The organism is Maribacter sp. MMG018, assembly GCF_018100785.1.
GTDB lineage: Bacteria > Bacteroidota > Bacteroidia > Flavobacteriales > Flavobacteriaceae > Maribacter.
On sequence record NZ_JAGJEC010000001.1, the window covers coordinates 1,268,773 to 1,326,443 of the forward strand.

The 57,671-nt window shown below is 40.3% G+C and carries 53 protein-coding genes and 1 tRNA gene (2 of these 54 only partly in view); 26 read left to right on the top strand and 28 right to left on the bottom strand.

Annotated features, from left to right (window positions below):
* Window positions 1–1,624 carry the 5' end (the start) of a DNA polymerase III subunit alpha gene (gene dnaE, locus J8L85_RS05425; RefSeq protein WP_211015296.1) on the bottom strand. It extends 2,813 nt beyond the left edge of the window, so 1,624 of the gene's 4,437 nt are visible here — the first part of the coding sequence; its start codon is at window positions 1,622–1,624; its stop codon lies beyond the left edge, outside the window.
* 552 nt (window positions 1,625–2,176) lie between these two features.
* Between dnaE and J8L85_RS05430 the strand changes: the two genes are divergently transcribed.
* The 4 genes from J8L85_RS05430 (at window position 2,177) to J8L85_RS05445 (ending at window position 5,366) form a co-directional block, all read left to right on the top strand.
* Window positions 2,177–2,773 carry a 30S ribosomal protein S16 gene (locus J8L85_RS05430; RefSeq protein WP_211015298.1) on the top strand — a complete coding sequence of 199 codons (597 nt, stop codon included), beginning with the start codon at window positions 2,177–2,179 and terminating at the stop codon, window positions 2,771–2,773.
* A gap of 8 nt (window positions 2,774–2,781) precedes the next feature.
* Window positions 2,782–3,312: a ribosome maturation factor RimM gene (rimM, locus tag J8L85_RS05435; RefSeq protein ID WP_211015300.1), complete on the top strand. Its 531-nt coding sequence runs from the start codon at window positions 2,782–2,784 to the stop codon at window positions 3,310–3,312.
* A 108-nt stretch (window positions 3,313–3,420) separates the two neighbouring features.
* On the top strand, window positions 3,421–4,131 hold the full coding sequence (locus J8L85_RS05440) for a methyltransferase (protein ID WP_211015302.1): 711 nt from the start codon (window positions 3,421–3,423) through the stop codon (window positions 4,129–4,131).
* Between the two features lie 56 nt (window positions 4,132–4,187).
* Window positions 4,188–5,366: an acyl-CoA dehydrogenase family protein gene (locus J8L85_RS05445; RefSeq protein WP_211015305.1), complete on the top strand. Its 1,179-nt coding sequence runs from the start codon at window positions 4,188–4,190 to the stop codon at window positions 5,364–5,366.
* A gap of 313 nt (window positions 5,367–5,679) precedes the next feature.
* Here J8L85_RS05445 and J8L85_RS05450 read toward each other — a convergent pair whose 3' ends face one another.
* The 3 genes from J8L85_RS05450 to J8L85_RS05460 all read right to left on the bottom strand — a co-directional run bounded on the left by J8L85_RS05450 (window position 5,680) and on the right by J8L85_RS05460 (window position 8,959).
* Complete coding sequence (locus tag J8L85_RS05450) at window positions 5,680–6,681, bottom strand: glycosyltransferase family protein (RefSeq protein ID WP_211015307.1); 1,002 nt, start codon at window positions 6,679–6,681, stop codon at window positions 5,680–5,682.
* Between the two features lie 16 nt (window positions 6,682–6,697).
* Window positions 6,698–7,558: a UDP-2,3-diacylglucosamine diphosphatase gene (locus tag J8L85_RS05455; RefSeq protein ID WP_211015309.1), complete on the bottom strand. Its 861-nt coding sequence runs from the start codon at window positions 7,556–7,558 to the stop codon at window positions 6,698–6,700.
* Between the two features lie 525 nt (window positions 7,559–8,083).
* Entirely contained in the window at window positions 8,084–8,959 is an 876-nt protein-coding gene (locus tag J8L85_RS05460) for a sugar phosphate nucleotidyltransferase (RefSeq protein ID WP_247656561.1), read from the bottom strand.
* A gap of 212 nt (window positions 8,960–9,171) precedes the next feature.
* Here J8L85_RS05460 and hemN point away from each other — a divergent pair, with 212 nt between their 5' ends.
* Window positions 9,172–10,533 (top strand): oxygen-independent coproporphyrinogen III oxidase, encoded by a 1,362-nt coding sequence (hemN, locus tag J8L85_RS05465; RefSeq protein WP_211015311.1) that lies wholly within the window; start codon window positions 9,172–9,174, stop codon window positions 10,531–10,533.
* A 25-nt stretch (window positions 10,534–10,558) separates the two neighbouring features.
* The gene (locus J8L85_RS05470) at window positions 10,559–11,380 is read left to right on the top strand and encodes a universal stress protein (protein ID WP_211015313.1); all 822 of its coding nucleotides are present in this window, start codon (window positions 10,559–10,561) and stop codon (window positions 11,378–11,380) included.
* A 65-nt stretch (window positions 11,381–11,445) separates the two neighbouring features.
* On the opposite strand, the gene J8L85_RS05475 is transcribed toward J8L85_RS05470, so the two are convergent.
* The 12 genes from J8L85_RS05475 to J8L85_RS05525 form a co-directional block, all read right to left on the bottom strand.
* Window positions 11,446–12,837 (bottom strand): Gfo/Idh/MocA family oxidoreductase, encoded by a 1,392-nt coding sequence (locus tag J8L85_RS05475; protein ID WP_211015315.1) that lies wholly within the window; start codon window positions 12,835–12,837, stop codon window positions 11,446–11,448.
* Window positions 12,838–12,891: 54 nt separating this feature from the next.
* Window positions 12,892–13,287 (bottom strand): group III truncated hemoglobin, encoded by a 396-nt coding sequence (locus J8L85_RS05480; RefSeq protein ID WP_211015317.1) that lies wholly within the window; start codon window positions 13,285–13,287, stop codon window positions 12,892–12,894.
* Window positions 13,288–13,316: 29 nt separating this feature from the next.
* Window positions 13,317–13,814, bottom strand: coding sequence for a GTP-binding protein (locus J8L85_RS05485; RefSeq protein ID WP_211015318.1), 498 nt, complete (start codon window positions 13,812–13,814; stop codon window positions 13,317–13,319).
* Window positions 13,815–13,821: 7 nt separating this feature from the next.
* Window positions 13,822–14,526 carry a sulfite exporter TauE/SafE family protein gene (locus J8L85_RS05490; RefSeq protein WP_211015320.1) on the bottom strand — a complete coding sequence of 235 codons (705 nt, stop codon included), beginning with the start codon at window positions 14,524–14,526 and terminating at the stop codon, window positions 13,822–13,824.
* Window positions 14,527–14,529: 3 nt separating this feature from the next.
* Complete coding sequence (locus J8L85_RS05495) at window positions 14,530–14,976, bottom strand: FixH family protein (RefSeq protein WP_211015323.1); 447 nt, start codon at window positions 14,974–14,976, stop codon at window positions 14,530–14,532.
* 15 nt (window positions 14,977–14,991) lie between these two features.
* Window positions 14,992–16,410 (bottom strand): cytochrome c oxidase accessory protein CcoG, encoded by a 1,419-nt coding sequence (gene ccoG / locus J8L85_RS05500; protein ID WP_211015325.1) that lies wholly within the window; start codon window positions 16,408–16,410, stop codon window positions 14,992–14,994.
* A gap of 69 nt (window positions 16,411–16,479) precedes the next feature.
* Window positions 16,480–17,439, bottom strand: a complete 960-nt coding sequence (locus J8L85_RS05505; RefSeq protein WP_211015327.1) for a cbb3-type cytochrome c oxidase N-terminal domain-containing protein — start codon at window positions 17,437–17,439, stop codon at window positions 16,480–16,482.
* Window positions 17,436–17,627 carry a cytochrome c oxidase subunit IV gene (locus J8L85_RS17995; RefSeq protein WP_047246469.1) on the bottom strand — a complete coding sequence of 64 codons (192 nt, stop codon included), beginning with the start codon at window positions 17,625–17,627 and terminating at the stop codon, window positions 17,436–17,438. The genes J8L85_RS05505 and J8L85_RS17995 overlap by 4 nt, the downstream gene beginning before the upstream one ends.
* Before the next feature lie 6 nt (window positions 17,628–17,633).
* The gene (ccoN, locus tag J8L85_RS05510) at window positions 17,634–19,832 is read right to left on the bottom strand and encodes a cytochrome-c oxidase, cbb3-type subunit I (protein WP_211015329.1); all 2,199 of its coding nucleotides are present in this window, start codon (window positions 19,830–19,832) and stop codon (window positions 17,634–17,636) included.
* Window positions 19,833–19,838: 6 nt separating this feature from the next.
* Window positions 19,839–20,042, bottom strand: coding sequence for a cbb3-type cytochrome oxidase assembly protein CcoS (gene ccoS, locus J8L85_RS05515; protein ID WP_047246467.1), 204 nt, complete (start codon window positions 20,040–20,042; stop codon window positions 19,839–19,841).
* 105 nt (window positions 20,043–20,147) lie between these two features.
* On the bottom strand, window positions 20,148–20,579 hold the full coding sequence (locus J8L85_RS05520; RefSeq protein ID WP_211015332.1) for a DoxX family membrane protein: 432 nt from the start codon (window positions 20,577–20,579) through the stop codon (window positions 20,148–20,150).
* Window positions 20,580–22,976 carry a heavy metal translocating P-type ATPase metal-binding domain-containing protein gene (locus tag J8L85_RS05525; RefSeq protein WP_211015335.1) on the bottom strand — a complete coding sequence of 799 codons (2,397 nt, stop codon included), beginning with the start codon at window positions 22,974–22,976 and terminating at the stop codon, window positions 20,580–20,582.
* A 173-nt stretch (window positions 22,977–23,149) separates the two neighbouring features.
* Between J8L85_RS05525 and J8L85_RS05530 the strand changes: the two genes are divergently transcribed.
* Both J8L85_RS05530 and J8L85_RS05535 read left to right on the top strand, forming a co-directional pair.
* A complete protein-coding gene (locus J8L85_RS05530) occupies window positions 23,150–23,785 on the top strand; it encodes a Crp/Fnr family transcriptional regulator (protein WP_247656562.1) in 636 nt (211 codons plus the stop codon).
* Between the two features lie 117 nt (window positions 23,786–23,902).
* A complete protein-coding gene (locus J8L85_RS05535) occupies window positions 23,903–24,805 on the top strand; it encodes a universal stress protein (protein ID WP_211015340.1) in 903 nt (300 codons plus the stop codon).
* On the opposite strand, the gene J8L85_RS05540 is transcribed toward J8L85_RS05535, so the two are convergent.
* The 5 genes from J8L85_RS05540 to hutH form a co-directional block, all read right to left on the bottom strand.
* Window positions 24,798–25,025, bottom strand: a complete 228-nt coding sequence (locus J8L85_RS05540) for a hypothetical protein (protein WP_211015343.1) — start codon at window positions 25,023–25,025, stop codon at window positions 24,798–24,800. The genes J8L85_RS05535 and J8L85_RS05540 overlap by 8 nt on opposite strands.
* Window positions 25,026–25,349: 324 nt before the next feature.
* Complete coding sequence (gene hutG / locus J8L85_RS05545; protein WP_211015345.1) at window positions 25,350–26,303, bottom strand: formimidoylglutamase; 954 nt, start codon at window positions 26,301–26,303, stop codon at window positions 25,350–25,352.
* Window positions 26,304–26,314: 11 nt separating this feature from the next.
* The gene (locus J8L85_RS05550; protein ID WP_211015347.1) at window positions 26,315–28,315 is read right to left on the bottom strand and encodes a urocanate hydratase; all 2,001 of its coding nucleotides are present in this window, start codon (window positions 28,313–28,315) and stop codon (window positions 26,315–26,317) included.
* 2 nt (window positions 28,316–28,317) lie between these two features.
* The gene (gene hutI, locus J8L85_RS05555; RefSeq protein ID WP_211015349.1) at window positions 28,318–29,568 is read right to left on the bottom strand and encodes an imidazolonepropionase; all 1,251 of its coding nucleotides are present in this window, start codon (window positions 29,566–29,568) and stop codon (window positions 28,318–28,320) included.
* 9 nt (window positions 29,569–29,577) lie between these two features.
* On the bottom strand, window positions 29,578–31,152 hold the full coding sequence (hutH, locus tag J8L85_RS05560; protein WP_211015351.1) for a histidine ammonia-lyase: 1,575 nt from the start codon (window positions 31,150–31,152) through the stop codon (window positions 29,578–29,580).
* Window positions 31,153–31,235: 83 nt separating this feature from the next.
* Here hutH and J8L85_RS05565 point away from each other — a divergent pair, with 83 nt between their 5' ends.
* Both J8L85_RS05565 and J8L85_RS05570 read left to right on the top strand, forming a co-directional pair.
* The gene (locus J8L85_RS05565) at window positions 31,236–32,120 is read left to right on the top strand and encodes a LysR substrate-binding domain-containing protein (protein ID WP_211015352.1); all 885 of its coding nucleotides are present in this window, start codon (window positions 31,236–31,238) and stop codon (window positions 32,118–32,120) included.
* An 88-nt stretch (window positions 32,121–32,208) separates the two neighbouring features.
* On the top strand, window positions 32,209–32,763 hold the full coding sequence (locus tag J8L85_RS05570; protein WP_211015354.1) for a nitroreductase: 555 nt from the start codon (window positions 32,209–32,211) through the stop codon (window positions 32,761–32,763).
* Here the strand turns inward: J8L85_RS05570 and J8L85_RS05575 are convergent.
* Window positions 32,760–33,275: a DUF456 domain-containing protein gene (locus tag J8L85_RS05575; RefSeq protein ID WP_211015356.1), complete on the bottom strand. Its 516-nt coding sequence runs from the start codon at window positions 33,273–33,275 to the stop codon at window positions 32,760–32,762. The two genes, J8L85_RS05570 and J8L85_RS05575, sit on opposite strands and share 4 nt — an antisense overlap.
* 116 nt (window positions 33,276–33,391) lie before the next feature.
* Here J8L85_RS05575 and J8L85_RS05580 point away from each other — a divergent pair, with 116 nt between their 5' ends.
* The 14 genes from J8L85_RS05580 to J8L85_RS05645 all read left to right on the top strand — a co-directional run bounded on the left by J8L85_RS05580 (window position 33,392) and on the right by J8L85_RS05645 (window position 46,556).
* Window positions 33,392–35,617, top strand: coding sequence for a TonB-dependent receptor plug domain-containing protein (locus J8L85_RS05580; RefSeq protein WP_211015358.1), 2,226 nt, complete (start codon window positions 33,392–33,394; stop codon window positions 35,615–35,617).
* Between the two features lie 136 nt (window positions 35,618–35,753).
* On the top strand, window positions 35,754–36,116 hold the full coding sequence (locus tag J8L85_RS05585; protein ID WP_211015360.1) for a BlaI/MecI/CopY family transcriptional regulator: 363 nt from the start codon (window positions 35,754–35,756) through the stop codon (window positions 36,114–36,116).
* On the top strand, window positions 36,113–37,762 hold the full coding sequence (locus J8L85_RS05590) for a M56 family metallopeptidase (protein ID WP_211015362.1): 1,650 nt from the start codon (window positions 36,113–36,115) through the stop codon (window positions 37,760–37,762). Before J8L85_RS05585 ends, J8L85_RS05590 begins: the two co-directional genes overlap by 4 nt.
* Window positions 37,763–37,772: 10 nt before the next feature.
* Window positions 37,773–38,912, top strand: coding sequence for a tetratricopeptide repeat protein (locus J8L85_RS05595; protein WP_211015364.1), 1,140 nt, complete (start codon window positions 37,773–37,775; stop codon window positions 38,910–38,912).
* A gap of 41 nt (window positions 38,913–38,953) precedes the next feature.
* Window positions 38,954–39,430: a hypothetical protein gene (locus tag J8L85_RS05600; RefSeq protein WP_211015366.1), complete on the top strand. Its 477-nt coding sequence runs from the start codon at window positions 38,954–38,956 to the stop codon at window positions 39,428–39,430.
* A 4-nt stretch (window positions 39,431–39,434) separates the two neighbouring features.
* Window positions 39,435–39,989 (top strand): crossover junction endodeoxyribonuclease RuvC, encoded by a 555-nt coding sequence (gene ruvC, locus J8L85_RS05605; protein WP_211015368.1) that lies wholly within the window; start codon window positions 39,435–39,437, stop codon window positions 39,987–39,989.
* A gap of 11 nt (window positions 39,990–40,000) precedes the next feature.
* Complete coding sequence (hemW, locus tag J8L85_RS05610; RefSeq protein ID WP_211015370.1) at window positions 40,001–41,134, top strand: radical SAM family heme chaperone HemW; 1,134 nt, start codon at window positions 40,001–40,003, stop codon at window positions 41,132–41,134.
* A gap of 83 nt (window positions 41,135–41,217) precedes the next feature.
* Window positions 41,218–41,964, top strand: a complete 747-nt coding sequence (locus tag J8L85_RS05615) for a cyclase family protein (protein ID WP_211015372.1) — start codon at window positions 41,218–41,220, stop codon at window positions 41,962–41,964.
* Window positions 41,965–41,966: 2 nt separating this feature from the next.
* Window positions 41,967–42,326, top strand: a complete 360-nt coding sequence (locus J8L85_RS05620; RefSeq protein WP_211015374.1) for a DUF4260 domain-containing protein — start codon at window positions 41,967–41,969, stop codon at window positions 42,324–42,326.
* Window positions 42,319–42,942, top strand: coding sequence for a DUF4230 domain-containing protein (locus J8L85_RS05625; protein ID WP_211015376.1), 624 nt, complete (start codon window positions 42,319–42,321; stop codon window positions 42,940–42,942). The genes J8L85_RS05620 and J8L85_RS05625 overlap by 8 nt, the downstream gene beginning before the upstream one ends.
* 10 nt (window positions 42,943–42,952) lie before the next feature.
* Window positions 42,953–43,345, top strand: a complete 393-nt coding sequence (locus J8L85_RS05630) for a Dabb family protein (protein ID WP_211015378.1) — start codon at window positions 42,953–42,955, stop codon at window positions 43,343–43,345.
* Window positions 43,346–43,353: 8 nt separating this feature from the next.
* On the top strand, window positions 43,354–43,710 hold the full coding sequence (locus J8L85_RS05635; protein WP_211015381.1) for an MmcQ/YjbR family DNA-binding protein: 357 nt from the start codon (window positions 43,354–43,356) through the stop codon (window positions 43,708–43,710).
* A 50-nt stretch (window positions 43,711–43,760) separates the two neighbouring features.
* On the top strand, window positions 43,761–45,533 hold the full coding sequence (locus J8L85_RS05640) for a DNA mismatch repair protein MutS (protein ID WP_211015383.1): 1,773 nt from the start codon (window positions 43,761–43,763) through the stop codon (window positions 45,531–45,533).
* Window positions 45,534–45,554: 21 nt separating this feature from the next.
* Window positions 45,555–46,556, top strand: coding sequence for a metal-dependent hydrolase (locus tag J8L85_RS05645; RefSeq protein ID WP_211015385.1), 1,002 nt, complete (start codon window positions 45,555–45,557; stop codon window positions 46,554–46,556).
* Window positions 46,557–46,572: 16 nt separating this feature from the next.
* On the opposite strand, the gene J8L85_RS05650 is transcribed toward J8L85_RS05645, so the two are convergent.
* From J8L85_RS05650 to J8L85_RS05660, 3 genes are all read right to left on the bottom strand, one after another.
* The gene (locus J8L85_RS05650) at window positions 46,573–47,676 is read right to left on the bottom strand and encodes a DUF4407 domain-containing protein (RefSeq protein WP_211015387.1); all 1,104 of its coding nucleotides are present in this window, start codon (window positions 47,674–47,676) and stop codon (window positions 46,573–46,575) included.
* A gap of 113 nt (window positions 47,677–47,789) precedes the next feature.
* Window positions 47,790–50,564 carry a M56 family metallopeptidase gene (locus J8L85_RS05655; RefSeq protein WP_211015389.1) on the bottom strand — a complete coding sequence of 925 codons (2,775 nt, stop codon included), beginning with the start codon at window positions 50,562–50,564 and terminating at the stop codon, window positions 47,790–47,792.
* 1 nt (window position 50,565) lies between these two features.
* On the bottom strand, window positions 50,566–50,931 hold the full coding sequence (locus J8L85_RS05660) for a BlaI/MecI/CopY family transcriptional regulator (protein ID WP_211015391.1): 366 nt from the start codon (window positions 50,929–50,931) through the stop codon (window positions 50,566–50,568).
* A 219-nt stretch (window positions 50,932–51,150) separates the two neighbouring features.
* Between J8L85_RS05660 and J8L85_RS05665 the strand changes: the two genes are divergently transcribed.
* A complete protein-coding gene (locus J8L85_RS05665) occupies window positions 51,151–51,729 on the top strand; it encodes an alkylphosphonate utilization protein (protein WP_211015393.1) in 579 nt (192 codons plus the stop codon).
* Between the two features lie 93 nt (window positions 51,730–51,822).
* Here the strand turns inward: J8L85_RS05665 and J8L85_RS05670 are convergent, their stop codons facing one another.
* Window positions 51,823–53,214, bottom strand: a complete 1,392-nt coding sequence (locus tag J8L85_RS05670) for a dipeptidase (RefSeq protein WP_211015395.1) — start codon at window positions 53,212–53,214, stop codon at window positions 51,823–51,825.
* Between the two features lie 112 nt (window positions 53,215–53,326).
* Between J8L85_RS05670 and J8L85_RS05675 the strand changes: the two genes are divergently transcribed.
* A tRNA-Leu gene (locus J8L85_RS05675) sits at window positions 53,327–53,408 on the top strand.
* A 341-nt stretch (window positions 53,409–53,749) separates the two neighbouring features.
* Here the strand turns inward: J8L85_RS05675 and J8L85_RS05680 are convergent.
* Together J8L85_RS05680 and J8L85_RS05685 are read right to left on the bottom strand one after the other, a co-directional pair.
* The gene (locus J8L85_RS05680; RefSeq protein ID WP_211015397.1) at window positions 53,750–54,634 is read right to left on the bottom strand and encodes a type IX secretion system membrane protein PorP/SprF; all 885 of its coding nucleotides are present in this window, start codon (window positions 54,632–54,634) and stop codon (window positions 53,750–53,752) included.
* A 28-nt stretch (window positions 54,635–54,662) separates the two neighbouring features.
* On the bottom strand, window positions 54,663–57,671 hold the 3' portion of the coding sequence (locus J8L85_RS05685) for a BspA family leucine-rich repeat surface protein (RefSeq protein WP_211015399.1). It continues 429 nt past the right edge of the window; only the last 3,009 of its 3,438 coding nucleotides appear in the window; its start codon lies beyond the right edge, outside the window — the gene reads right to left on this strand; its stop codon occupies window positions 54,663–54,665.

Here is a 57,671-nt window from a genome sequence, read left to right on the forward strand (position 1 = left end):
AGTAGTACTCTTGGTTCGGAAGGCCATAACGGTAACCGCGACCACGGCCTATGGGGGTCGATTGCTTTTCACCGTCCTTTACGCACAAAAGGATGTCGTGCGCATGGGCATTTTCTTTATTGACGTAATAGGTGTTGTTGGTGGCCACCAGTTTTACATGGTGCTTTTTGGCAAATTGGATCAATACCTGGTTGACGCGGTTTTCGTCTTCTTGTCCGTGCCGCATGATCTCTATATAGAGGTCGTCACCGAACATTTCCTTCCACCAAATAAGGGCTTCCTCGGCCTGTTTTTCACCTACGTTGAGAACTTTGCTGGGGACCTCCCCGTACAGGTTTCCGGTAAGTACAATAATGTCCTCCTTATACTGTTCAATGATTTTTTTGTCGATACGGGGCACATAGTACTTCCCTTCTACAAAGGCAATTGAAGACATCTTGGCCAGGTTCAAGTAGCCTTGCTTGTTCTTGGCAAGCATCACTATTTGGTAACCATTGTCTTTTTGTGATTTGTTGGTATGGTCTTCACAAACGTGAAATTCACACCCTATAATAGGTGTAATCTCGGGAATGGGTTCCGGCAGTTCGTGAAGTGGTTCCTCGCCTTCTTCTAGAGTGCCGTTTTGCGTAGCCTCGTAGCGTTTTTTGTTTTCCTCGTTTTTGGCGGCCACCCCCTTGTTATGGTTGAGAACTCCGTTTACAAAGTGAAAGGCCCCCATCATATTGGCATGGTCCGTCATGGCTACGGCGGGCATTCGCGCCTCTGCCGTTGCCTTGATCAGGTCAGGAATGCTGATGGTGGACTGTAATATGGAAAACTGGGTATGATTGTGCAAATGGGCAAAACTGGCCGACTCCAAGGTGGCCAGGTTTTCCTGTATCTCTTCTTGCGAAACGCCACCGGTATCCTTTTCCCATAGGGCGTCCGCTATTTTTTTTGAGGCCTGTTTTAGATTGATGTGCTTAAGACCGATGAGCTCTATCTCTTGCGGATTGGCCTCCGAGAAATTCTCAAAGTAATCGGGCTGCACATCCAATTGCTCGGCCGTGTACTGTCTTTTTCTGATCAGCTCTAAAAAACAACGGGTCGTGGCCTCAACGTCGGCCGTGGCATTGTGGGCCTCTGCAAAAGGTTCGCCGAACAGGAACTCGTGAAGCTCGGTCAGGGTAGGAAGCTTAAACTTACCGCCACGCCCACCGGGTATCTGGCACAACTGTGCCGTATGCTCTGTACAGGTATCCAAGACGGGCAGTTCCTGTAAGGGATTTTCAACGCCCATTCTATGGAATTCGGCCCCCATAATGTTCACGTCAAAACCAACATTCTGACCCACGATAAACTTCGTTTTGGCCATGGCGGCATTAAACTTCTCCAAGACCTCTGCCAAGGGAATACCATCCTTTTCGGCCAGCTCGGTAGATATACCATGGATCTTTTCCGCATCATAGGGAATATTGAACCCTTCGGGCTTTACCAAGTAGTCTTGGTGCTCTATTAGTCTACCCATGTCGTCGTGCAACTGCCATGCTATCTGTATACAGCGGGGCCAGTTGTCCGTATCGGTAATGGGAGCATCCCAACGTTTTGGTAATCCGGTGGTTTCAGTATCAAAAATGAGGTACATACTACGTGTATTTTTTATGCTGTTTTCCGAAAAAACGGAAAATATATAATTCGGGAACTAGTTTTGTAAGGAACAGATAAAATTACAGAAAACCTATGGGTTGGTAAAACCGATTTGCTACGAGTTATTAACGGTTTTTATTTTTGGCGATAGCCTTTATGGGTCTGATTAAATTTGATTTATTTTTTATGGGCATAGATTAAACAGATTATATAAAGGTATTATTGACAAAAGAGAAGAGAGTATTGTGTGCTATTGCAATTTTTAAAGGATAATAAAGTTTTGTTGTTGATTGTTATGAATGTTTTCAATACTCGGTTTAAACAACAAAGTTCTTTCTCCGATTTCCTGATCAGTGATCGGCGAACGTTCGTATTGCCCAGAATAGCAATGTTCAAGGTTTTTTATAAACTGTAAAAAAGATATTGTGTATTCGTGAAATTCAATTATATTTGCACCCGCTTTCAGCTGGGCTCAGCTCTCTGACGGCGAAAGAGTTAAAAAACTAGAATTAATAACCGAGGGTCGGGCACCCTACATAATTAATGTGATATGCCAGTTAAAATTAGATTACAGAGACACGGTAAAAAAGGAAAACCATTTTACTGGGTCGTTGCCGCAGATGCAAGAGCAAAGAGAGACGGTAAATTTTTGGAAAAATTAGGTATCTACAACCCTAATACCAACCCAGCTACTATTGAGCTAGATGTTGACAGTTCCGTAAAGTGGTTACAGAACGGGGCACAGCCAACAGATACTGCGAGAGCAATACTTTCTTACAGAGGAGTTTTATTAAAACATCACTTATTGGGCGGTGTTGCCAAAGGAGCTTTGACAGAAGAGCAAGCAGAAGAAAAATTCAAGGCTTGGGTTGCTGAAAAAGAAGCGGCTATCGATGCTAAAAAAGGCGGATTGAACAAAGCTAAGGAAGAAGCGAAAGCACAAGCATTGGCTGCTGAAAAAGTAATAAACGAAAAGAGAGCTGCCGAAGCTGCTGCTGCTGAACTTCCAGAAACTCCAGAAGGTGAGAGTGCCGAAGCAGAAGTAGAAGCTGTTGCCGAAGCTGCCGCTGAAGCGCCTGCTGCAGAAACTGCAGAAGAAGCACCTGCTGCCGAAGCTAAAGAAGAAGCTCCTAAAGAAGGAGAATAATTGTAACGATGCGAAAGGAAGATTGTTTCTACCTAGGCAAAATCGTTTCAAAATATAGTTTTAAGGGAGAAGTTCTTGTCAAACTAGATACGGACGACCCCGAGATATACGAAAATATGGAATCAGTATTTGTTTCTTTGGGAAACAATCTGGTTCCATTTTTTATTGATAAATGCCGTCTTCATAAATCGAACCTGCTTCGTATAGATTTTGAAGAGGTAAAGTCGGAGGCCGATGCGGATAGGATCATGCGTTCAGATCTATATTTGCCATTGACTATGTTGCCCAAGCTTACCGGTAACAAATTTTACTACCACGAGGTTATCGGTTTTACCGTAATGGACGATGTTCACGGTAATATCGGTACTATTCAGAGTGTGAACGATAGCACGGCGCAAGCATTGTTCGAGGTTCAAAAAGAGGACAAACAGCTTTTGATACCTATTAACGATGAGATCATTAAAAAAGTAGATCGCCAAAACAGTACCATAGAGGTTACTACGCCCGAAGGTTTGGTGGCCCTATACTTGGACCTCTAAAATTATACCGTTACAATTTTAGTAATTTAGGTTTTTCCACAGAATTACTTCCTATCTTTCTTGTCCGTCCATAAAAGGTATGACCTCTATAATCACGAAATATAAATAATGAAACCTTTTACTTTTAAACAGTTTAACGTAGCGCAAGACCGTTGTGCCATGAAAATAGGCACCGATGGTGTTCTCTTGGGGGCTTGGGCGCCTGTAAATAATGAGCCTGTCACTATTCTAGATATTGGTTCCGGTACCGGTGTTATAGCTTTAATGCTGGCGCAACGCAGTAATGCCGAGATTATAGATGCTATTGAGGTAGATGGGGACGCCTATGAGCAGAGCGTAGAGAATTTTGAGGCTTCTCCCTGGGGAGACCGTCTTTATTGCTATCATGCCGGTTTAGATGAGTTTGTAGACGAGATAGAAGATCGTTATGATCTTATTGTAAGTAATCCTCCTTTTTATGTAGAAAATGTGGATAGTGGCAGTGAATCTCGTGATCTGGCAAGACAAAATAGCGCGTTGCCCTTTGATGAATTATTGGAAGGAGTGGCTAAATTGTTATCGGAAAAAGGTCGTTTTGCAACGATCATTCCCTATAAAGAAGAAGCGCAATTTATAACTATGGCCTCTGACTTGGGGCTATACCCAAAAAGGGTTACCAGGGTGAGGGGAAATGAAGAAGCACCTATAAAAAGAAGTTTGATGGAATTTTCCAGAGAAGCGACCGAATTGTCGTACAATGAATTGACCATAGAGAAAGCCAGACATGTATATACCGATGAATATGTACATTTGACAAAGGATTTTTATTTAAAAATGTAACTTTTTATCTATGTAATGTTATATTTTTACTTTGGATACATTAAATATATATTGCTATGAAGCCCGATTTATTTGAAGCACCCGATTATTATCATTTAGACGATTTATTTTCAGAAGAACATTTGTTGGTAAGGGATGCCGCACGGCAATGGGTAAAGAGAGATATTTCCCCTATCATTGAAACCTATGCCCAAAACGCGGAATTTCCGAAGCAAATAATCGGTGGGTTGGCTGAAATAGGGGCCTTTGGGCCCTATATTCCTGAAGAATACGGGGGAGCAGGCTTGGATCAGATCAGCTACGGACTCATTATGCAAGAGATAGAGAGGGGAGATAGCGGTGTGCGTTCTACGGCTTCTGTGCAGTCGTCTTTGGTGATGTATCCGATCTATACCTACGGAACCGAAGAACAACGAAAAAAATACCTTCCAAAATTGGCAACAGGGGAGTTAATGGGGTGTTTTGGTTTAACAGAGCCGAATCATGGGTCTAATCCGAGCGGTATGGAAACAAAGTATAAGGATATGGGAGACCATTATCTTTTGAACGGAGCCAAATTATGGATTTCCAACGCTCCTTTTGCAGATATAGCCGTTGTTTGGGCCAAGAACGAAGAAGGTAGAATACATGGTTTGATCGTAGAACGGGGCATGGAAGGATTTACTACACCTGAAACGCATAACAAATGGTCGCTTAGGGCATCGGCCACCGGAGAACTGATCTTTGATAATGTAAAGGTGCCCAAAGAAAACCTGTTGCCCAAAAAGAGTGGATTGGGAGCTCCTTTGGGTTGTTTAGATTCTGCTAGATACGGTATTTCATGGGGCGCCATTGGGGCGGCCATGGATTGTTACGATACAGCATTACGCTATGCCAAAGAACGTATTCAGTTCGGTAAACCGATCGCCGCCACCCAATTGCAGCAAAAAAAATTGGCCGAAATGATTACCGAAATTACCAAGGCCCAGTTGCTCGCATTTAGATTGGGGCAACTTAAGAATGAAGGCAAGGCTACCACGGCACAAATTTCGATGGCCAAAAGGAATAATGTGGAAATGGCAATAAAAATAGCCCGAGAGGCCAGACAGGTTTTAGGAGGAATGGGTATTACGGGAGAGTATAGTATTATGCGGCATATGATGAATTTGGAAAGTGTTATTACTTATGAAGGTACCCACGATATTCACTTGCTGATTACAGGAGCGGATATCACAGGATACCAAGCTTTCAAATAAAAATAACTTATACTTAACATTGTCGAAAAAAAGACATATTACCTTTGCAGAGCGCATTTTGTAATGCATGTTTAGTTTGAGTTAGTTAGCTAAAGCCGATGGGAGCATCGGCTTTTTTTGTGCCTTACAATCACTGAAACAACTTAGGTCTTGATCAAGAACCTTTTGTGCCATTTACTAGAATGTTTAGCGGCACGCTTTTGTGTTTTAAAATCTATAGGTACTGGGCCAGAACTGGGTTGGCACCCTCCTGCCCACTCAAAATCTCCTTAGAGTGTATTCCTTTTTCACTTTAAGACAATTATAAGTTGTTTCAGGATCTTACGGCCGTACTTGTGCTTAAAAGACGTTGTACGATATTAGAGGTAATGTCCGGATAATCTACCTCTACAATTTTATCCGAATCTATCCAATGGCGTATTTTTTCCAAATGTTTTTCCTTTAGCGATTTTATAACCGGTACGTTCATATCTTTTAGGGCAGCGGCATTGCATTGCTGTTCATACTGGCCTTTCATGGGTGTTACCATTAATTTTTTTCGCATAAACAATGTTTCGGCCGGCGTTTCAAAACCGGCTCCGCAGAAAACACCCCTACTGCTTGCCATACTTTGCACAAAAGCTTCATTGGTAATAGGGCGAATACTTAGGTTTTTTGTAACTACCTCTTTTGTGTTGTGTTTAGAGAATACATCCCATTTAACATCGGGTAATTGTGATAAAAAATGAATTATTTTTCCATCGCTATAAGAAGGTAGGTATACGGTAAAATGGTCACCTGAAGAAGTGGCGATATTGCGAATGTCGTTTCTTATGATAGGGGTAAATATACTTGGTTCGTAGGGTTTAAAATGTAATCCGAATTGATGACTGCAGGGGGCATACTTTTGTAATATCCACCTACCAAAAGCATCTGTTTTTTTGGGTTTTGGTGCTTTTTTTGATAAAACCGCCGCTTGGTGGCTAAAACTAAAACAGGTTTTGTCCTGTAATTTACAGGCCCATGCAGAAATAGGTTCAAAATCGTTTATGACGAGGTCGTACTCTTGAACAGGTACACTCTTAATTTCTTTTTGTAGTCTTAGGGTGTTCGATTTTATGTAGGTTCTCCACATATCTACACCCCCCTTTTTTCCGAATATGAAACTTAGTCCCTTAAACCTATATTTTACCGGGTACGGTATTTGAATATCTGCTTGGGTACCACTTATGAGCACATCGAGAGATACGCCTTGGTTAAGCAATGCCGGAATAACGTCCTTGGCTCTGCTTAAGTGTCCGTTTCCCGTGCCTTGGATGGCATATAGTACTTTCATGATATAGGTGTAAAGGTTATTTGACTTTTAAAAGACCACTGGTCTGAAATTCGTCCATTAGGCTTTGAAACAGTTCTTCTTTTTCTAAAACCGGAAGCTCGTCATGGGTATCTTCTAATTTGTTTACGGTATTAAAATCTTCGTAGTACTTGTATAGTTGCCACTGCCCGTTGTTATATTCCAAGGCGGTTAGGTTTTCTATCCAATCTCCGGAGTTAAGATAGGTCACCTGTCCATGGTCCGTTTTAATCTGTCTTATTTCGGGTTGGTGTATGTGGCCACAAACCACATAGTCGTATTGGTTTTCTATGGCGATGTCAGCAGCGGTGCGTTCAAAATTATTAATGAACTTGACAGCTGATTTTACACCGTTCTTTATTTTTTTTGACATGGATATGGGACCCTTACCTAGTTTTTTGCTGATAAAATTAATGGCCCTGTTCAATAGAATTAAAAGGTCGTATCCTTTGGCCCCTAATTTTGCGACCCATTTAGAATGTTGCATCGTAACATCAAAAACATCTCCATGAAAAAACCAGGCTTTTTTACCGTTTAAGGGAAGAACTACCTTGTTTACGATATGTAATGATCCCATTTGAAAACCTGTAAATTTTCTCAGCATTTCATCATGGTTGCCCGTTACGTAATACACTTTTACGCCCTTGGCGATCCAATCCATGAACAGTTTGATCACTTTCATGTGTGATTTTGGCCAATACCGTTTATTAAACTGCCAAATGTCGATAATATCACCATTAAGAATTACCTGTTTAGGGGCAATACTCTTTAGGTATTTTAAAAGTTCTTTGGAATGACATCCATAGGTGCCCAAATGTATATCGGACACAACTAGAATATCTACGGGTCGTTTTTTCATTATAGAAGAAGCATTATTGTTGGGTAAGTATGTAACGCAAGAGGGTAGAAAGATAGGCCTGCAATGAAACCGGTTGTTTTTATCGAAAGGCCGTTCCGTTTAATTTTCATGTATAGAAAACCTCTGACAACAAAAGTGATCATTAAATGTAATATCGTAGTTACGGCTAACTTATGTTTTGGTTAGCGTATCGTTAAGTTTTATACGGGAATGTTAATGGGTGTTGTGTGTAATGAAATCTATAAAAATTGGGGTTAGGTCGGGCCATTGTCATAGATCAACAACAAAAAGAAGATGTTTCACCACATTATTGCCTTGTCTTGCAACAATAAGTTCGTTCTCTCTAGATTAGAAAGTACATTTACTATGTAATAAATAAGAAAAATAATTTTTCATTTTCATATAGTGTTCTCGTAAAAGAGTCCGATTTTTTTAAATCGGACTCTTTTTAGTTTTAATAGGTTTTGAACAAAAAAAGTAAGACCTAATGTGCCTTACTTCTTTATATAGGTTACTTGTTGTCTGCTACCACAAAGGGGTAGGGTAGAGGCCTTTTTCTGTTTTGTCTTTTAGGTTTGCCACCGCTTTTTCCTTGTCACTGGCATAGGTAACCCCGAACCATTCTCCTCCAGAGGGAATACATTTTACCTTGACTTCATTGGCCTGTAACATTTCTTGGATCATAAAAGGCAGATATAGCTCACTGTTGGCCACCTTGTCCTCGTCATTGATGAATACCTTTAATTCGTTGGTTATCTTATCGAAGATGCTTGGTCTGCATACCCAAAAATTCATACTTGCCTGTTCATCGCCTGTAAACTCCAACCCTGTATCCTCGTCTACGATCGTATCTCCTTTTTGTATAAGTTTCAATCTTTCGTTAACGGAAACCAAATCGTCTTGGTCTACCTTGCAAATTCCCCTTGAAACGGAGCCATGTTCAGATAGTGTGTCTTTTAACGTGTAACCCATCAAGGCATAGGCTTCATTGTTCGATTGTATAAAATCGGCCGCTTTTTTGTAGACAGATTGTCCGTAGTAATCATCGGCGTTAATGACTACAAAAGGTCCGTTGATGACATTTCTTGCGGTCCAAACGGCATGGGCGGTTCCCCAAGGTTTTTTACGTTCCCCTTCAAAGGTGGTGCCTTCGGGAAGATCGGTAAGCTCTTGTGCAAGAACACTTAACGTTATGTTTTTTGGTAAACGTTCTTTTAGGTGCTCCTCTAGAAAAGAAACGTTTTCTTTTTTTGTGATAACAACAATTTGTTCGAAGTTGTTTTGAATGGCATCATATATGGCGAATTCCATAAGAAATTCTCCTTTAGGCCCTAAATCGTCAAATTGTTTTAGTTTTCCATATCTGCTACCACTGCCGGCAGCCATTAATAATAATGTCATTATTTTTTATTTTATGAATCAAAAATAAGGATTGTCTATAAAAGAGTGGTACTTAAAAGGATGTTAGGTAAACATATTTGGCCAAACTTAACAATTAGATGATATTCTGTGGATTATAGTTTGGTACTGTTACAAGGGATCGTTCGAAACTGACAATTATCATATTTTTTGCGATCGGTTGGCATTAGGTTTGTTTGTGTTTAAACCATACTATGTTCAGTCTAATAGACAAATATAATATTCCGGGTCCCAGGTATACCAGTTACCCGACCGTTCCTTTTTGGGATGTCTCTTCTTTTTCTGGTAAAAAGTGGCAGGCAACTGTGAAAAAAAGCTTTTCCGAATCAAATGAAAGAGAAGGCATAAGTCTTTATATACACCTTCCCTTTTGTGAAAACATGTGTACTTTTTGTGGTTGCCATAAACGCATCACCAAAAGACATGATGTAGAGGTGCCGTACATTGAATCCGTTTTAAAAGAATGGTCTTTGTACTTGGATCTTTTTAATGAAAAGCCTATTGTAAAAGAGTTGCATTTGGGAGGGGGAACCCCCACCTTCTTTAGTCCCGAAAATCTAAAAATGCTGATCAACGGTATTTTTAGAAAAGCGGATAGGGCAGAGAACTATGAATTTAGTTTCGAAGGCCACCCCAACAACACGACCAAAGAGCATTTACAGGCTTTGTACGATGTTGGGTTTAGAAGGGTAAGTTATGGGGTGCAAGATTACAATGAAACAGTGCAAAGGGCCATCAACAGGGTTCAGCCATTTGAAAATGTAAAGAACGTTACGGAATGGGCCAGGGAAATAGGGTATACTTCTATAGGCCACGATATAATCTTTGGGTTGCCGCACCAGACTCTGGAGCATGTACTCGAAACCATATCAAAAACAAAATCTTTAGAACCAGATCGGTTGGCGTTTTATAGTTATGCGCATGTACCTTGGTTAAAGGGTAACGGACAAAGAGGATATAAAGATGAAGATCTGCCCTCTGCGGAAGAAAAACGGTTGCAGTACGAAACAGGAAAGATAGAGCTGGGCAAGGTAGGGTACGAGGAGATAGGAATGGACCATTTTGCACTAAAAACGGATAGCCTGTATAAATCGTTGGCAGAAGGTCGGCTACATAGAAACTTTATGGGCTATACGGCCTCAAAAACTCAGTTGATGGTAGGTCTGGGAGCTTCTAGTATCAGTGATAGTTGGTATGGTTTTGCCCAGAACGTTAAGAGTTTGGAAGAATACCAGCATTTAGTGAATAACAATATTATCCCAATTTTTAGGGGGCACATACTAAGTGAAGAAGATACAATAATCAGAAAACATATTCTTAATTTAATGTGCCAGATGGAGACCTCTTGGTTCAATGATGCCATGCAGTTCAGCGCATTGCCCATTGTAATGGAAAGGCTTAACGAAATGAAGGAAGATGGTTTGCTGGAGATGAATACGTATCAATTGCGAATTACCGAAAAAGGAAGGCCGTTCGTTCGAAATATATGCATGGCATTTGATTTAAAATTGCATGAGAAAACACCTGAGACAAGATTGTTTTCAATGACTATTTAATTGTTTAACCTAAATCTAATTTACTATGAAGAATATTATTGTTCCTATAGATTTTTCTAACACATCTGCATATGCATTAGAGGTTGCGGCCTCTATCGCCAAAGAGAAAAGTGCGACACTGTATGTATTACATATGTTAGAGTTGAACAGGGCTATGCTGACCTCTACGGAGGGTTTTCACCCAGAACAGACCGTTTTTCTGATAAAACTTGCGGAAAAGCATTTGAACGAGTTTTTAGACAAGCCTTATTTGAAGGATGTAAAGGTGGTTCCAATTATTAAACATTATAAGGTATTTGCTGAAATAGCCAATGTTGCCAAAGAGAAAGATGCCGATTTGATCGTGATGGGCAGTGAGGGCGCGGATGGTCTAAAAGAGATGTTCGTAGGGTCCAATACCGAAAAAGTGGTACGCAATTCAGATATTCCCGTATTGGTGATAAAATCTAGAATTTCTGATTTTAGTCCGAGGGAGATTGTTTTCGCCTGTGATCTTAAAAACGAAAATATACATGCCTTTCAGAGGGCAAAGGCCATAGCGGATGCTTTTTCTGCCGAACTTAAATTAGTGTATGTAAATACTCCCGGGGATGACTTTTTGAGTACTGCCGAGATTCAGGAAAAAATAAGGTCTTTTAGTGAGTTGGTGGGCTTTGATTTGCTCATTGCCATTTACAACGATTATAACGTAGAAAGGGGTGTTTTAAATTTTGGTATAGAAACAGGTGCCGACATGATCGGTGTTCCTACACATGGCCGAAAAGGACTTTCCCATTTCTTCATGGGTAGTATAGGGGAAGATATAGCCAACCATGCTTCTAAGCCGGTGGTGACCTTTAAGATTTAGTTTGGAGTAAATTTCCAGATTTTTTTAGTTGGTTAAAGAGGGTGTAAAACACCCTCTTTTTATGTTTAGACCAATTTCATTTTAGTGGGGTCCCAATCTACAGGTTGCTTTTTAAAGTAACTGTCATTGGCCAAAAGTGCAGCGCCCGCGGCCCTTAGACCAAAGGTTGGGTCTTGCACAACGTTTCCGTTCTCCCTAATGGCTGTAAAAAAGTTGTTGAAATGGTCGTAATGCCCGCCTTTATAATCTCTAGGAGCTTCCCAAGTGGTTTTTCCAGTGTTTAAGGAAGATGCTCTGGTCTCTAAGTTCTTTTCGGCATAACCGGCCCTGATCTTTTCTTGCATGGCCTCTGTAAACGAAACCATGGAATACCCTTGGGGGATCATGCTTAATTTGGATCTGGTAAGTGTTACGGAGTTTTGTCCTATTTCCATTTCCCCTTCTGTTCCGATGAGTTTAAAACCACCCCCACCGCCACTTCCGGCAATGAAATTAATACGAAACGCGGCGTTGAATGCCGTATGTGTCTCGGTTTGCGGATAATCGTAAAGAGTGATGGAAACATCGGGTACATCACGGCCATCTTTCCAATAACGTAATCCGCCGGTGGCCAAGGCCCTATTTGGACCGTGAGAACTGATTACATGGTTTAGGGTAGAGAAGGCGTGTACAAAAAGGTCGCCCGCTACGCCGGTACCATAGTCCTGATAATTTCTCCATCTAAAAAAACGTTTCGGCTCAAAGGATACTTTGGGGGCTTTGCCCAAAAAGGTGTCAAAGTCGACTGTTTTTGGATCCGCATCAGGTGGTATTGGGTATTGCCAAGCGCCTTCGGCGGAGTACCTGTCATTATACATGTCTAACATAACAATGTCTCCGATCGCACCCTCTTCATAAAGTTGCTTTGCCTTTTCGTTACCAAGGGACGACATTCCCTGGCTACCTATCTGGCAAATTTTTCCTGTTTCTTTTTGCGCTTTTATAATGGCCTGGCCCTCTTCGTATTTTTGAACCATTGGTTTTTCGCAATAAACGTGTTTTCCTGCTTTTAGGGCGTCTATGGTAATCTTTTGGTGCCAATGGTCGGGGGTGGCAATAATTACGGCGTCAACGTCTTTTCTTTCGAGTATTTTACGGTAATCGCGCGTAGTAAAAATAGAGGCACCCCATAGTTCTTTGGCGCGATCAAGGCGCCCAGTATATAGGTCACAGGCGGCCACTAATTTTACACCATCTACCTTTAAGGCCGATTGGGTGTCATAAATACCTTGTATGCCCGTGCCTATAAGTGCTAAGTTTATTTGATCGTTTGCACTAAAATTGGTTGTCGCGTACGCTCTGGATAGAAGTAACTTCTCTTCGAAGCCCGAAGCTAGTATAAACGGAGATGAAGTTACGGCAGCTGAGGTCAAGGTCGCTTTTTTTAAAAACGACCTTCTTGAGTTTTTTTTGTTCATGAAGAAATTAAGTTGGTTTTGGTATTCTTTCTAAGCTACTAAAAATATGAAAATTTACTTAGATGCCCTGTGTTCGTATATTTTCATGTACAGCATGGTATTCATTTTTCGAGCCCTATTTTTTGCTATCCATGCGGTATCGCCGGTAAAAAGCTCGTCTATAGTGGCAAACCAATGGTTAAGCCAAATACCAAAATGCTCCATGGTAATGGTATTGTTCATGATATCATCTGTTTTTTGATGGGCTTTTATAGGGTCGCCCGTATATTTTCTTTGTAAGAACAATTGGGTTTCCCAAAAATCTGTCAAGAGTTCTAGGTGGGTTTCCCAGTCTGTTACTATTTTATTGAAAATAGGGCCTAGGGTAGCATCTTTTCTGATTTTGGCATAAAATGAACGTACCAATAAAGATACGTCTTCTCTGTTTTCTATGGTTTGTCGGTTTTCCATGATTATAGCAAGTAAAGTGTTTTGGGCGTTTATTTATCCTTGGAGAGGATTTCCATCATAAAACCATATAGTTCGCTTATTTGTGGTTTTCCTTTTTTCTTTCCTATTCTACCAAAAATATATAAGGAAACCCAAACGATGACCAATAAAATCATGAATCCGATTTGCAGTCCATATGGTTTGTTCAAAGAGCTGTTTACATAGGCCCAGATACCAAAAATAATGAATAGGGTGGCTACTATTAAGTGCAAGAACATAAATAGGGTCCATAGCGTGGGGTTTGGACCAAAAAAGCCATAAATTTTTACGCTGTCGGTGCCCGTTTCGTCAATTTCTAGATGCAATTGTGGAGACCAAAAGTGTGTTTTTTCTTTTTTGAATTTGATGAACACATGATCGTCCAGACAGTTTATGATAAAAGGTTCTTTGGTAGTAGTGGAGAACCTTTGCAATAATATTGTTTTCTTCTCCAAGATTTCTAGTTGAAACCTTGGTCTAAGAACAATATCATTGGGTAGTGTTTTCATTATTGTTTCATGGGTGGCATTCTATTTCGGAAGAAACGACTTCTGTAACCGGTCGTGGCGATACGTACGGTATTCCGAGGCCAAGCCCCCTTAAAATAAACAAAAAACCCATAAGAAACACGAAAACAGGGATCAAACGTTGTATTCGCTGTTTTATGTTCGCCTTTAACAGTCCACTGAAATATACGGCGGAGGTCATTAAAGGAATGGTTCCCAGTCCGAATAGAACCATATAAAGACTGCCTTGTGCTACGTTGCCCATGGCAATGGCCCCGAACAGTGCCATATATACCAGACCACATGGAAGAAAACCATTAAGAAAACCAATGGTTAAAAAAGTATCCGCCGATTTTTTTTTGAATTCCTTACCAAGTCTGGTCTTTACTTTTGAAATTAGTTTATATACCGGTTTGGAAATATGATACTTGTTTAGGGTCTTTGCAGGAATCAATACCAGAATAATCATGATGGCCCCAATAGCGATGGACAATTTTTGTTGCATGCCAAAAACATACAGGCCTTTACCCAATAAGCCGAAAACAAGGCCAATGAGGCCATACGCGAGTAATCGCCCTACATGGTAGAGGGTTATCTGTCCAAATTTTTTGAAGTTGTTCTCTCTGTCTACCGGAAGCATAAAGGCAATGGGGCCACACATGCCAATGCAGTGAAGGCTACCCATAAGGCCTAATATGAGGGCGGAGAGAACCATAGTCTAATAGGTAATGTTTTCTTTGTGTAAATATTCTTTGTCTTGGTAGGTCCAAGCTACTTTAATGTCCCAGCGACCATCCAACAAGCGTTTGTCAGGTATGAGCAAATGGTTATCGGACAAACTTATAGGTAAGTTAAAATCCAACTGCTTATTAGATGGTCTGTATAGGGACACTGTGCCTTTTATTTTTTCGGGAGACAGGTTTTCTGGAAATTCGATTCGTAGTCCGTCCGATTGTTTTTTTACCTGTAATTGGGCAACATCCTTTGTAGAATTGTTTTGGGCGTCTATCTCTTTTTGATATTCAAGTTCTGCCTTGTAGTAGTCTTCAGTGACCAAATCGTGGTTTGCACGATTGTCGGTACTCATTCTTACTATAAAGAAAAGAATAAACCCTATAAATCCTATAAAGGCCAATACGATTGCTGTTCCCCAATTTATTTTCATAATAATGATTTTTAACTATTTATAGCTTCTAGGAGCCATGAAAGAGCATGTGGTGGTTTCTATCAGTTCATCTCCACTATAAACGCCTACTTTCAGTTTTTCCTTATCGCTCTTAACCGCTGCATTGTTGATCTCTATGAACAAGGTGCCTTCTGCAAGATCTTGGGCAGGAACTACAAAATTTTCGTTCCTTACCAGTTTTACACTGCCTTTGTGCGATAGTAGTTTAAAGTGTACGTCTGGCACATCTTTGGTCGTTTTGTTGACCAACTTATAGGTATAGACATTGCTGATGATATTGTTGTCTTTGTGTTCGTACAGCTGTCCTGGCAATCTTAAAATATTGGCTTCAAGTTCATTACGTAAAAATAACATACCCACCAATACCCCTATAAGAATAACAAGTACCGCGGTATAGCCTTTTAGACGTGGTGTAAATTTGAATTTTTCCTTTTTCGTAATCTCGTCCTCACTGGCATATCTGATCAAGCCTTTGGGAAGGTTTACTTTTTCCATAATGGTATCGCATTCATCGATACAGGCGGTACAGTTTACACACTCTAACTGAGTTCCGTTTCTTATGTCGATACCTGTGGGGCATACGTTTACACACTGTTTACAGTCGATACAGTCGCCATAGCCCAATTCTTTTCTGTCTTCGTTCTTACGCCATTTTTTTCTTCCTTTTTCACCCTCGCCTCGTTTATGGTCATAGGCAACAACAATAGACTTGTTATCGAGCAATACCCCTTGCATTCTACCGTAAGGGCATGCGATGATACATACTTGTTCGCGAAACCAGGCGAAAATAAAGTAGAAGACCGCCGTGAACACCAAAAGCGAGATCAGGGTGCTTATATGCTCGCCCGGGCCATCGGTTATGTAACGTATGAGCCTATCGCTTCCTATAAGGTAGGCCAAAAATATATTCGCTATCAAAAACGAAATGATAAAAAAGATGCTCCATTTAAGACCTCTTTTTCTTATTTTTTCGGCATTCCATGGTTGTCTGTCCAGTTTTATCTGAGCTCCACGATCGCCATCTATCCAGTACTCTATCCTACGGAAAACCATTTCCATGAATATCGTCTGTGGACACATCCACCCGCAAAAAATACGTCCGAAGGCAACAGTGAAGAGTGCTATAAAAATAACACCGATAATCATTGAAATAACGAACAAATGAAAATCTTGGGGCCAAAATGGAAATCCGAAGATATTGAACCTGCGTTCAAGTACATTGAACATTAAGAACTGGTTGCCATTAATTTTGACAAACGGGGCAGCAAAAAGAAAAGTAAGTAGCAGATAACTTACGTATTTACGATACTTATAGTATTTTCCACTCGGTTTTTTAGGAAAGACCCATGCACGTTTGCCTTCCTCGTTAATTGTTCCTATGGAATCCCTAAAATTTTCTTGGTCCTGTGACATTACTTTTTCTTTTTGCTGGTGTCGACCATTTGTTCGGCAATCAGTTTACTTATTTTTTAATTGTTTGTCTTAATTAATAGCGACTTCGTCTTCTGCTACCGTAACGGTAGAATCTATTACTTGTTCTACTTTTTCTTCCGATTGGGGAGCATCTGGATCTACCCAAACGTCACCTTCTGGATCTTTTGGATTGGCCGGTGTGCTTCCATTGATCTCTGTAAGTATATAACTGGCCACTTGGGCTATTTGAGCCGGTTTTAAGGTAGACTTCCATGAAATCATACCTTTACCATCTCTACCACCTTCAGATATGGTGTTGAAAACATTTTTAATGCCGCCACCGAGAATCCAATATTGATCGGTCAGGTTCGGGCCAATACCACCGCCACCGTCGGCCATATGACAGGCCACACAATTGGACTCGAAAATTGTTTTACCTGCAGAAATATCGGAAGCTTCCGTTAACAGGGTAACACTATTGGCATCTACCAAATCTTTGGCCGTTTTTTTATAGGCCTCTATTTCTATTTGAGCCTGGGCAACCTCTTGTTCGTATTCCAATTCTTGGTCGTAAGCATGAAAAACGTGAAAACGAACCAAATAGATAACACAGAAAAGAATAGTGGCATAGAACATATATACCCACCATGGCGGTAGCTTGTTGTCCAGCTCACGAATACCATCGTAATTGTGGTCCAGTATAATTTCTTCCTCGGCTTCTATAGGTTTTGATCCAAGGAGTTTTTTGTACATCTTTTTGCCCCAGCTCCATTCAAATCCTTTGTTTTTAGAAGCGATGTAACGTTCTTTTGCTTCTTCTGATAGTGTTTGGAACATTACATTTTCAATAGCCGCTAAGATCAGCTCTATACCTATAAGCAATAACAGTATAAAAACTAAAAACATTAACGCCATTGGATATGCTATGAATGCAGGCTGATCACCGGAGTCTATGAAATACTCCATCAGGCCAAAAGTCGTAAAAAAGAGTAGTGGCAGTCTAATCCACCAAGGTCCTAAGTTTTTCATAATTCATTATTTTGTTGGTTAGTGTTTTCTAAAGGAATCTCGCTAACCTCTTTGATGTATGATTTTGATGCGGTGAATACCCACCAAAACAATACGACGAAGAAGACGAAGAAGATTAATAGTGATATCATTGGATAGGTGGCTACACCCTCAATGTTTTCCATATATCCTTTTACGAATTTTAACATGGCTTCTTAGTTTTTAGAGGTTGTTACGTTTGTTTCCTTTATTTTGATATCTGTTCCTAGACGTTGCAAATAGGCTATCAATGCTACGATTTCCCTGTCGCGCATTTCTACGAATTCTTCTCCGTTTTCGGCCGCATATTTTTTATCGGCCTCGTATGTGGAGGCAAAATCAGGATCACTGTACAGATTCTTTTCAATTTTTATGGCTTGTTCCGTCATACGGGCTTCGGCATTCTCGATGTCCTCTTCGGTATATGGAACCCCTAACTTGGCCAAGCCCCTCATTTTAGCTTTTATATCGCTGCGATCATGCTTGTTTCTTATTAGCCAAGAGTACGAAGGCATTATAGATCCAGATGAAGTGGTTTGCGGATCGTACATGTGGTTTAAGTGCCAGTTATCGGTGTATTTTCCACCTACCCTTAACAAATCTGGTCCTGTTCTTTTACTTCCCCATAAGAATGGACGGTCATAAACGAACTCTCCAGCTTTGGCATATTCGCCATATCGTTCTACCTCACTTCTAAATGGTCGTACCATTTGAGAGTGGCAACCAACACAACCTTCTCGTATATACAGGTCTCTACCTTCCAATTCTAGCGGAGTGTAAGGCGTAACGCTCGTAATGGTAGGTATGTTCGATTTAACCAATAGGGTAGGTATGATCTGTACCATACCACCAATAAGAATGGCAATGGTGGCCAAAATGGTCAATTGTATAGGTTTACGCTCTAACCAAGTGTGGAACGTTTCTCCAGAGGTTCTGCTTTTTGATACCCTTGTTAATGCCGGTGCCTCTGCCAATTCATCTTTAACGGCCTGTCCGGACCTGATCGTTACGATTACATTGTACACCATTGTAAGCGCACCGATAATATATAAACTACCACCTATGGCACGCATCCAGTACATGGGCATTATCTCGTGTACGGTTTCTAAAAAGTTACCGTATACCAAGGTGCCGTCCGGGTTAAAATCTTTCCACATAAGGGCTTGTGTAAACCCGGCAACATACATTGGCAGTGTATAAAGTATAATTCCTAAGGTTCCTATCCAGAAATGGAAATTGGCCAAACCTACGGAAGCTAATCTGGTTTTGAACATTTTTGGCACCAACCAATAGATCATACCAAAGGTCAAGAACCCGTTCCATGCAAGTGCGCCTACGTGAACGTGGGCAATGATCCAGTCGCTAAAGTGCGCAATGGCATTTACGTTTTTCAGTGATAGCATAGGGCCTTCAAACGTTGCCATACCATAACCTGTAATGGCCACTACCATAAATTTTAAGGTTGGGTCGGTACGTACTTTGTCCCAAGCGCCCCTTAAAGTCAATAATCCATTGATCATACCACCCCAAGACGGAGCTATCAACATTACAGAAAAGGCAACACCCAAATTCTGTGCCCAATCAGGTAAGGCTGAATATAATAAGTGGTGAGGACCTGCCCAGATGTATATAAATATCAATGACCAGAAGTGAACTATGGAAAGTTTGTAGGAGTACACAGGTCTGTTGGCCGCTTTAGGTACAAAATAGTACATAAGGCCCAAGAACGGAGTGGTCAAGAAAAAAGCCACCGCGTTATGGCCGTACCACCATTGTACCAAGGCATCTTGTACACCGGCATATACAGAATAACTCTTCATTGCCGTAACTGGCAATGCCAAACTATTGAATATATGAAGTACCGCAACCGTTACGAACGTGGCCAAATAAAACCAAATGGCAACATATAAATGTCGTTGTCTTCTTTTTATCATGGTGCCGATAAGGTTGGCGCCAAAGGCTACCCAAACAATGGCGATGCCTATATCTATGGGCCACTCCAACTCCGCATATTCTTTAGAAGTACTAAAACCTAAAGGGAGCGAAATTGCTGCGGCGACAATAACCAATTGCCAGCCCCAAAAATTAATGTTGCTTAAAATGTCGCTGAACATTCTGGCCTTTAAAAGGCGTTGGGTAGAATAATAGACCCCCGCGAAAATGGCATTACCGACAAAGGCAAAGATTACCGCATTGGTGTGTAAAGGCCTAAGACGACCAAAACTTAACCAGGATATACCATCCGTTAGGTTAGGGAACATAAACATATAAGCGAGCAAAAGACCAACTGACATGCCTACTATACCCCAGAACATTGTAGCGTAGATAAACTTTTTTACGATTTTATTATCGTAATAGAACTGCTGTACTTCCATAGTTGATTAGTTATTGATTTCTATTGATGTATCTATTTTGGTTTTCTTTGAATTCTTTTTTTTTTTGACAAGTTCGTCTTCAAAAAGTATCCTTACCGATGGAGTGTAGGAATCATCGTATTGTCCATTTTTTACCGATATGATAAAGGCGACAAAAAAAATGATGGCAACAGTTATACTGATAGCCAATAGAATATAAATAACACTCATACCTTTTTGAATTATTGGGTAAAATTACCGTTGACGATTAGTTTTAAATATGATATTTATCAGGTTTTTTTTATAATCGGTTCGTATCTATTAAAATGATTATGGCTATTGCTCTTTTATTAAATCGGGTTCTTTTAAAATAACGAACAGAGCGGAGGCCAATACCAAATTCTTTACTATATATTGTCCTAATAATGTCAGTACCATGGGGCTGTCATTAAAAGATTGGTCGTAAAACAGAAACAAGGGCGTAAAAGTGCAGGCGATATGGCATAGAGCAACCAGTACTACTTGTTTTTTGAATAAATTAAAGACTAAAAAAAGACCAATGGCCAGTTCCATCGATGCCAATAACAAGATTGCAAATTGGTCGCCGAGTATACCAAAAGTAAGTTTGTTTATGGTGTCGATGGCCAGTTGTTCCGCTGGACTATAGTTAGGGAAGAGTTTTAGACTGCCAAACCACAGATATACTATGCCCAAGGCAATTCTCATTAAACACAACGGGGTTAATTTTAATTGTAGTTTTTTAATCATTTAGTTCAGTTTTCTTCCTACAAGGTTAGTCATAATTGTTGTAAACCCTACTACACTAATAGAGCTCAATGGCATTAATATGGCGGCGATTACCGGTTCTAATTGTCCTGTAACGGCAAAATAGAGCCCTATCACATTATATAACAATGATAACATAAAACTTAATTTTATGATCCTCATGGCTTTTTTGGAAGCCATGATGTAGTTGTAGAGTTGTTTAAGCTTGGAAGCATCCATGATGCCATCGCATGCAGGGGAAAAAACATTGATGTTCTCCGAGACCGCGATACCTACCTCTGCCTGTGCCAAAGCTCCTGCGTCGTTGAGGCCGTCACCTACCATTAATACTTTTTTATGCTGATTTTGAAGAGATTTTATGAACTCTAACTTGTCTTCCGGTTTTTGGTTAAAAAACAAGGGGGTGAGTTTAGGCAACAATTTTTCTAAATTGGCTTTTTCTCCTTCGTTGTCACCCGACAAAATAGCTAGTTGAAAGGTTTCTGACATATTTTTGAAAAGATCTGAGACCCCTTCTCTATACTGGTTATGAAAAACATATTTGCCTTTGTAATGATCGTTGCTTGCAATATGCACAGCGGTATTTGCACTGTCACCGGCCTGGTGGTTTCCCACAAAATTAGAGGATCCTATCTTAATGTGTTCATTGTCTTTACTGCCTTCCACTCCTTTTCCCAAATGTTCTTCATAATCATCTAGGGTCACAATGTTCTGCTCTTCCAAAAGATCGTACAAGGCCCTGCTAAGTGGGTGGTTGGAGGCTCGTAACGTATTTTTTAAAAGTGATTCCTCTTTCGGGGTCAACGGCATACCTTCATAGGTGGCGGTACTTTTCTGAGTCGTGGTAATAGTTCCTGTTTTGTCAAATATGGCAGTGTCTACTTGGGCTAATTGTTCAATGGTCGTTGTATCTCTCAAGTAGAATTTTTTCTGTCCAAAGATCCGTAACATGTTACCCAAGGTAAAAGGCGATGCCAAGGCAATGGCACATGGGCATGCTATGATCAAGACCGCCGTAAATACGTTGATGGCCTTGCTCGGGTCGTAGTAGAGCCAGAAAGCGGTGGCCAAAAAAGCGATGGAGAGTACGCCAATGGTGAATCTTTTGCCGATACTGTCTGTAAGTGTTTGAAACCTTGTGGATTTATCGGTCTTAAATACCGAGTTGCTCCATAATTGGGTAAGGTAACTTTGAGAAACGGATTTTAACGCCTCCATTTCGATCGGGCCGTTAAGCTGTCTGCCTCCTGCAAACACTTTGTCTCCATATTCCCTTTCTACGGGTACTGATTCACCGGTGACAAAACTGTAATCTATTTTTGCCTTTCCCTTTAATAAAATACCGTCTACGGGAATCAATTCTTCGTTTCTTATCAGTAACCTGTCCCCTTGTTTTATTTCGTGCACCTGGGTGCTTTCTTCTTTGCCGTTTTCAAAAATCTTGGTTACCGCAATAGGGAAATAAGATTTGTAATCGCGTTCGAAAGACAAAAACGAATATGTTTTTTGTTGAAAGAACTTGCCCAGCAACAAAAAGAAAACCAAGCCTGTAAGCGAGTCAAAAAAACCACTTCCCCAATCAAATATAATTTCAAGGGTACTTCGTAAGAACAATACCAAAATACCTAAGGATATAGGTACATCTATGTTCAATATTTTACTGCGCAGTCCTTTGTAAGCGGATATAAAATAATCTGCTCCGGCATAAAAGACCACGGGCAACGAAAATGCGAACATCAACCATCTGAACACATCTTCATATTGGTTCAGCCAATACTCCCCACCGGATGCCTCGCTGGTACTAAGGTCAAAATATTCGGGGAACGATAAGAACATGACATTGCCAAAGGCAAAGCCGGCAACCCCTAACTTATAGATAAGACTTCTATCGGCACTTTTTTTCTTGTTGTCAAAATCATCTAAAGAGATATATGGCTCGTATCCTATTTTTGTTAATAATACGACCAGTTGCTTCAATGATATTCCTTTACTATTGTAGGTGATCCGGACCGTTTTTTTCGGAAAATCTACTTGAGATTGGGTGATGAACGGATTTAACTTGTTCATATTCTCCAGTACCCAAATACAAGAACTGCAATGTATAAGGGGAATGTACAGGTTTACTATTTGTAGACTACCATCATTGAATTCGGTTAACCGGTCGATAATGGTGTCGTTCTCCAAAAAATCGTACTTGCCTTCTATGGCCGTTGGAGTGCTACCCGTACCGGACTGAAGATCATAATAATAGGAGAGGTCATTTTCTGAAAAGATTTCATAAACGGTTTTGCATCCATTGCAACAGAAATGCTTTTCATCATATACGATGGCGCCAGAACCACACTCGTCACCACAGTGATAACACTTTTGTTTGTCCATAATCCGTTTACTTATACCCTTTTGCAAAGATGCTGTTTGAAAGTACCAAAAAACATGATATTTATCAATTTTTAATTTTCTTGGAATGGTTATTTTCACCGCTTATAATTTTTTTTCAAATGGAAAGCAGGTGTGAAAGTTGCATAATTCGACAGTTTAATTCTTTACGTGCCATGAGTAAGGAAGAGTTAAAAAAAGTGTCCGATTCGAAAGTTACCAAAAGCATAAAAAAAGGGGAGCCGATCTTCGAGGAAGGTGAAAAGCTCGATGGTGTCTATTGTATAAGAAACGGTATCTCCAAACTTTCAAAATTAAGTGCAAACGGTAAAGATCAGATCGTTAAATTGGCGAGCAAGGGAGACGTTATAGGGCAACGATCTGTAGTTGCGGAGGAAAACGTAAACCTAAGTGCCGTGGCCGTTAGCGATATGGAGGTATGTTTTATACCAAAAGAACACATTGTTTCTACCTTACAGACCAATCCTAATTTTACGCTGGAGGTTTTACGCCATATGGCCCATGATTTAAAGGAGGCGGACGATGTAGTGGTGAACATGAGCCAAAAAAATGTCAAACAACGGGTTGCAGAGGCTTTCCTTTATCTAAAAAGCAACTATGGGGAAGACGAGGATGGTTTTTTGACCCTTACGCTCTCTAGGGAAGATATTTCCAACGTTGTAGGTACTGCCGTTGAATCGTGTATTAGAATTATATCCGAATTTAAAAAGAAAGGTTTTCTTAAGACTTCCGGTAAGAAAATAGGCATCATCGATGAACGTGCGCTAAAAGAATTGGCCGAAGGGTTTTGATAAAAAAGAACTGGATAGGTTAAGGGGCGGAGCTCTTATTAAAACCTGATGGATGTCATAGTTTTACTTTTTTTGAAGAGATATTTTTAACCCATATTTATTAGTAATAAGGTATTTATGAGGCATGTATTGATTCCTACCGATTTTTCTGAATGTGCATGGAACGCCGTAAAGTATGCTTTGGCGATGTTCCGTAACCAAGAGTGTACTTTTTATTTGTTGAATACGTACACACCTGCAATATCTAGCAGTAGGTTTATGGCCACATCGGTAGAAGGAAGCCGTTTGACCAATAGTGCCGAAGAGTATTCAAAAAAAGGTCTTGATAAGATCTTGGACAAAATTGAAAAAGAACACAGTAATAAAAAACATCAATTTAAAACAATATCATCTTTTAGCCTGTTAGTGGATGAAATTGTCGAGACCGTAGCCTTGTATAAAATAGAAATGGTGATTATGGGTACCAAGGGTGCCAGTAGTTTAGAGGATGTGTTTATGGGAAGCAATACGGTTCGTGTCATTAAAACCATAAAAGACTGTCCGGTACTGGCCATTCCGTACAACCACGATTTTAAAAAACCTTCGGAAATAGCATTTGCTACTGATTTTACAAGATTTTATACGAAATCGGAGTTAAGGCCATTGATAGAGTTGGCCAATTATTTTAAGGCCACCATAAGGGTTGTGCATGTGCAATACGAAATTAAAAACCTAACGGAGCTACAACAGTTTAACCTAGAGATGTTACGTAAATATTTGGGTGATGTTGAGCACTACATACATACAATTTCAGAGTTGAATTCCGTTTCAAAGACACTTGAGGTCTTTTCTAAGGAAATGGGTATTCATTTATTGGCCATGTTAAACTATCAGCATAGTTATATGGAACAGTTGACTAGGGAGCCGATAGTAAAAAGAGTTGCCTTTCATACCCAGATACCATTGTTCGTTATACCCGAACTTGGTATGACCTCGAACTCAAGGGCCAAAAACCATGATGAGATGTCTCTTTCTAGTTAATTCTATCACCGATAGGGGCATCCTCATAGAAATCATCAAAAACTTTATGGGTACTATATTTTTCCTTGAGTACCTTGTACACCATTAATATAACCAATGTCTGCCCTAAGACGGTGCAATAAAAAATCCAATTGAACGAAAAGTCCATGACGGACATAATAGTGACCGTGATCAAGGCCATTGTGGTAATTAGTACCCACACATGTGAAGAAGCTTTCATTTTTTATTATAAGTTAGGTTTTATCTCGCGAAAAGTGAGTTAAATTTTTTCTAATTTTTTTTTAAATGTATTGGTAGTCAGTAGGGTGTGTTATGGTCTGTAGAGTCAATACACTTAAAGAAGTGTCTTTAAAAAGGTGTTTATAACATGTATATTTTACAACTATTTGCCAAAAGTTGAAAACCTTTGTTATCTTTGTCTTGTTGTGTTGTGCCTCAAACAACATTTGAGGCAATTATGGTTATCGATTTTATAAATCGGTAGTAACCAATGAAAGGCTTTCCATTACAGGGAGGCTTTTTTTGTTTAAGAGGGTCGGTTTTTCTAATGGGCATGGATAATACCATGTATCAATGAAGCGGCGAGTCTTGCCGTTTGATTGTCTACGTCATAAATGGGGTTCATTTCCGCTATATCAACGGCCGCCAACTTGCCCGAGTGCGTAATGGTCTTTAAGCTTTCCAAGACCACATCGGGGGTAAAACCCATAGGTGACGGTGCACTTACCCCAGGTGCATAGGCCGACGAAAAACCGTCTAGATCTATAGTAACATAAACTAGATCCACATTTTTGATAAAGGCATTTATCCAAGCGTTGATCTCGTTGTGGAACTCTATTCTAAAAGTATCTCGCTGTATGTATATTACCTCCAGATTCTTGGCGGTCTGGAATAGGGAAGAGTCGTTCGCATCCTGTCTTATGCCCATGCATAGGTAGTGAAATGGAAGATTGTTTGCTTTGCAATCTTCGGCTATTTGATAGAAAGGAGTGCCAGAGTTGGAGCCATTTATATTGGAACGTAAATCGAAATGGGCATCAAAATTAATAATTCCGATAGTGGCACCATCTTTGGCCATTTTTATTCCGTTATACGTACCATATGCCATATCATGTCCGCCACCCAAAACGATAGGAAAAACACCGGCTTTTAATAGCTCGCTTACTTTTTCGGAAAGCAAGGCTTGGGTGTCGCCAAGTTTGCCCTTTCCGTGTCTTACGTTACCAGCATCATAAAAATGTGTTTTTGTGGTAAGGTGATTGGGCAGCTTTGCCAGTTGTTTTCTAATGGCATCGGGCCCGTTTACGGCTCCTGGTCGACCTAGGTTCAATTTTACACCTTCATCACATTCATATCCCAAAAGTGCTATAGACTTGGTATCGGTGTTGGTGCTCAGATCGGAAATATTGGCACATGAGATCTTTTCATGTAAATACAATTCTTGGTCAGAAGCCCTTCCCGAATATATATTAGCTTTAGTAGGCTTGTATTTTGGCATAAATTATTCGTTTAAAACAAATCTTGTAATAGATGATCGTCGACTAAGTTAGGTAAAGTTACCTTTAGTTCGGGTGTGCGATCCATTTCTCTTTTTATGGCAAATATGGCTTCTTTGTTCCGTGCCCAGCTTCTGCGTGAAATTCCGTTGTTCACATCATAAAAGAGCATGTTTTTTAGTTTTTTTGAAGCTTCTTTAGACCCGTCCAAGACCATTCCAAAACCTCCGTTGACGACTTCTCCCCATCCAACGCCGCCACCGTTATGGATAGAGACCCATGTGGCGCCCCTAAAACTATCGCCAATAACGTTATGGATCGCCATGTCCGCCGTAAATTTACTGCCATCATAAATATTACTGGTCTCTCTATACGGAGAATCTGTTCCGCTAACATCGTGATGGTCTCTACCTAAAACTATGGGTGCTGAAATTTCTCCTGAGTCAACGGCATTGTTAAAGGCCTCTGCAATTTTGGCCCTTCCTTCGGCATCGGTGTATAAAATACGGGCCTGTGAGCCTACGACCAACTGATTTTTTTCTGCTTCGGCTATCCATTTTATATTGTCTTGCATCTGCTGCTGGATCTCTTTTGGGGCGTTTAATTTTATCTGCTCCATTATGTTCTGTGCTATGGCGTCGGTGGTCTTTAAATCTTTGGGGTCGCCAGAGGTACATACCCAACGAAAAGGGCCAAAGCCATAATCGAAACACATAGGCCCCAAAATATCTTGAACGTAAGAGGGGTATTTAAAATCAATATTGTTTTCTGCCATTACATCGGCACCTGCCCGTGAGGCTTCTAACAAAAAGGCGTTTCCGTAGTCGAAAAAATAAGTGCCTTTTTTGGTGTGTTCGTTAATGGCGGCAGCGTGTCTTCGTAAAGATGCTCTTACTTTTTCCTGAAATAGCGAAGGGTCTGAACTCATAAGCAGATTGGCTTCTTCAAAGCTTAGGTCTACGGGGTAATATCCTCCTGCCCAGGGGTTGTGTAATGATGTCTGGTCCGATCCCAGATGCACAAATATTTTTTCTTTGTAAAAACGCTCCCAAACAATAACGACGTTTCCTATAAAGGCAAGGGACACTGTCTCTTTGTTCACAATGGCCTTTTTGGTTCTATCCACCAAAATATCTATATCCTCTATTAATTCATCTACCCAACCTTGTCTATGTCTTTTTTTAGCAGCTTCGGGATTGACCTCGGCACAAACAGTAATGCATTCCGCAATATTACCGGCTTTTGGCTGCGCTCCGCTCATACCACCGAGTCCGGCCGTTAAAAACACCTTTCCTTTCGTGCTTTCGTTGGGTTTTAAAACTTTTCTAAAGGCATTCATAATGGTAATGGTAGTGCCGTGTACAATGCCTTGGGGGCCTATGTACATATAAGACCCAGCTGTCATTTGACCATATTGCGTTACGCCAAGGGCATTGTATTTTTCCCAATCGTCGGGACTGGAATAGTTAGGAATCATCATACCATTGGTGACGATTACTCTTGGTGCATTTTTAGAGGAAGGAAAAAGTCCCATGGGATGCCCAGAGTAGATATGTAGTGTTTGTTCATCTGTCATTGTCGCCAAATACTGCATGGTCAATAGGTATTGGGCCCAGTTTTGAAACACGGCTCCGTTGCCGCCATAGGTAATCAACTCTTCGGGGTGCTGTGCAACGGCAGGATTCAAATTGTTCTGTACCATTAACATTATGGCCGCAGCATGGCTTGTTTTCGAAGGGTATTCTGAAATGGGCCTGGCGTACATTTCATAATCGGGCATAAAACGATACATGTAAATGCGCCCATAATTTTTTAGTTCTTGGGCAAATTCTTTGGAAAGTTCCCCATGCCACTCTTCCGGAAAATAACGCAGGGCGTTTCTGATCGCCAGTTTTTTTTCTTCAACAGAAAGTATATCCTTTCTTGCAGGGGCATGACTGACCTTGTTCGAACGATGTTTTTTTGGAGGCAATTCAGAAGGAATTCCCTGTAGTATTTGAGATTTAAAATCCATGATCAAGCTTTGTGTTTATTAAAGACCAATTCACCTTTTTTCCATACCATACAAGGTTTTAGGTTGCCTTGGTTGTATAATATTTCTTGGTAATTATCGGTATGAAATAAATTAAAGTCGGCTAACTGGCCTTGGGTCAATTTTCCTCTGTCGTTAAGGTTAAGGGCGGCGGCGGCACGAACGGTTATACCTGCCAATACCTCGGCATTCGTCAATTTTTCAAAAGTGCCCAAAATAGTAGCTTGGGTAAGTAGGTCGCCCATTGGTGCAGAACCGGGGTTGTGGTCACTGGCAATGGCAAGGGTGGCACCGGCATCTAAAAGTTTACGGGCGGGAGTAAAATTGCATCCCAGACCAATAGATGCCCCCGGTAATGCCGTGGCTATGGTGTTACTCTTTGCCAAGAGCTCAATTTCCTTTTCGGTACTGGCCTCTAGATGATCGGCACTGATCGCGTTAAAATCTACGGCCACTTGGCTTCCCCCGGTCGTAAATTGATCGGCGTGTACGGTAATATCAAAACCCATTTCTTTCGCTTTTGAGAAATATGGGGTTATCTGTGCTACGGAGAATGCGCTTTCTTCTACAAAAGCATCTATTCTGTTGGTTAATTGTTGCTCTTTTAACTTAGGGAACAACAAAGTGCTTATTTCCTCTAAATAGGCCGTTTCGTTGCCGTCATAATCTTTGGGGAGCATATGGGCCGCAAGGCATGTTGGTATCAAATCTGTTTTAAGGGATGAATTGGCATCTTGTATGGCCTGTAGCATTTTTAGTTCTTCGGCAACGGTTAATCCATAACCACTTTTAACCTCTAAAGTGGTCGTTCCGTTTTTAAGATGGCGATTGGCCAACTTTAGGGTGCTCTTTGTTAGGTGCTCTTTAGAGGCCAATCTGGTTTGGGTAACCGTATCCCAGATGCCACCTCCGGCTTTTGCGATCTCCAAATAGCTTTTGCCAGAATTCCGCAAAGCGTAATCGTTGGCTCTAGAACCTCCAAAACATATATGTGTATGGGCATCTATAAAACCGGGAAGGCAGACATGATCGCCCTTTAATTCGAACATTTCTGCTTTGGGATGGTCTTTTTTTAAAGATTCGTACAGACCGGTAGCTACAATCTTTTCTTCGGAAACCAGTAGCCCCCCGTTTTCTATGATATGTAATTGACTATCCGATAGAGCGCCTTTTAAGGGCAACACGTTCATTGTCAACAGTTGCTTAAAAGGGCCGATTAGTTTTTGTTTGTTCATGAAGCTATTTTAATAGTTTTCAAATTCTTCCGAATACTTGGTTTTTAATGAGATGCCTTTTTCTTCTTCTATAATTCCGATGAGGGATATAATGGTCTTGTCCTGTATCATTTTGATTCCTTTTTCAATGTCATTGGCAAAAACGCGATCCTTGTCAGCAAAAGGCACCTGTTTTCTGACCGCCTTATGTATTTCCTCTAAAAAGATACCGGATTTTAAAGGTTTTCTGTATTCAAATGCTTGTGCGGCCGTCAATAATTCTATGGCCAATATTTTTTCTACATTTTCAATGACCTGCAAAGCCTTTCGCCCTCCAATAGACCCCATGCTTACATGGTCTTCTTGTCCTAAAGATGTGGGTATGCTATCTGCACTGGACGGAAAACACAATCCTTTGTTTTCGCTCGCCAAAGCGGCAGAGGTATATTGTAGGATCATGTAGCCAGAATTGATACCAGTGTCTTTCATCAATAATTTAGGTACCCCTGGGCTATTGCCTTCCAATGCCAAATAAATGCGACGGTCGGAGATGTTTCCGATTTCCGAAGCGGCCAAACAGGCGTAGTCGAGTGCCATGGCCAAGGGTTGCCCGTGAAAGTTGCCTCCGCTAATGGTAAGGTCTTCATTAATAATGACAGGGTTGTCGGTAACCGAATTCAATTCTACCTCTAACAGTTCTTTTAAATGAAGCCATGCATTTCGAGATGCCCCATGTACTTGGGGAATACAACGAAGGGAGTATGGATCTTGAACGCGGTCACAATCTATATGGTCCTCCATAATTTCAGAACCTTTGAGCAAACGTTTTACCCTTCTGGCCACATGAATGTTTCCTTTAAAGGGGCGTAGGTCATGTAGTTCTTTATAAAAAGGTTTTACCGAACCTTGTAGGCCTTCTATCATCATGGCCCCAATAATATCTGCCTGAGACAGAACCGCATGTAGCCTATCTACCACTTTTACGGCATGGGCGGCTATAAATTGAGTTCCGTTTATAAGGGCCAAACCTTCTTTGGGCCCTAGGTCCAATGGTTTTAATCCTGTTTTATTGAATAAATCAGATGTGGAAATTTCATGTCCTTCATAATGTACTTTGCCCAAACCTATTAAGGGTAGAAATAAGTGGGATAGCGGAGCAAGATCACCCGATGCCCCTACCGAACCTTGCGAGGGTACTACGGGTATGGCGTTGTTTTCTATGTGCCATATAATACGTTCTAACGTATCGATGGATATGCCAGAATAGCCTTTTGCCAAAGAATGGACTTTTAAAACGAGCATTGTCTTGGCAATTTCACTTACAATGGGCTTACCAACACCAACACTATGGCTCTTTAAGATGTTGGTTTGTAATATATCGGTTTCTGTCTTCGATATTTTAGTGGTACACAAGGGGCCGAACCCTGTATTTATACCATAAACTGGATGTCCTTTTTCTACTATTTTCTGGACAATGCCCCAGCTCTTTTCAATCTTTTTTCGAGTTGCTTTAGATAATACAATAAAGGTGGTTCCCTCGCAGATGCTTAATGCGATCCCTGCAGTTAGCCAGTCTTCGCCGAGTTTAAAGGTTTTTGGTGCCACTGTGTTACTTTTTATTTTTCCACATAAATATATTTGTTAAGTTTGATAATTACCAATACTATTTTAGTGAACAATCAATAACTATGGGTTCTCAAATTGAATTAAGGCATCTTACTTATTTTTTGGCCGTGGCAGAAGAGTTGCACTTTAGAAAAGCTGCGGAAAAACTCTTTATTTCGCAACCTGGCCTTAGTCGGCAGATCAAACAGATGGAAACCATTTTACAGGCGAAACTTTTTGAGAGAAACAAGAAAAAGGTGTCGCTTACCCCTGCAGGACATTATTTAAAAGAACAGGCCGAAGACATTTTTAAACAATTAAAGGAAACCCGTAGGCAATTACAACTGATCGGGGAAGGGGATACAGGTGAGGTGCGAATCGGCTTTTTGGGTTCTGCCATGCAAAATGTAATACCTGAACTTTTGGTGAGGCTAAGGGATAAGTTTCCGAAGATCAAGACTTCGTTAGAGGAACGTTCGAACCTTGAACAAGTAGATGCAGTATTGAAAGATGAATTGGATTTGGGGTTTGTAAGATTGTCCAGGGTACCTGCGGAACTACATATGCAAACGGTATTTAAGGATACGTTCTCTTTGGTACTGCCGGAAAGTTACCCTATGTTGACACGGGAGTATAACGGAATGGAGCGGTTTGCCAACGATAATTTTATCCTCTTCGGGCAAGAGGACAGTCCTTTCTATTATGAAACGATCATGAGTATTTGTTCAGATGCCGGTTTTATACCCAAGGTGTCACATAAATCGGTGCACGCGCAGACCATTTTTAAATTGGTAGAGAACAATTTAGGTATAGCCATAGTGCCTACTGCTTTGCAAAACGGTTTTCAAATGGGGATTAAATTTATAGAGTTGAAGAATGTGAGGCAAAGGGCCTTGCTATCCGTTATATGGAAAAAAGAAAATAGTAATCCGGTATTAAAAAACTGTATAGATCTTTTGTTGAAATAAGGCAGAACGGTTTAAGACTTAAAATTATGTTAGATAAATTTTTCTAAAAAGACTTTCTGCTATTTTTACGTTAATTAAAAAGTGAGATATGATTTTTGATTTGATACAAAAAAGACGTTCGATTTTTCCTGCACAGTACAACACTGATCCTATAGATAAGCAGGATATAGAAAAGATTTTGGAAGCTGCCAATTGGGCGCCTAGCCACAAGAAGACAGAGCCTTGGCGGTTTAAGGTGGTACAAGGGGCGTCTAAAGAACGTTTGGGAGAATTTCTTTCTGCCAAGTATCAAGAGTTGGATACGAACCCTAAACAGGTAAAAATCAAAAAACTGTTGGAAAACCCGAAAAAGTCGGGTGCCGTTATTGCGATTTGTATGCAACGTGATCCCAATGAAAGTGTGCCGGAGTGGGAAGAGGTCGCGGCAGTGGCTATGGCCGTTCAAAATATGTGGCTGTGCTGTACCGAAATGGGTATAGGGGCCTATTGGAGCTCTCCGGGCCTTATAAAGCACATGGCTGAGTTCTTTGAGATGGCCGAAGGTGAAAAATGCCTTGGTTTCTTCTATATGGGACATTTTGATGGAGAGTGGCCAGAGCAACCCCGTGGGCCTATATCCGAGAAAACCGTTTGGTTGGATTAATCAAAATAAGGGAAAAGTGCCGACTTGTATTCCCATGCCGTAGCTATAAACAATCCTAGGTAGATAATAGAAACCATAAACTTTAAAAAGGTTCCTGTTAAAAATCCAAGAAAAGAACCAAAAGCAGCCTTTGTGGCTGTTTTTTTATCGGCTTTATTTAGTAGTTCCCCGACCAAGGCACCTACAAATGGCCATACAATAATACCGAAAGGTCCTAGAACCGGAAAAACCAGGGCTACAAGTAAGCCAATGGTGGTTCCTATGACCCCTGCTTTTGTGCCGCCGAACTTTTTAGTGCCCATGGCGGGTATTACATAGTCCAATGCAAAAACGATCAATGCTATGGCAAAGGTAACACCTAATACCCACCAGTTGTTCGGAATAGCTTTGGTAAGATATAATAGAAGCAAACCAAGCCAACTGATCGGAGGGCCGGGCAATACCGGTAGGAAACTGCCCAATATCCCTATTAACATACAAATAAAACCCAGAAGTAATAATACAATATCCATAGTACAAATGTTAGACAAAAATAAATCGGATTTGTTACAATCGTTGAAAAAAATGTACAGTTTCTATTTATTTTTGCGAATCGTAAAAAAAATAAACAATTAAAATTTAGCAATTTATGAAAAGGGCATTGTTTGCTTTTAGTTTACTATTGTCAATAACCGCACAAGGCCAAAATTTAGAAGGTGTTATAAGCGATAGCGAAGGCAATGCTTTGCAAGATGTTGGCGTTTTTAATAAGAATAGCGGACAGCACAGCCATTCTGATGTTTCGGGTAATTTTTTATTGCCGAATACCAGCGTTAACGATTCTATTTATTTCTCAAGTTTAGGGTATGCGACCAAATTGTGGGTGGTAAAAAAAGAAGATATGGCGAAGCCTATTTCCATTGTTATGGAAAGTGCTTCCATTTCTTTGGATCAGGTGGTGTTGACATCAAAGGTAGATGTGTTGAGCCAGTTGGTAGATATAGACGTTGAGGCGAGTCCGGTGAAGTCTTCCCAAGAAATTTTAAGAAAGGTGCCGGGCCTTATTATCGGTCAGCATGCGGGCGGAGGAAAAGCGGAGCAAATTTTCTTGCGCGGTTTCGATATTGATCATGGTACCGATATTTCAATTAGTGTCGATGGTTTGCCGGTAAATATGGTTTCCCATGCGCACGGGCAAGGCTATGCGGATCTACATTTTGTAATACCGGAGACCATTGAGAACATCAATTTTGGTAAGGGCCCTTTTTATGCGGAACAAGGAAATTTTAACACGGCCGGTTATGTAGATCTACACCTCCGAAAAAGTATCGATAACAATATGGCCTCTGTAGAGATCGGACAGTTCAATACCCAAAGATTTCTGGGTATGTTCAATGTAATGGATACAGGTAATAGCGATGCCTATATAGCTTCTGAACTTTATTTGACGGATGGCCCGGTAGAATCGCCACAAAATTTTAACCGAATAAACATTATGGGTAGGTACAGGTATAAGCTGCCTGGGCATCAAGAATTATTGTTGACGGCGTCTCACTTTACAAGCAAGTGGGATGCAAGCGGACAAATACCACAGCGTGCCGTGGATCAGGGATTGATCAGTAGATTTGGGTCTATAGATGATACCGAAGGGGGAGAGACCTCCAGAACCAATATTTTGTTAAATCACCATAAGACATTACAGGATGGAGGGGCTATTCGTTCAAAGGCCTACGTTTCTCAGTATGATTTTGAACTGTATTCGAACTTTACTTTCTTTTTGGACGATCCCATTAACGGAGATCAGATAAAACAAAAGGAGAATAGGGTGACCGTAGGTGCCGAAACCATTTATGAAAATTACAAGAAGAACTGGGGAAGTGAAGGTTTGGCCTATAGGGGAGGAATCGGTTTTAGATACGATAATAGTGATGACAACGAATTGTCACATACCTTGAACAGGCAAACGGTACTGAACAGCATCTCTTATGGCGATATTGATGAGGTGAACACCTATGGTTTTTTAGATGCCGAATTAAAATGGGGCGATTTTACGTTTAATCCATCGGTACGATTAGATTATTTCAAGTTCGATTATGTGAACAAATTAAGTGAGCTTTATGATAATCAAAGTCAAGATAAACTAGCGTTCAGTCCTAAATTCAATACCACCTTTACCCCTAGTTTAAACACCCAGTTTTTTCTAAAGGCGGGTATGGGGTTCCATTCCAACGACACTAGGGTGGTGGTCGCAAACAATGGGGAAGACGTATTGCCGGCCGCTTATGGAATAGATTTGGGAACTATTGTTAAACCTGCGGACAAGTTGGTGCTCAATGCCACTTTATGGAGCTTGTTTATGGACCAGGAATTTGTGTATGTTGGCGATGCAGGTATTGTAGAGCCAAGTGGAAAAACAAGAAGATTGGGATTGGAAGTAGGGGCTAGGTACCAGGCAGCGGATTGGTTATACCTTTATGTAGATGGTAACTATGCCCATGCAAGAAGTACCGATGAGCCCGATGGGGAAGATTATATTCCGTTGGCACCCGATTTTACGACATCGGGCGGTTTTACGGTAGATGTCCCTAATGGTATTTCTGGCGGAATTAACTATAGATATGTAGATGACCGTGCGGCGAACGAAGACAACTCCATCGTTGCGGACGGCTATTTTGTAACAGATGCCAATATCAATTATAGTCTTAAAAATTGGACTTTTGGTATCATTGTAGAAAACCTCTTCGATACCGATTGGAACGAAACCCAATTTGCTACAGAAAGCCGCCTTTTTAACGAAGCCAATCCTGTTGAAGAGATTCACTTTACACCCGGAACCCCTTTCTATTTAAGAGGAAAGGTATCCGTAACTTTTTAAGTAGATACTACTTATTTACTTGAAACCTAAGTAATAACCGTTGCTTAGGTTTTTTTATAAAGTTTTTAACTAAAATTTTAGTTTGAACTAATTTTTTAGTTACATTTGATTCGAACTAAAGAATTAGTTGAAAGAAATGAAGCAATTAACAAAAGCGGAAGAGGAGGTAATGCAAGTGTTGTGGCAGTTAGAAAAATCTAATGTTGCCGGTATTATAGAAAAATTGCCGGAGCCTAAACCTGCGTACAATACGGTTTCTACTATAGTGAGAATACTGGAAAGCAAAGGTTTTGTCGATCACGAACAAGAGGGAAAGGGGTATTTATATTACCCTTTGTTAAAAAAGGCAGACTACAGCAATCAGAGTATAAACAAGTTGGTAGACGGTTATTTTCAAGGCTCGTTTAAAAGTATGGTTTCTTTTTTTATGAAAAAGAACGATATGAGTCTTTCTGAATTGGAATCGATTTTAAAGGACATTAAAAAAGAGGAATCATGATACAGTATGTTCTAGAATGCGTAGCATTTCAACTTTTGTTTTTGATGATCTATGATTTCTTTCTAAAAAAGGAAACGTTCTTTCAATGGAACAGGGCATATTTAATAGTTACCTATGCATTGTCGTTGTTGCTTCCATGGGTGAAAATAGAGGCATTTAGTACAGAGTTGCCAGTCACCTTTCAAGGCTACTCAGATTTCTTGTGGAGTTTAGAGCAGTCCCCGGTTACTGTAGGCACGACTATGGATAGCGACTTGCATGTTTCATGGCAACAAGTGTTTTTTTTAACGGGAATAGTGATAGCTACTTTCTGGTTTTTAATAAAACTATGGCGTCTATATCAATTAAGAAGAAAAGGCGAGGTAACGTATTTTAAACATTTTACCCAAATTGTATTGCCCCATAGTAATGAAGCTTTCTCTTTTTTCAGGTCCATTTTCTTGGGCGATGAGGTATTAAAAAAGGAATATAACGTAATTGTTTCCCACGAGTTGGTGCATATAAGACAACGGCATTCGTTAGATCTGTTGTTTTTCGAATTAATGCGCATTGTAGGCTGGTTTAATCCGTTGGTCTACATATATCAGCAGAGAATAACCGAGTTGCATGAGTTTATTGCAGACGCCCATGTGCCAAAAACCGAGCGTAAGGCGCATTATAATTTGTTGTTGTCACAAGTATTCGAATCCGGAAACATCTCCTTTGTCAATCATTTTTTTAAAAATTCATTAATCAAAAAACGAATAGTCATGTTACAAAAATCGAAATCAAAAAAAGTATGGCAGTTAAAGTACTTACTTCTTGTGCCGTTGGTATTGGGTATGTTATTTTATACTTCATGTGAACAAAATGAAAAGGAAGGTCTTAAAAGTGAAGAGGAGGCCACGGCATTAAAAACGGAAATGGATGCGGTATCTTTTGCCGAAATAGACGAAGTGCCTGTTTTTCCCAATTGTGAGGATGCCGATGATAAAAAGGCCTGTTTTTCCACCATGTTACATCAACATATTTCTAAAAATTTCAGATATCCCGAGGATGCACAAGAATTAGGACTGCAAGGAAGGGTACATATTATGTTTACCATAGATGAGAATGGATCGGTGGGCGATATTAAAAAAAGAGGACCACATTTTTTGTTGGAAGATGAGGCAGAGCGCATTATTGGTAAATTGCCTCAGATGCAACCGGGCATAAACGATGGAACGCCCGTGAAAACGGTTTATTCTATCCCTATTTCCTTTAGGTTGGGCGATGGCATAGCTTCAAAGGTCGGTAATAAAAATTATTGGGTAGATAAGGAAGAGGTGCCTTTTTCTTATGTAGAAAATGTACCTGTCTTTCCGGGTTGTGAAGATAACAGCAACGCTAGGGCTTGTTTTAATATGATGATGCAAAGGCATATCAGTAAAAATTTCAACTATCCTAAAGAGGCCATGGAAAAAGGTATACAGGGCAGGGTAAGTGTGATGTTTACGATTTCGGCAGACGGCAGTATTATTAATATCAGAAAAAGAGGGCCTCATGAGTTATTGGAGAACGAGGTAGAGCGCATTATCAAAAAACTACCTAAAATGACCCCGGGTAATTACGACGGAAAGAACGTGGACGTACCCTATTCCATTCCTGTAACATTCAAATTAACATAGTGTGCTTGTTATGAGGGTTGTGAAGGCGGTTTTTATTTTACTATGCTTTTTTAAGGGCGAAGCCCAATCCTCGGGTATCATGGCCGCAGATAGTCTTTATGCTACGGGTAACTATACTTTGGCGATCAACGAATATTCTAAAATAGGTGGTGCACGGGCATTATTACAAATAGCAAGGTCGTATAGTGCCATTGGCAATTATGACAAGGCCATTGCCCAGTATGAAAGTGTTGTGGGCAAGGATCCCACGTTGCACATTGCAAGTTTTGAGTTGGGTAAGTTGTATATGAAGGGCCGGTTATTTGACGAGGCACGTAGGCTCTTTGCCAAACTTGTCAGTAATGGAAATGGCAACCCAGAGTTTTATTATTATCTAGGGGAGGCGTATACGGAATCTGGGCAACCTGCCAGTAGTTTGGTCGCATACAAAAACGCGGTGCAATTAGATAGTACCCACTTGCGAAGCTTATTTCGATTGGGAAAGTACTTTTTGGTCAAAAAACAACCAGATCAAGCACTTTTATACATTAACAAAGGATTGGAGTTTTATAGTAGCGATGTGGGGTTTGTAAACTTAAAGGCCTTGGTCTATTTTAATGATAATAAGTACGAAGAGGCCATACCGTGGTTGGAAAAAGTGTTGGAGTTGGGGGAGCACAAAGAATACGTTTATGAAAAACTGGCCTATAGCTATTATAAGAACTGGGAGTTCGGCAAGGCCAAGAAGACCTACAAAGAACTACTAAAATTAAACGACCAAAATTCGGATACTTATTTTGGTTTGGCGGAAGTGTATAGAAAAAATAAGGAATTGGATAGTGCCGAAGTTTTTATAAACAAGGCGATGATGATTAAAAGACCCATATTCGCAAAGGGTTACAGTCTGTTGGCAGGTCTTTACAGAGAACGACAAGATCTAAAGGGCGCTTTAAAATATTATCGAATGGCCCATAAAGAAAACCCCGAAGAACCGTTGCTGTACTACAATATTTGTACGGTGTACGATCAATTGGGTACAGAACCGGAGAAAAAGCTGGAGTACTATCAGAGTTTTAAGACCCAATATGGTACAGGGCAACCGTATCTTTCCGAAATAGTGGCGAAACGTATTTCTGAATTGAAGACAGAAATACATTTCACAGAAGAGTAAACTCCCTAAAAAGTTGTAATTTCAACCATAGTTTTGGTGTAATGCAGCGCATTTTATTTGTATTGGTTTGTTTGATAATGTCCTCTTGTAATCTCTTTGAATCCAAAGAGCAAAGGACCCAAGATCTTGTGAATGAGGAACTACGGCAGATGGATTGGAACTCTGTCGATTCGTACCCTCTGTTTTTAGATTGTGATGAAACCGCCCTCAAGGAAGATCAAAAAAGGTGTTTTGAGCAAAAATTGATCGGTCATTTCGAGGTTACCTTGAGTGAGTTTGAATTTACGGTCAATTCTGATGAAAACGCCATCGTAGATGTTATCTTTGTCATAGATGCGGAAGGAAAAATCAGTGTGGTAGACATTCGTAAAGATGCTTCTATCATGAAACAGATGCCAGAGCTTGACGGTATTATTATACAGAGCCTAAAAAACATTCCGCAGATTGCCCCTGCATTAAAGAGGGGAATTCCGGTAAGTACAAAGTTTAAGTTGCCGGTTCAATTAAACACAAAATAGAAATTTGAGTACCGAAAAAATTATATTGGGAATAGATCCCGGAACTACTATAATGGGGTTCGGATTGATAAAAGTAGTCGGTAAGAAGATGGAATTCGTTCAAATGAACGAGCTTTTATTGCAAAAATATAACGATCCCTATACCAAATTGAAGCTCATATTTGAACGGACCATTGAGTTGATAGATACCTATCATCCGGACGAGATAGCTATAGAGGCCCCTTTTTTTGGTAAAAATGTGCAATCGATGCTCAAATTAGGGCGTGCACAGGGGGTGGCCATGGCTGCGGGACTTTCTAGGGAAATACCTATCACCGAATATTTGCCAAAAAAAATAAAGATGGCCATTACGGGCAATGGTAATGCCAGTAAAGAACAAGTGGCAAAAATGTTACAAAGTGTCTTGGGGCTTAAAACACTGCCAAAAAATTTGGATAGTACCGATGGGCTGGCCGCTGCCGTATGTCATTTTTATAATGAAGGTAGAATAGATGTCGGAAAATCGTACTCCGGTTGGGCCTCTTTCGTGAAAAAGAACGAGGGAAGGATCAAAAAGTAAACAAGACTTCAATGAGCGGTATTTATATCCACATCCCGTTTTGTAAACAGGCATGTCATTATTGTGATTTTCATTTTTCTACCTCTATGGGTAAAAAAGAAGCCATGGTCGATGCCTTGTGCAGCGAAATGGAGCTTCGAAAAATGGAGTTCGAGGGCGAGGTGGTCGAAACCATATATTTTGGCGGAGGTACCCCATCCGTTTTAGAGCCGCAAGAGATACAGCGTTTAATAGCAACGGTGTATGCACATTATCAGGTATCCGAAAGCCCCGAAATTACCTTGGAGGCCAACCCCGATGACCTATCCGAAGAAAAATTGAATCAATTGGCGAATGGCCCCATTAATAGGTTGAGCATAGGGATACAGTCTTTTTTCGAGGAAGACCTACAACTTATGAATCGTTCCCACACCGCCGATCAGGCAGAAAAAGTGCTGGGCATGGCTGCACAAAAGTTTGATAATATCTCTATTGACCTGATCTATGGCATGCCGAACATGACCCAAGACCGTTGGCGCCATAATATAAAAAAAGCGCTGTCTTTCAACATAGGTCATATATCTAGCTATGCCCTAACGGTAGAACCAAAAACGGCCTTGGCTACATTCGTAAAAAAAGGATTGGTGAAGCCTGCCGATGATGAGGTGGCGCAAGCGCATTTTAATGAGCTCTACGAGACACTTATCAAAGAGGGCTACGTGTGCTACGAAATTTCAAATTTTGGGAGGCCCGGCTATTTCTCAAAGAACAATTCTGCGTATTGGCAGCAAAAAAAATATATAGGAATAGGCCCTTCGGCACATTCTTTCGACGGCCGGCGTAGAGGGTGGAACATTAATAACAATCCGAAATACATTAAGGCTATCGATAAGGGAGAACTGCCTATAGAAATCGAGGAGCTTACCGATAACGATAAATATAACGAGTACATTATGACCGGTCTTAGAACTATTTGGGGCGTGTCATTAAATAGGATAGCCGCTGATTTTGGACCAAGGTACGAGACCTATTTGCTTGCCCGATCAAAAAAATATATAAAAGAAAAGTTGCTAACTTTAGACCAGAATGTGTTGTTGACCACTAAAAAAGGGAAGTTTCTTGCAGATGGAATTGCAGCTGATTTGTTTATGGTTAACTTGTCATAAAAAGTTCCGATACGCTTTTATGATACAGTATGGGGGTTTACAATAAATGTATTACATAAATTTTCTCTTAATATATTTCGAACTTGAAGGCAACGATAAAACATAGACAACAAGAATACAAGATAGACCTGAACAGGCCTTTGGATATTTCTATACCTCTGAAAGGAGATGTGTCCAACGTTAATGCTTGGTATATTGACCATCCAAAAATAGCCCCGCACACCGAACACGATTTTGTGGGGAGTGTAAAGGCTGGTGCATCCACTAATTTTAATGATATCTGGTTTAATCCGCATGCCCATGGCACCCATACGGAATGTGTAGGGCATATTACCGAAGAGTTTTATTCGGTAAACCAAAACCTGAACAAATATTTCTTTTTGGCAGAAGTGATTACCATAGCCCCCGGAAAAGTACAGGATGATTTTGTTATTTCTAAACATCAATTGGACAATGCCATAAAAACAACTGGATTGGAAGCCTTGGTCATAAGAACATTGCCGAACACAACAGCAAAATTTTCCAAGCAATATTCGAATAGCAACCCTCCTTATTTATTAGAGGAAGCCGCTAGATATTTGGTGGACCTAGGGGTAAAGCATTTGTTGATAGACCTGCCTTCGGTAGATAAAGAAAATGATAACGGGGCCCTTTTGGCACACAAAGCATTTTGGGACACACAAGGTTCTCTAAGAATGGACGCTACCATAACCGAGTTTATTTATGTTGCCAACGATATTCCCGATGGTACGTACATTTTAAACCTGCAGATGGCATCTTTTGAGAACGATGCCAGCCCTAGTAGACCTGTTCTATATCAAACAAAATAACAATGAAGAATTTATTAAGACTCGAAGAACTGGCCATGTTCATATTGGGAATTTTTATGTTTGGCCTGCTAGGATACCAATGGTGGTTGTTTCCGGTATTGTTACTTACGCCGGATATAGGCATGCTAGGGTATTTGGTGAATAATAAATTAGGGGCAGGGCTTTATAACTTGTTCCATCATAAAGGGATTGCCATCCTTTTGTATTTTATTGGCATGTATTTTTCGATGCCAATTGTTCAATTAGCAGGGGTTATCTTATTTTCGCATTCCGCAATGGATAGAATATTCGGGTACGGCCTTAAATATGAAAAAGGTTTTAAATTCACGCATTTAGGAGAAATAGGTAAAAAAAATGGATAACGTTCTAGACGTTCTTTTGGGTCTTATTCTAGGAGGTATAATAGTCTACTGGCTATTTTCCTTTTTTAGAAAAAAGCAAAACAAAGAAATTACGACGCACCAGTCTACGGTGCTTCTTGAAAAAATTAAAAGTGTTTGTAAGCTGATTTCGGTAGAAGGTGATTTTGCGGAAATTTATAAATATGAAAATACCAAAGAACGGTTTTTAAGTCTGGTCATAAGTAAAAAGAAAGCCTTGGTGGTCATTAAGGCCAAAGCACAAATTGGATATGACCTTAACAAGATTTTGATGCACGCCGACGATGGTAAGAAAAAAATAGTTCTTGCTAATTTTCCGGAGCCGGAAGTGCTTTCCATAGAACCTGAACTAGAATTTTATGATGTAAAGAACGGCTTTTTCAATAGCTTTACGCCCGACGATCTTACCAGTCTTAACCAAGAGGCGAAAAAGCATATACGCGAAAAAATACCTGAGAGCGGCCTTATGGATACGGCAAGAAAAGAGGCCCTGCAGACCGTATTGCTGATAGAGAAAATAGTGGAGACCATAGGGTGGAAATTGGATTATTCGGCACTTGAAATTACCGACGAACAAAAGAAATTATTGGAAAATTAAATTATTGAAAATGAAAACTATTACAACTTTACTATTTTTAACGATTGCTATAACGGCCTTTGGCCAAACTACAGATACAATGAAAGAATTTGATCCTAATTTTTCCCATACCGTGTTTTTTTGGTTAAAAAACCCGGATAGCCAGGCAGATCGTACTGCATTTGTTACATCACTGAAAAAGTTTTTGGACAACTCGGCGTATGCCAAGACAAAATTTATAGGTACCCCGCCAAAAGCCAGTAGAGATGTGGTAGATGGTTCGTTTACCTATTCTTTGATACTATCCTTTGATTCGGCAGAGGCACAACAGGCTTATCAAGACGAAGCCCCACATAAGGTCTTTATAAAAGAATCGGAGGCGTTGTGGGAAAAGGTAATCGTCTATGACTCTCAGGGAATCTAGATTTTATAATGAATATTGAGACTTTTCGTGAATATTGTTTACAAAAGAAAGGGGTGACCGAAGAATTTCCTTTCGATGAGCAAACCCTTGTCTTTAAGGTAATGGGCAAAATGTTTGCCTTGTCCGGACTTGAGAGGGTGCCATCGCAAGTAAACCTCAAGTGTGATCCGGAAAGGGGAATTGCTCTTAGGGAAGAGTATGACGGAACCATTATTGCAGGTTACCATATGAGCAAAACCCATTGGAATACCCTTTTCATAGAAAGTCTACCTCAAAACCTGGTTTTAGAGCTAACCGATCATTCTTATGATCTGGTAGTGGCCAAGCTTACCAAAAAACTAAAGATGGCACTGGATAATCTCTAGTGCCGTTTTATTCACGCTTCTTAAGTTCATGTTTAATTCGTCAGTGCTGTATGCAAGACCCGGAAAGTTTTTATAAAGATCAAATTACAAAACATAAGGAAAGCTTTGTAAAAGTAAAGGGGCAATTGTTCGCTTCTAGTATGCTAAGGCTATCTGTGTTTGTATTGGCAATTGTGGCACTCTACTTTTTTAGTTCCAATACTAAAATAATGGTCGCTATTATTGTTGGTACGATAGCACTGTTTCTATACCTTGTTTCCAGACATTCTGACCTACAGTACAAAAGGGACAAGCTAAAGCAACTGATGCTAATTAATGAGACCGAGCTAAAGGTGTTGAACAGAGATTTTCATCATTTGCCAAAAGGGGAGGCGTTTAAAGATGATCAACATTTTTACAGTCAAGATATAGATCTTTTTGGGCAGGGATCTTTTTATCAGTACATAAATAGAACGGCCCTGCCACAAGGTAGTGAAGTGTTGGCCGGTCTATTAAAGGCGAACTCTATTGCAGATATCACAAAAAAGCAAAACGGTATTAGAGAGCTGGGCGATATGCCCCAATGGATACAAGATTTTTCGGCCACCGCTTCTTTGGCAGCTACCGAAACCACTACCAATACCATAACCGATTGGTTAAGGTCTTATAAGTCTTTTGTTCCCAAGGTGATGAATGTTGTCCCATGGTTGTTTTCAGGTATTAGTGTAGCTCTTTTTGCGGCCTTCTTTTTAGGGTTTGTAAAAGAGTCCATATTAATTTATTGGTTGATGTTCGGGTTGTTGGTTACCGGTTTTTTTACTAAAAAAATAACCAAACTGGCTTCCGACGCAGGTAAGGTTCAATCTACATTTCAGCAATACAATCAGTTGTTAAGAATGATAGAGGATAAAGAATTTACCTCTGACCTTCTTAAGGAGAAAAAATCGCAGATCTTAAGTGATGGCAAAAAAACGTCCCAGGCCTTAAAAGAGTTTTCGAAGCTGTTGGGGAGTTTGGACCAAAACAACAATATTGTTTATCTCATATTTGGTAACGGCCTTTTTTTAAGGGGCCTCTATACCTGTCTTAAAATAGAAAATTGGATAGCGAAGCATGGGGCCTTTGTAGAAAATTGGTTCGAGGTTATTGCCTTTTTTGATGCCTACGGTAGTCTCGGTAACTTTGTTTTTAATCATCCGGAGTATTCGTTTCCTGAGATTACGGAAGAAAATATCACTATAAAATCGGTAGGGGCGGGGCACCCCTTACTAGACCCCAAAAAGAGTGTTCTAAACGATTTTGAAATTGATAACGAAGAGTTTTTAATTATTACCGGGGCTAATATGGCCGGAAAAAGTACTTTTTTAAGAACGGTATCCTTGCAGATAGTTATGGCCAATATGGGGTTGCCGGTCTGTGCAAAACAAATGGTGTACAGTCCCATTAAATTAATTACCAGTATGCGCACCACAGACTCTTTAACAGATGATGAGTCTTACTTTTTTTCTGAGTTGAAGCGATTAAAGTTTGTGGTGGAACAGATACAGCACGATCGATATTTTATTGTTCTCGATGAAATTTTAAAAGGTACCAATAGCATCGATAAGGCAAAAGGCTCCAGAAAGTTTGTAGAACGTTTGGTAGGGTCTAGGTCTACGGGTATTATTGCCACTCACGACCTTAGTCTTTGTGAAGTGTCCAAAGAGTTTCCACAGGTTAAAAACCATTATTTTGATGCCGAGATAATTGATGATGAGCTACACTTCGACTATAAGTTCAAAGAAGGTGTTTGTCAAAATATGAATGCATCCTTTTTATTGAAGAAAATGGGGATTATTGAATAACGCCCCTATTTATACCTATACATGGATTCGTTAACACAAATAGTTCTTGGAGCTGCAGTCGGTGAAGTTGCCCTTGGCAAGAAAGTGGGCAATAAGGCTATGCTGTATGGTGCCATTGCAGGTACTATACCCGATCTAGATGTGTTGTCGAAGTATTTTTTAGATACTGTGAGTGCCACCGAGTGGCACAGGGGGGTGACCCACTCTATTTTTTTTTCGGTATTGTTCGCTCCCGTTTTTGGTTGGCTCGTTTGGAAACTGAATCCTAAAGGAAAGGCCTCTTGGCAAGATTGGTCCTTACTTATGTTCTTGGGGCTCTTTACCCATCCGATATTGGATGCCTTTACCACTTGGGGCACCCAGCTATTTTGGCCTTTTAAGACAAGGCTTGCTTTTCAAAGTATTTTTGTGATCGATCCCTTGTACACAATTCCTTTTATCATTTTCTTGGTTTTAGCAATGATGCAAGAACGAACGGCGATAAAAAGAAGAAGATATGTGTATCTCGGGCTTGTGATTAGTAGTGCTTATTTGGTATTGACATTGGTTTTAAAGGGAGTCGCTTACCAAAAATTTGAAAACGAACTTCAAGAGCAAGGTATAGCCTATAATGAGATAAATACAAGGCCTGCTCCTTTTAATACTATTCTTTGGATGGCCAATATCGAAAAGGAAGATGTCTATCTCATGGGCAACTATTCCTTTTTTGATTCGCAACCGGTCGTATTTAGAGAGTATCCCAAAAATCATGAACTATTGGGCGATTGGGCCACCAACGATAAAATTAAAAGACTGATTCAGATTACAGGCGGTTGGTATACCATTTCAGAAAAGGATGGAGACCTTTATTTTAACGATCTGCGATTTGGATTGATAAGTCTGGATGGTGATGAAAACCAATTTGCGTTCAGTTACCGTCTTACGCCCAATGGAGACGATCTTTATGTTCATGAAACCCCTAAGTTAAAAAGAGATGCAAAGCGGTTAATGGCCTCTCTTTGGAAGCGTATATGGGGCAACTGATCTTTAGATGATCTTGCTACTTTAATCCTTTTACCTGTATCTCGTGAAAAGTGTCGGCTTGCAGGCGTAACAATTCTTCTGCCTTTTTCTTTTTGTACCCGTATAGTTCTTCTTCTCCCTTTAGGTCTTCATAGATTTTTTGGTTGATGTCGCCATCGGTGGTAACGATTAGCTTGCGCTGTGCTACTTTTTGTGCTACCCAAGAGGATAAGATACTTTCTTGCTCTTCCAGTTTTATGTCATATTCTCCTTTCGGAGCCAAAAGCTTGGCAATAATGGGCGATGTTTCGATGGCCAAGAACAACAGGAATATAAAAAATGAGGGAAGCCATGGCAACTCTTCCAATGCCGTAATTCTGGCCATAAGACCATCAAACCCATCAATAATGGGTTGAGAGTTTTTTACCACTGCTGCATATTCGGTATCCAATGCCGCAATTTGACTTTCGATAACCGCAATTTTTTCTGCATTGGCCGTTTTTAAGGCCTGTAGTTCAGAAAGTGCGGCATCGTGTTTTTCGCGTTTTTCTTTATAAACGGGGCCTTTGCCCAAGAGTTTTGTGCCGGCCGTGCCTTCGGCCTCGTTAATATAAATATCGTACAAGGCATTGGTTTCCGCCTCTTTAGTTGCAATTTCTGATTTTAAGGAGGCAATGTCTTGGTTTAGCTTTTCTATTTGTGGCGTGTATTGCTGCGCCAATTGCTCTTTATTGGCCAAAGTGAGTTCGTTTTTTTGTTCCAGCAAGACTTGGTTTATCTCTTTTTCAAATATTTTCATTTCCAAAGGTTTGGAAATTACGATAGCTATAATGACGGCTAACGCAATACGTGGCGTTGCCTGTAAAAACTCTTGTTTAAAATTGTTTCGTTTTTTAATGGTGGAGACGATGAACCTATCCAGATTAAAAATCAACAACCCCCAAATGGCTCCAAAAAAAATAGCTGTGTAGACGTTGTCGAATACAGTATATAGGGCGTAGCTGCTGGCAATAAAAGCCATTACAGCAGTAAAAAATACCGTGGCGCCAATACCGGCATATTTATTCTGTTCTCCTTTTGAACATGTTTTTAATATTTCTGAATCGGCCCCTGAACAAAGGATAAAAAAGTTCTGTAACATATTGATTTGTTTTTTGATTGATGATGCTATGTAATGGGTGAACGTAACTATTCGGTTTTTGGTACGCAAAAAGCCCTCGAAAAGAGGGCTTTAACATTAGTTTGACGTTATTTCTATTCTATTGTTACAGGGTCTTTTGTGATTTTTATCACCGTATTACCATTTTTGCCCCGAGATTCTATGTTCAACTCCTTGTTGTTTTTTATTAGATCAATGGCCTTATCAGAGGAGACTTCTTTGTCTTCGTATAAAAACGTTGCCCCTTTTTTTGCCGCATCTATTACAAAATCTAAGGGCGAAATTGGGGTAGGTGGAGACGGAGGAGGTGGAATTTTTATGTTGTCTTTTTCCTTATAAATTCTGACTTCTGGTTGTTTGTTAGTATAGGGCAATGTTTCTATAGTAATGTCCTTTTCGTTATTTACGACGCTAAAGCCTTCTTCTGTAGTTATTTTTTTTCCATCTAGATAAAATTGGGCGTCTTGTTTTGCAAGGGACTTCAAGTTTTTCATCAGATTGGGAGACCTGTCAGATTCGATAAAGTTCGAATTATGAATATAGACTTGTGTGTTTTCTACAGCAATAATGTCTTTATTGTTTATGATCTTTTCTATTTCTGCATCGGTATAATCGACGGAGTTCGGGGTGTCTGGCGCTTTTGGGGCAGGTGGTGGCTCGGGGAAATCAGGAAATGGGGCGGCGTCTTTCTTTTGTTTATCCGACATTAGGTTGTAGATATACCTTAACCGGTCTACATCCGATTTTAGAATGCGAATATTGCCACCTTTGGCGATCATGCTGTTGTACTTATTTGCCAGGTCGTTGTATTCCTTGATTTGTTTTGTGGTGGGTGGTTCTTGAAATCCGACTTTTTTTCCATAAATATTGACTGTAGCCGCACCGAATTCAGAGACAATTTGGTCTATTTTCTGCAAAACATCTTTTGGGGCATCATTGTCGCTGGTAATAAGTACTCTTAGCGATTTTTGTCTTTCTTCGTATGTTTTTGGGGTGTTCATACTTTTTAGATGTTCCTTTAATTCGTCTACTTGTAATAACTGCGAATCAATTAGGAGAAGCCCATCTTTATGTACCTTAATGTCAATTTCTTTGATGGTGCCTTGAATGTTACATTCAGGAAAAGGTTGAGCATTCTTTTTTTGGCTTGCCGACATTTTACGGTAGATTTTTTCCAGAATTTTTAAATCCTTTAAAGGAATAATCCGTTTTTCAATAGAAACAGCATTGTATTTTTTTGCCAGCCTGTTATAGGTTTTAATTGCTCGGTTATCTAGATTGTCATTGATGTCACCAGAGGTTGTATAGATTGCAAAATCGGAGTTGTCATAATCTTCTAGCGGTGACATTGATTTTATACTACTTCTAGTGATATAACCATTCAAATTAGAAGCTATAATATTTGTATTGTCGTTTATGGCTATAATATCATTTGGAGAGTTTAATTTTAACCACCCTGTTGAACTGACCAAATAGAGAGAGCCATCTACTTCAATAACTATATCTGAGGTCTTTCTTTTTGTATTCTCAAGTTTCTGATTAAAGGTCAACTCTTTTTCGATATGTATTTTGTTCTTGTATATTGAAGAATAAGATAGGTCACCGTTATCTGTAAATAACTTTGAAAACTCTGGGGATTCGGATGTTAATTTTTGAAGTCCTAAGTAGAAAGTTGATGTAATTACCCCATTAAGATTGCCCCAATGTTCTTGCTGTACCATTGGTTTGTACCCATTTTTTTCAACGAAGAGGTTAAAATAGATCTCATCTGTTGTGTGGTCATCAATATGTAACCTATAATACCCTTTACGGTCCGTTTTGAAAAGTAACCTTCCGTTAGAATCTTTTATTTCAACACCTTCTAAAGGATTCAAAGTTTCAGAGTCTAAAACTAATCCTGCTATTCTAATGGTTCTGACAGCACTTTTATCAGAGTTTTCAAGGGTTAGTGCGTTTTCGATATGTGAATTAGAATCAATATATTCTATTGATTTTTCACTAAAATTGGCCAATAGGAAGCCCATTAAGGGTAAGAGCAGTAGGCTTCTTAACACAACTCCTTTTTTTGATGTTCTTTTTTTCATGATGATAAATCGTTTTTTGATTGATGAATAATTAATGGCACTTGAAATGCCGGTCGACTGATGTTTTATATAGCTATCGTGTGATAAGTACGATAGTAAAGTGTTCTGGTACTGTAAGAGGTTTTTGCTTTTATTGAGCACGGCCGTATCGGCCAAAAACTCGTGGTTTAGTTTAGCAGCGTGCTTGTATAGATATATGAACGGGTTGAACCAAAGTAGCACCTGTAATAATTCTAGGGCCAATACATCTATACTATGTTTTTGTTTTGCATGGGTTTCTTCGTGAAGCAAAACAGTTTCCGGAATTTCGTTGTTGTCAAATTTCTTCTTGTTCAAGAAGATATAGTTAAAAAAGGTATGTGGTGGCAATTGCTCTTGTAAGAGCACTTGAATGATGAAGTTTTTCCTCAATTTCGGATTCTTACGTATGCGATGCCATATTTGAGAAAGATGCCGGGCAAAACGAAGTCCAAATCCGAATACACCTAGGCAGTACAATACCCATAGTAGTATCTGATAATTAAATGTTGCTGGTTCGGGGGCCACGGGTGGGTCTGTGGCAGTATTGTCAAAAGAACCGTCTACGGGTAGTTGAGGGGATATTTCAACGGGTGCCATTTCTATATATTCCGTAAAAACAAGCGAAGGTATTATAAACGATGCTGCCAATGCTCCCAGAAGATAGAACCTCTTAAAAACGTGCATGGTTTCTTTTTCCAATAAGAGCTTATAGAAAATCCATAAAATGGCCATGCAGGCCGTAGATTTTAAAAGAAAGAGTGCCATGTTATCGTTTTTTTAGTTCGGTGTCTATAAGCTTTCTTAGCTCTTCGAGCTCTTGTTTGCTGAGGTCGGTTTCCTGTGTAAAAAAAGAGGCAAATTGCCCGGGACTGTTATTGAAAAAGTTTTTTATGAGTCCGTTTACGTGTTTAGAAAAATAATCTTTCTTTTTTACCAAAGGGTAATATTCCCTGCTTCTACCATAACTTTTATACGCAACAAAACCCTTGTCGGCCATTCTTTTTAAAAGAGTGGCAACCGTTGTGGTAGCAGGTTTTGGGTCTGGGTAGGCATCTAAAAGGTCTTTCATGAACGCCTTTTTAAGTTTCCAGACAATGTTCATTAATTCTTCTTCCGATTTTGATAGCTGCATCTTCTACGTTTTTAGAATTTGTTCTACAAACATAGAACAAATATTTTAATTCTACAAATGTAGAGTATTAAATAGGGGGATTAATGGCTGTGTTTATAATCTATTAACTGGTATTGTGTGCTGTTGAAAAGTCTATTTCATAGAAATGCAGTATAAAAGTAAAGGCGTAAGCAGCCTTTTCTTATTGAAAATTTTAAATTTGGGCCTTATTTAACAATTATGAGTGTACTTGAAGAATTAAAAAGTAGAAGTAACGGAGTTTGTGAGCTATGTGGTGCCACAGATAATTTAAGCGTATATGAAGTGCAGCCCGTTTCGACCGGAGGTGTGGACGGGAGCATATTGGCCTGTAATACATGTATTGGTCAAATCGAGGACCCGGAAACTACCGATGCCAACCATTGGCGTTGTCTTAACGATAGTATGTGGAGCGAGCATGATGCGGTAAAAGTTGTTGCGTGGCGTATGCTATCTCGTTTAAAATCGGAAGGCTGGCCTCAAGATTTATTGGATATGATGTATATGGAGCCGGATACGTTGGAGTGGGCGCAAGCAACGGGAGAAGGTGTTGCCGAAGCCGATAAGATCATACATAGAGATGTGAACGGGGTTGTGTTGGAAAACGGCGATAGTGTTGTGCTGATAAAGGATTTAAAAGTGAAAGGTTCTAGTATGGTAGCCAAGCAAGGTACCGCAGTACGAAGAATCTCATTAGATCATGACAATGCCGAGTATATCGAAGGAAAAGTAGATGGTCAGCAAATCGTGATCATTACTAAATATGTAAAGAAGATATAGTACTTCTTTTAAAAGGTGTGAATGAAAAAGCGAACTCTTTGTCATGGACAAAAGAGTTCGCTTTTCTTTGTTTGGTGAAAAAAGTATTTGGTCTTACGCTTTCTTCATCTCTGTAAAATATTCGTAAAAATGTGGTATGGTCTCTATACCCTTTAAATAGTTCCATACCCCAAAATGTTCGTTCGGGGAATGTATGGCATCACTATCAAGGCCAAAGCCCATAAGAATCGTTTTACTGCCCAGTTCTTTTTCGAACAAAGAAACAATAGGAATACTACCTCCGCTTCGTTGTGGAATCGGCTTTTTGCCAAAAGTGGTTTCATAGGCCTTGGAAGCGGCCTGGTAGGCAATAGTGTCTATAGGGGTAACATAGCCCTGTCCGCCATGGTGCGGAGTTACCTTTACCTTTACGCCTTTTGGCGCTATGGCCTCAAAATGTTTTTGAAACAGCTCTGTAATCTCTTGCCAGTCTTGGTGTGGTACCAAACGCATCGATATTTTTGCATAGGCTTTACTGGCAATAACCGTTTTGGCGCCTTCGCCGGTATAACCTCCCCAAATGCCGTTTACATCCAACGTGGGGCGTATAGAGTTGCGTTCGTTGGTACTATAACCTTTTTCGCCATATACGGTTTCTATATCCAAGGCTTTTTGATAATTTTCCAATGAAAATGGAGCTTTGGCCATTTCTGCGCGCTCTTCTTGCGATAGTTCCTCTACCTTGTCATAAAATCCGGGTATGGTAATATGGTTGTTTTCATCATGTAGGCTGGCGATCATTTTGGCGAGAATGTTGATAGGGTTTGCCACCGCACCACCATACAATCCAGAATGTAGGTCGCGATTGGGCCCCGTTACTTCAACTTCTACATAACTCAAACCTCGCAATCCGGTAGTAATGGAGGGTACATCGTTGGCGATCATACCCGTATCGGAAATCAGTATGATATCATTTTTTAATTTTTCTTTGTTCAAAGAAACGTAGGTTGCCAAATTGTTACTGCCCACTTCTTCTTCGCCCTCTATCATAAATTTAACGTTACAGGGCAATTGGTCTGTCTTAACCATAAACTCCAAGGCCTTTACGTGCATATACATTTGCCCTTTGTCGTCACAGGCTCCACGGGCGAATATGGCCCCTTGTGGATGTATTGCCGTTTCTTTGATGACCGGTTCAAAAGGAGGTGACTCCCACAATTCTACGGGATCTGGCGGTTGTACGTCGTAATGGCCGTATACCAATATCGTAGGTAGGTTGGGGTCAATAATTTTTTCGCCATAAACAATGGGGTAGCCATCGGTTTCATGAATTTCTACCAAATCGCAACCTGCTTCTTCCAAAGCAGATTTTACCGCGTCGGCAGTATCTAGCACATCTTGTGAAAAAGCGGAGTCGGCACTTATGGACGGAATCCTCAGTAATTCAATCAGTTCTTTTAGAAATCGTTCCCTGTTATCAGAGATATAATCCTCTATGTTTTGCATGTATATTAATTCAAATAAGTACCTAAAAATACAAAAAGCGTGAATTTAAACTTCGAAAATTTAGAGAATTGATTTTTTGCTTTATATTTGCATCCCGTTTTGAACGGATTATGCAGGCGTGGTGGAATTGGTAGACACGCTAGACTTAGGATCTAGTGCCGCAAGGTGTGAGAGTTCGAGTCTCTCCGCCTGTACAAAATGAAGGTCGACTTTTTAAAGTCGGCCTTTTTTATTTAGCATAACATAGGTAGCCCATATCGACCTTTTTAGCATATTGTTCTCGACAATTTTATTAGGGTCGTACAGTTTTTGTTTCGGATATAGAGGGTATAATCGATTAGTTGGTGGAAGAAGTCACCCTACTTATTTAGGAGCTGCTCTAATAAAATTATCATCTAGATAGAATAATATGAGGTAATCTATTTTGTGGGTGAAACATATGTATATTGAATTAATAAAAAAGACCGTCTAATTTATATTAGACGGTCTTTTTCTGTGTACAAACTTTCTTTTGTAAAGAAATACCTCTTTCTTTTTAAAACACAAACCTTAAGAACAGCTCGTTGGTGTTCTTTGCACTGGCGAGTTCGTTTCTGGTACTCACTTCATAGGCAAAGCCTATCGTAAGTCGCTTTTGAAGGCTTAGGTTTATTAGGCCAGCGAAGGCAGAATCGGTTCTATAGCTGGCTCCCAGTTCAAAGCTATTGTCAAAGGAGAGCATGGTGTTAAAGTCTATGGATAGAGGTGCCCCGCTCACTTGACGCATCATGGCAGAGGGTTTCAATAGTAGGTGGCTCTTGCCTAAGGGCCAATCATAACCTATTGTAGCGTAAAGATGTGGCTCGGCCACAGTGGCCGTTGCCGTACCGTTGAGGTTCTCTGCCCTGTCCGTTTGCAGTATTCTGGGCATAGCCAAAGAAAGGAACAGCCCTTCTCTTTTTAACAGTATACCGGCCCCTATATTGGGGTTAAAATCGGAGAGAGACGATATGCTGGGGTCTGACTGGATGTTATAAGTCTCCAGTCCGGCAGTATTTACCGAATACGTGTTGCCGCCCACCTTTAGCCCCAGGTAGAGTTCCGATTTTTCAGACAACTTAAGCTTGTAGGAGTAATCGATACCGATGAAGGTCTGACTCTCTATAAAAGTCTTGTCGTTCATCACGGAGACCCCTAGGCCCATCTTTTCGCCCAAACGGGTGCCAAAGGAGACCACCATGGTTCTTGGTGCCTCTTCCACTCCCGTCCATTGCTGGCGGAAGCTGGAAGTAATGGCCGTCTCCCCTTCTGGAGAGACATAGGCCGGGTTATAGGCATTCATATGATAACGATAATTGGTCAACAGCCCTTCTTGCTGGGCACTTAGCGTTCCAAAGATGAGGAATAGAGCTAAGGTTACTATATTTTTTATATTCTGCATTGTATTTTATTTCTTAGGTATATTGTGATTATTGTTTGGCCAAGAACAGCCATCCGTCCATATCAACACGGCCGTCTCCTTCAAGGTCTACTTGGTAGAAATAGGATCCACCGTCGGGAAGTTTGCTGTTAAGGTTTTTGTAATGTCCGTCCCAATTGTTCTGGTAGTTTTTAGCCGAGAACACTTCTTTGCCCCAGTTGTTGAATACCCTTACTATTGAGTTGGGGTAGTTTTCTATACCATAAATAGTCCAGGTATCGTTTATGCCATCGCCATTCGGCGTAAAAGCTTGGGACACCTTTAAGGTATCGGTGTCATCTTTACTGTCTTCTTCACCGTCACCATTATCTATTTCGTCTCCGGGTTCATCACCATCTTTCTGACTATCGGCACATCCGTTGGCATCCACAGATTCATCTTCAGGGGAATCGGGACATTGGTCGTCGGCATCGCTGATTCCATCAAAATCAGAATCTTTTTGACTATCTGAACAGCCTTCGGCATCTACAGTTTCGCTTACCGGTGTATTGGCACAGATATCGTTTTCATCTAAAACACCATCATCATCGTCATCGGTATCGGCATTGTCGCCCATACCGTCACCATCGGTATCGGTATCCTCGTTTGCATTCAATGGGAAGGCATCTTCGGTATCCAAGGTGCCGTCATTGTCATCATCGGTATCGGCATTGTCACCTGTACCGTCATTGTCGGTATCGGTATCCTCGTCTGCATCCAATGGGAAAGCATCTTCCGAATCCGGGGTGCCGTCATTATCGCTATCTTTTTGGCTATCGGAACAACCGTTTGCATCTACGGTTTCACCTGCAGGGGTGTCTGCACAGTTGTCCATATCGTCCTGCACACCGTCTTCATCCGAATCGACAATGTCGCAATTTAGACCGGCATCGGTAATGGTCCATCTATAACTATCGATTAAATCTTGCCTTGCCGTCTCTCCGGAGCAATAAACACTATTACCGCCATCGAAGGTAATACTTGTTGGTATTTTTGTTTCCCCGGCAGCTGTATCCAAAGTATTCCAACCTATTAAGGTATTGTCGTAATTTTTTAAGGATAGTGCTGCACCATCAAACATTATTGTCATGTCCCTTACCTTACTTATGTCCCAATTACCTAAATCTTGGTCAAAAGCTGTTGCATCTAGAAACATACCTGTCATAATGGTAACACTACTAACATCCCAAGTGCCGATAGGCTGGTTAAAAGCGGTTGCTCCTTGAAACATATATATCATAGAGGTTACATTGCCCACATCCCAATTGTCTATATTTTGGTCAAAAGCTGTTGCTTTGTAAAACATACCCTCCATAGTGGTAACATTGCTTACATTCCAACTACTAAGATCTTGGTTAAAAGCGGTTGCCCGTGCAAACATCGAATGCATTGTTGTTACTTTGCTTACATCCCATTTTCCGATATCTTGCTTAAAAGCTATCGCGTCGGCGAACATACCTGACATACTGGTGACATTGCTTACATCCCAATCAGTGATATCTTGGTTAAAAGCGTCAGCGTGATAGAACATGAAATCCATATTGGTGACATTGCTCACATCCCAATCACCGATGTCTCCATTAAATTTTGTTGCATAGGAGAACATACTGGACATATTGGTTACCAACGAAAGGTCGGGCATATCGGTAGCATTATATTCCATATTTGAACATCGCCAAAAACTAGATTCCATACTGGCCCATTGTTGGTTTCCCCATTGTTCAATGGATACAAATTGATCTCTGTCAGAATCGTTTGCAAATTGAATCTGCGGAAAAACACCAGAAATGGATACGGTATAAGTGCCCTGATCAACATAACGGTGTGTTGCATCACCTTCATAAACCCTACTATCTGTAGAGCCATCACCCCAATCTACGGTATAGGCGTAGGTGTATTCTGAATTAGTAGGGACGGTAATCCATTCATTTGCGCTTTCCGTTTTCCATTTGCCGATAAAGGGTAATGTACAATCCTCTCCACTATCCGTAATAGACCAGCCGTAGGTGTCGATTAAATTTTGTCTTGCAGTGGCTCCTGAACAATACGTACTATTACCGCCATTGAATGTAATATCCACTGGTATTTGTGTTTCTCCAGCAGTGGTATCCAAGGTGTTCCAGCCTATTAGGGTGTCGTCATAATTTGCAGTGGAAAGTCCTGCATTATTGAACATATCGTACATCCCGGTAACTTGGCCAATATCCCAAGTACTTAAATCTTGATCAAAAGCAGTTGCTCCTTGAAACATTCCTTGACCTATTCGAAACCCTGATGGCATCATAAATTCCTCTACAGACCCCATATTTTGGACGCTACTAACATCCCAACCACTTATGTCCTGGTTAAAGGCTGTTGCGTCCGCAAACATGCCACCCATACCTAAAACATTGCTTACATCCCAATTGCCAATGTTTTGATTAAAAGCAGCTGCTCCTTCAAACATTCCTGAAATTGATCTCGGAAACCCCATCTCATCTAAATAAGTCCCCATAGATATTACATTGCTTACATCCCAATTACCGATATCCTGGTTGAAGGAAATAGCATCTGCGAACATACCGGACATATCTTGTACAAGACTTACATCCCAACTACCTATGTCTTGGTTAAAACTGGTAGCCTCTTCAAACATACCCCCCATATCCGTTACTTTTGAAACATCCCAAGTTCCAATATCTTGATTAAAACTGTTTGCACCATTAAACATATCTTCCATATCTTCAACATTGCCTACATCCCAATTACCGATATCTTGATTGAAAGCTGTGCTTATAAACATGTTGGCCATCGTTGTTACTTTACTTACATTCCAGTTGGAAATATTTCCATTAAAAGAATCAGCATTTAGAAACATACCTTCCATAAGGGTTACGTTGGACACATCCCAGCTATTTAAATCCTGGTTAAATGTTTCAGCGCCGACAAACATTCTAGACATTTCAGTAACATTACTAACATTCCAGTTATCTATATTTGAATCTATTAATTTTGCGTAACCGAACATACTATTCATATT

What these genes read in the sequence shown, in the direction of transcription:
- J8L85_RS05475 (WP_211015315.1), bottom strand. Translation starts at nt 12,837, where the DNA reads ATGAACAAAAAAAACTCAAGAAGGTCGTTTTTAAAAAAAGCGACCTTG.
- J8L85_RS05525 (WP_211015335.1), bottom strand. Translation starts at nt 22,976, where the DNA reads ATGGACAAACAAAAGTGTTATCACTGTGGTGACGAGTGTGGTTCTGGC.
- J8L85_RS05470 (WP_211015313.1), top strand. Translation starts at nt 10,559, where the DNA reads ATGAAGAATATTATTGTTCCTATAGATTTTTCTAACACATCTGCATAT.
- J8L85_RS05575 (WP_211015356.1), bottom strand. Translation starts at nt 33,275, where the DNA reads ATGGATATTGTATTATTACTTCTGGGTTTTATTTGTATGTTAATAGGG.
- J8L85_RS05650 (WP_211015387.1), bottom strand. Translation starts at nt 47,676, where the DNA reads ATGTTACAGAACTTTTTTATCCTTTGTTCAGGGGCCGATTCAGAAATA.
- J8L85_RS05495 (WP_211015323.1), bottom strand. Translation starts at nt 14,976, where the DNA reads ATGAAAATAAATTGGGGAACAGCAATCGTATTGGCCTTTATAGGATTT.
- J8L85_RS05490 (WP_211015320.1), bottom strand. Translation starts at nt 14,526, where the DNA reads ATGGTTCTCTCCGCCCTCATATTAGGCCTTATGGGTAGCCTTCACTGC.
- J8L85_RS05630 (WP_211015378.1), top strand. Translation starts at nt 42,953, where the DNA reads ATGAAAACTATTACAACTTTACTATTTTTAACGATTGCTATAACGGCC.
- hutG (WP_211015345.1), bottom strand. Translation starts at nt 26,303, where the DNA reads ATGCCAAAATACAAGCCTACTAAAGCTAATATATATTCGGGAAGGGCT.
- ccoS (WP_047246467.1), bottom strand. Translation starts at nt 20,042, where the DNA reads ATGAGTGTTATTTATATTCTATTGGCTATCAGTATAACTGTTGCCATC.
- J8L85_RS05440 (WP_211015302.1), top strand. Translation starts at nt 3,421, where the DNA reads ATGAAACCTTTTACTTTTAAACAGTTTAACGTAGCGCAAGACCGTTGT.
- J8L85_RS05665 (WP_211015393.1), top strand. Translation starts at nt 51,151, where the DNA reads ATGAGTGTACTTGAAGAATTAAAAAGTAGAAGTAACGGAGTTTGTGAG.
- J8L85_RS05460 (WP_247656561.1), bottom strand. Translation starts at nt 8,959, where the DNA reads ATGACATTATTATTAATGGCTGCCGGCAGTGGTAGCAGATATGGAAAA.
- J8L85_RS05620 (WP_211015374.1), top strand. Translation starts at nt 41,967, where the DNA reads ATGAAGAATTTATTAAGACTCGAAGAACTGGCCATGTTCATATTGGGA.
- rimM (WP_211015300.1), top strand. Translation starts at nt 2,782, where the DNA reads ATGCGAAAGGAAGATTGTTTCTACCTAGGCAAAATCGTTTCAAAATAT.
- J8L85_RS05445 (WP_211015305.1), top strand. Translation starts at nt 4,188, where the DNA reads ATGAAGCCCGATTTATTTGAAGCACCCGATTATTATCATTTAGACGAT.
- J8L85_RS05485 (WP_211015318.1), bottom strand. Translation starts at nt 13,814, where the DNA reads ATGAAAACACTACCCAATGATATTGTTCTTAGACCAAGGTTTCAACTA.
- J8L85_RS05580 (WP_211015358.1), top strand. Translation starts at nt 33,392, where the DNA reads ATGAAAAGGGCATTGTTTGCTTTTAGTTTACTATTGTCAATAACCGCA.
- J8L85_RS05430 (WP_211015298.1), top strand. Translation starts at nt 2,177, where the DNA reads ATGCCAGTTAAAATTAGATTACAGAGACACGGTAAAAAAGGAAAACCA.
- J8L85_RS05535 (WP_211015340.1), top strand. Translation starts at nt 23,903, where the DNA reads ATGAGGCATGTATTGATTCCTACCGATTTTTCTGAATGTGCATGGAAC.
- J8L85_RS05640 (WP_211015383.1), top strand. Translation starts at nt 43,761, where the DNA reads ATGCAAGACCCGGAAAGTTTTTATAAAGATCAAATTACAAAACATAAG.
- J8L85_RS05450 (WP_211015307.1), bottom strand. Translation starts at nt 6,681, where the DNA reads ATGAAAGTACTATATGCCATCCAAGGCACGGGAAACGGACACTTAAGC.
- hemN (WP_211015311.1), top strand. Translation starts at nt 9,172, where the DNA reads ATGTTCAGTCTAATAGACAAATATAATATTCCGGGTCCCAGGTATACC.
- J8L85_RS05505 (WP_211015327.1), bottom strand. Translation starts at nt 17,439, where the DNA reads ATGAAAAACTTAGGACCTTGGTGGATTAGACTGCCACTACTCTTTTTT.
- J8L85_RS05480 (WP_211015317.1), bottom strand. Translation starts at nt 13,287, where the DNA reads ATGGAAAACCGACAAACCATAGAAAACAGAGAAGACGTATCTTTATTG.
- J8L85_RS05565 (WP_211015352.1), top strand. Translation starts at nt 31,236, where the DNA reads ATGGGTTCTCAAATTGAATTAAGGCATCTTACTTATTTTTTGGCCGTG.
- J8L85_RS05530 (WP_247656562.1), top strand. Translation starts at nt 23,150, where the DNA reads ATGAGTAAGGAAGAGTTAAAAAAAGTGTCCGATTCGAAAGTTACCAAA.
- J8L85_RS05655 (WP_211015389.1), bottom strand. Translation starts at nt 50,564, where the DNA reads ATGGCACTCTTTCTTTTAAAATCTACGGCCTGCATGGCCATTTTATGG.
- J8L85_RS05570 (WP_211015354.1), top strand. Translation starts at nt 32,209, where the DNA reads ATGATTTTTGATTTGATACAAAAAAGACGTTCGATTTTTCCTGCACAG.
- J8L85_RS05455 (WP_211015309.1), bottom strand. Translation starts at nt 7,558, where the DNA reads ATGAAAAAACGACCCGTAGATATTCTAGTTGTGTCCGATATACATTTG.
- J8L85_RS17995 (WP_047246469.1), bottom strand. Translation starts at nt 17,627, where the DNA reads ATGTTAAAATTCGTAAAAGGATATATGGAAAACATTGAGGGTGTAGCC.
- J8L85_RS05670 (WP_211015395.1), bottom strand. Translation starts at nt 53,214, where the DNA reads ATGCAAAACATAGAGGATTATATCTCTGATAACAGGGAACGATTTCTA.
- J8L85_RS05645 (WP_211015385.1), top strand. Translation starts at nt 45,555, where the DNA reads ATGGATTCGTTAACACAAATAGTTCTTGGAGCTGCAGTCGGTGAAGTT.
- J8L85_RS05520 (WP_211015332.1), bottom strand. Translation starts at nt 20,579, where the DNA reads ATGATTAAAAAACTACAATTAAAATTAACCCCGTTGTGTTTAATGAGA.
- J8L85_RS05540 (WP_211015343.1), bottom strand. Translation starts at nt 25,025, where the DNA reads ATGAAAGCTTCTTCACATGTGTGGGTACTAATTACCACAATGGCCTTG.
- ccoG (WP_211015325.1), bottom strand. Translation starts at nt 16,410, where the DNA reads ATGTCACAGGACCAAGAAAATTTTAGGGATTCCATAGGAACAATTAAC.
- J8L85_RS05550 (WP_211015347.1), bottom strand. Translation starts at nt 28,315, where the DNA reads ATGGATTTTAAATCTCAAATACTACAGGGAATTCCTTCTGAATTGCCT.
- hemW (WP_211015370.1), top strand. Translation starts at nt 40,001, where the DNA reads ATGAGCGGTATTTATATCCACATCCCGTTTTGTAAACAGGCATGTCAT.
- J8L85_RS05585 (WP_211015360.1), top strand. Translation starts at nt 35,754, where the DNA reads ATGAAGCAATTAACAAAAGCGGAAGAGGAGGTAATGCAAGTGTTGTGG.
- ccoN (WP_211015329.1), bottom strand. Translation starts at nt 19,832, where the DNA reads ATGGAAGTACAGCAGTTCTATTACGATAATAAAATCGTAAAAAAGTTT.
- J8L85_RS05660 (WP_211015391.1), bottom strand. Translation starts at nt 50,931, where the DNA reads ATGCAGCTATCAAAATCGGAAGAAGAATTAATGAACATTGTCTGGAAA.
- J8L85_RS05635 (WP_211015381.1), top strand. Translation starts at nt 43,354, where the DNA reads ATGAATATTGAGACTTTTCGTGAATATTGTTTACAAAAGAAAGGGGTG.
- J8L85_RS05595 (WP_211015364.1), top strand. Translation starts at nt 37,773, where the DNA reads ATGAGGGTTGTGAAGGCGGTTTTTATTTTACTATGCTTTTTTAAGGGC.
- hutI (WP_211015349.1), bottom strand. Translation starts at nt 29,568, where the DNA reads ATGAACAAACAAAAACTAATCGGCCCTTTTAAGCAACTGTTGACAATG.
- J8L85_RS05600 (WP_211015366.1), top strand. Translation starts at nt 38,954, where the DNA reads ATGCAGCGCATTTTATTTGTATTGGTTTGTTTGATAATGTCCTCTTGT.
- J8L85_RS05590 (WP_211015362.1), top strand. Translation starts at nt 36,113, where the DNA reads ATGATACAGTATGTTCTAGAATGCGTAGCATTTCAACTTTTGTTTTTG.
- J8L85_RS05680 (WP_211015397.1), bottom strand. Translation starts at nt 54,634, where the DNA reads ATGCAGAATATAAAAAATATAGTAACCTTAGCTCTATTCCTCATCTTT.
- J8L85_RS05625 (WP_211015376.1), top strand. Translation starts at nt 42,319, where the DNA reads ATGGATAACGTTCTAGACGTTCTTTTGGGTCTTATTCTAGGAGGTATA.